This window comes from Stutzerimonas tarimensis (assembly GCF_042648805.1).
Taxonomy (GTDB): Bacteria; Pseudomonadota; Gammaproteobacteria; order Pseudomonadales; family Pseudomonadaceae; genus Azomonas; species Azomonas tarimensis.
The window spans coordinates 118,637-174,569 of the sequence record NZ_JBHRXZ010000003.1 but is presented as its reverse complement, the minus strand read 5'-3'; the positions used below and the strand labels follow the sequence as shown (position 1 = coordinate 174,569).

Genomic DNA, 55,933 nt, shown 5'->3' with positions numbered 1-55,933 from the left:
GTCAGTACATCGGCCAGGCCGATACCGCCACCCTCACGGGACATACTGATGGCAAGTTGCTGGTCATACATGTCGCGGTACTGCATCGCGGCCTGGCTGTTGAACGGGCTGTCCTCGTCGGCCAGGGCATCGCTGGCCGAGCGCATCGACTTGAGCATCTGGTTGAGAAACACCGATTCGAATTCCTGCGCAACCTTGCGCACGTTGGCTTCGCTGTCGCGATCGCCCACCTTGAACTGGTGCAGGCGGTTCAGATCGGTGTAGCTACCACTGTCGAAAATCGCTCCGGATCGGCTCTGCATGTCACACCTCAGATCACGATCAGGTCGGCTTGCAGCGCGCCGGCCTGTTTCAGGGCTTCGAGAATCGCCATCAGGTCACCCGGCGCAGCACCGACCTGATTGACCGCCCGGACGATCTCGTCAAGGGTGGTGCCGGGGGCGAACTTGAACATCGGTCGGGCCTGCTGGTCGGCCTGTACCCGTGAATTCGGCACCGCGACCGTCTGCCCGCCGGACAGCGCCTCGGGCTGGCTGACGAAGGGCTCTTCGGTGATGGTCACGGTGAGGCTGCCATGGGTGACCGCGGCCGGCTGCACCCGCACGTTCTGGCCGATCACGATGGTGCCCGTGCGTGAGTTGATGATGACCTTGGCCGCCGCCTTGCCCACCTCCACCTCGAGGTTTTCCAGGATCGCCAGATAGTCGACGCGCTGGTTCGGGTCGAGCGGCGCGGTGACGCTGATCGAACCGCCATCGAGTGCGCGGGCCACGCCCGGGCCAAGCAGGTCGTTGATCTGGTCGACGATGTTCTTGGCCGTGGTGAAATCGGCGCGGTTGAGCTGCAGGACCAGGTTGTTGCCCTGATCGAAACCACTCGGCACCGAGCGCTCCACCGTCGCACCGGAGGGAATGCGGCCTGCCGAAGGCACATTGACGGTGATCCGCGAGCCGTCGGCACCGCCAGCGTCGAAGCCGCCCACTACCAGGTTGCCCTGGGCAATGGCGTAGACATTGCCGTCGATACCCTTGAGCGGCGTCAGCAACAGGCTGCCGCCGCGCAGGCTCCTGGCGTTACCGATCGACGAGATGGTGATGTCGATGGTCTGCCCCGGCCGGGCGAAGGCCGGCAGTTCGGCGTGCACCGACACCGCCGCCACGTTCTTGAGCTGCATGGTGCCCATGTTCGCCGGCATCTGGATGCCGAACTGCGACAGCATGTTCTTGAACGTCTGCACGGTGAAGGGCGTCTGGGTGGTCTGGTCACCGGTCCCGTTGAGCCCCACCACCAGTCCGTAGCCGATCAACTGGTTGGTACGCACACCCTGGATGCTGGCCAGGTCCTTGAGACGCTCGGCCTGGGCCGTCCCGGTCATCATCAGCAGCGCCAGCGCGCCCAGCAGGTACTTGATCATCGTACTGTCCTTAGAAGGGCCACATGGGGCTGATGAAGAACCGGCTCAGCCAGCCCGGCTGACTGGCGTCGGCAAAGGCCCCGGTACCCGAGTAGGTGATCCGCGCATCGGCCACGCGCGTGGACGACACCGTGTTGTCGGGATTGATGTCGTCCGGGCGAATCAGCCCGGCGATGCGCACCAGCTCGTCGCCGGTATTGAGCGTCATCCATTTTTCGCCGCGCACGGCCAGCACCCCATTGGGCAACACGTCCGAGACGGTGACGGTGATCGAGCCGGACAGGCTGTTGCTCTGGCCCGCCTGGCCGGAACCGGTGGCGCTGCGCGAACCGCCGAATTCGGCGTCCAGGCTCAGCGGATTGCCAGTCAGCGGGTTGCCCATGCTGACGGCGCCGCCCAGCAGCGAAGTCAGGCCGAGATTGGTGTTGCTGTCCTTCTTGATCGCCGAATTGTTGGCCTTGCTGGCCTGGGTGCGCTCGTTCAGGGTGATGGTAATGAGATCCCCAACCCGCCGGGCGCGCCGGTCGTCGTAGAGGTTGGTCTCGAACCCAGCCTGGTAAATGGCGCCGTTGGTCTGGGTGACCGGCAGCGGCGTGCGCGGCAGCACCGGCGCGTAGTAGGGATCGCTCGGCTTGGGCGCGGGGGCCATGCAGCCCGCCAGGGACAACACGGACGCCAGCGTTAAGGCCATCGACAACCGGTTCATGACAGCTTACCTCGGCCCGTCAGAGCTGCTGGGAGACAAAGGACAGCATCTGGTCGGCCGTGGAGATGACCTTGGAGTTCATCTCGTAGGCGCGCTGGGTGGTGATCATGTTCACCAGTTCCTCGACCACGCTGACGTTGGAATTTTCCAGGGTGTTCTGCAGCACCGAACCCAGGCCATTGAGGCCCGGCTGACCGATCTGCGGGGCGCCACTGGAGGCGGTTTCCATGAACAGGTTGCCGCCGATAGCCTGCAGACCGGCCGGATTGATGAAATCGGCGGTCTGCAGGTTGCCAATTATCTGGGGCGCCGGCTCACCGACGGTGGTGATGGACACGGTGCCATCCTCGCCCACGGTAAAGGTCTGGGTTTCCGGAGGCACCACGACCGCAGGCTCGAGCGCGTAACCGTTGGACGTGACGATCTGGCCGTCGGCGCTCAGGTGAAAGCTGCCGTCGCGGGTATAGCCGATGTTGCCGTCCGGCAGCAGGATCTGGAAGAAGCCACGGCCGTTGATGGCCATGTCCAGCGGCTGCTCGGTGGTCTGCAGACTGCCCTCGGTGAACAGCTTCTGGGTTCCGGCGATCCGTACCCCAGTACCAAGCTGAAGACCCGAAGGCAGCGCGCTGTCCTGGGTCGATTGGGCGCCGGGTTGGCGGCGGATCTGATAGAGCAGGTCCTGAAACTCGGCACGGTCTTTCTTGAACCCGGTGGTCGAAACGTTCGCCAGGTTGTTGGAAATGGTGGTGAGGTTCATGTCCTGGGCGGACAGGCCGGTCTTGCTTACCCAGAGCGCTGGCAACATCTGTAATCTCCTCGAGCGCCGGGATCATGGCGCTTCGCTTGTGTATCAGCCTATTTGCAATACCCGGGCCATGGCCGCGGCATCGTCTTCAGCGGTACGCATCATCTTGATATGCAGCTCGAACTGCCGCGAAAGCGCGAGCATTGCGGTCATTTCTTCCACCGCGTTGACGTTGCTGCCTTCCAGAAATCCTGACGCCAGGCGCACCCCGGCCTCGGGCTCGGCCTCGCCGCCGCCCTTGAGGCGGATCATGCCGTCGGTGCCCTTTTCCAGTTGCGCCGGATCCGGCCGGACAAGCTTCAGGCGGTCTACCGCAATGATCAGATTGGGGCCTTCACCCGCCGCGCGGATGCTCACGGTGCCGTCCACGCCGATGTCGATCTTCTGCTCGGGCGGTACGGCGATGGGGCCGCCGTTGCCAAGCACAGGCAGGCCGTCCCCGGTGCGCAGCATGCCCAGCGCATCGATCTGCAGGCCTCCGGTGCGCACATAGGCTTCGCCACCGTCGGGCGCCTGCACAGCGATCCAGCCCTCCCCTTCAACCGCGACGTCCAGATCCCGCCCGGTCTCCATCAGTGAACCGGGGGAGAAATCCGTTCCGGGCCGCTCGGTCATGGCATACACCCGTGCCGGGTGGGTGTCGCCGAATACCTGCATCGAGCGAGCCTGGGCGAAGTCCCGTTGGAAACCACTGGTGGAAAGGTTGGCCAGGTTGTTGGCGTGGGCACGCTGGGCCAGGGCGTTCTGGGTCGCACCCGTCATGGCCACGTATAGCATCTTGTCCAAGGAAACCTCCGAGGCGCTTCTTTGACGCTCGTTGTAATGACTCCAGAGGATGTGCAAGCGCTGTGCCAGTGCCGCAATAACCTCTAACCAACTGTTTTCAAAGATTTTTCAGCGGGCAAAAAGAAGGCCCGCTAGCGGGCCTGCCTAGAGCGGCAGAAGTCTGCCGCCCCTGTCATCAACGCATGTTGATGATGGTCTGGGTGATGGCGCTCTCTGTCTCGATGGTCTTGGCATTGGCCTGGTAGTTGCGCTGGGCGACGATGAGATTGACCAATTGGTCCGACAGGTCCACGTTGGAATCCTCCAGCGCGCCCGCCTGCAGGCTACCCATGGTGCCTACGCCCGGCGGGTTGCGCACCGGCTCGCCAGAGGCGTAGGACTGCACCCACTGGCTATTGCCAATCGGGATCAGGCCCTGGGCATTGGCAAAGCTGGCCAGCACCACCTGTCCCTGCAGCTTGGTCTGGCCGTTGGTGTAGCGCGCAAAGATACTGCCGGAAGGGTCTATCTCCAGACCCGCCATCTGGCCGGTGGTGAAACCGTCCTGGCTCAGGCTGTTCACTGCGAAGCTGCTGGCGTACTGCGTCGAGGCGCGGATGTCCAGACGGAAATCCAGACTGCCGCCGGTGGCCGCATTGTTCGTTGCCCAGGTGCCGTCGCTGTTCTGCTTGGCCGGTTGCCAACCGTTGAGGCTAAGCACGCCGTTCGCGTCATAGGACGCCGCGCCATCGGTACCAGGCACTGGTCCGGCAGCGTCCAGAGCCATCTTGCCTTCCGGGGTGAAGGTCAGCGGAATGCTCAGCGGCTGAGCCCCCAGATCCACCCCGTCGACGATATTGCTTCCAGGACTTTGCGGGTTGCGGCCGTCGACCAGGACATGCATTTGCCACTGGTTGGGGTCGTCCTCGGAAATGACGAAATACTGGGTCATCACATGGGCATTGCCTTGCTCGTCATAGATATTGGTCGAAGTGGACGAGCTGTAGGACAGCGGGTCGTTGGGGTCGAAGTTACCGGCGTTAGCCGGCCGCACGCTGGTGGAGTCCAGGTTGAAGTTCTGCGTCACCAGGCTGGTCGCCTGTGGCGCCTGGCTGGTGGTCTGGATCTTAAGGTTGCCGACGACATCCATCGGCACGCCGTCGGCGTTGACGGTGAAGCCCTGCAGGTTGTTGCCGAAGTTGTCCACCAGGTTGCCGTCGCGATCCAGGCCGAAATAACCGGCACGGGTATAGCTGACGGCGCCGTTGTTGCTCACCTGAAAGAAGCCGCTGCCGTTGATCGCCAGATCGAGGGCGTTCTGGGTGTAGTTGATGTTGCCCTGGGTGAATTGCTGGGACACGTTCGCCAGCTGCACACCGCTGCCACCGGATATGCCGCCCAAGCCCATCGAGTTGGCATAGACGTCGGCAAACTCGGCGCGTGACTGCTTGAAGCCCACGGTACCGGCGTTAGCGATGTTGTTGCCGGTCACGTTGAGGTCCTTGCTGGCGGCGCGCATGCCGCTGAGACCGATATTGAATGACATGGAATACTCCCTTTTGCCGATACCGCGGCGGATTACTGACCGATTATCTGGACCTGGGACAAGGCTACGCTGCCAATCCCGGCAAGGTTGAGCATGAGCTCCCCGCCGTTCTGGCCCAGGGTGACGCTGTCGACGTTGGCCGGCAGCAGGGTATGGAGCGCCTGGGTTTCCTCGTCGTAGCTCGCTTGCGCCTCGAAGCGGTAGGTGCCCGGCGGCAGCGTGGCACCGCTGCTGTCCTTGCCGTCCCACATGAAGGAGACGGTCCCGGCGCTCTGTTGGCCAAGGTTGATGCGGCTGACCTGAGACCCGGCGGTGTCGTAGACATTGACGTAGACGTTGCTGCTGGAGATGGGCAGAACGGTATTGGCCCTGAAGGTCTGGCTGGTGTCGACCACCGCCTGGCTGGTGGGCACGATCACCTTGCGCCCGACCAGCGACGAGGCCTGCAGCGCCTGTGACGACTGGTAGCCGGTGAGGATCGACTGCACGCTGGAATTGAGCTTCTCCACCCCCTCGACGGTACTGAATTGCGCCAGCTGCGCGATGAACTCGCCGTTGCTCTGTGGCTCGAGCGGATTCTGGTTGTTCAGCTGGGCGACCAGCAGCTGCAGGAACTGATCCTTGCCCAGCTCGCCGTCCTTGGCATTGCGGTCGCTCTGGATCTGGTACTGGTCGAGTACCGAACTACCCGCCCCGATTGCGCTTGTGCTCATGGTCTGTCTCGCTTACTGACCCAGGGTCAGCACCTTCTGCAGCATGGTCTTTGCCGTGTTCATCAGCTCGGCGTTGGTCTGGAACGAGCGACTTGCCGAGATCATGTCGGCCATCTCTTCCACCACGTTGACGTTGGGGTAGTAGACGTAGCCGTTGTCGTCAGCGGCCGGATGGTTGGGCTCATAGCGGGCCTGCAGTTCGGCCTGGCTTTCGACGATACCCAACACTTGCACACCCGCACCGGCCTGGTCGTGATCGGCGAACAGCGAGCCGCCGCCCCCTTGAGCCTGCTGCAGCACAGTGGCAAAGACCGGATGGCGCGCGCGATAGGTCTCATCGACGCTGGACGACACCGTCTCGGCGTTGGCGATGTTGCTGGAAATGGTGTTCAGCCGGGTGCTCTGGGCACTCATGCCGGAACCGGCGATGTTGAAGACATTGCTGAGCGACATGGGTCGATCCTCCTGTTATTCGCCGCGCAGGGCGCTGACGATGCCCTTGAGCTTGCTGTTGAGCAGGGTGAAGCTGGCCTGGAAATCGATGGCGTTCTGCGCGTAGTTGGCCTGTTCGACCTGCATGTCGACGGTGTTCTGATCAAGCGCGGCATGGGCCGGATTACGGAAACGCAGCCCCGGGTCGGCCAGCTCGACGCCGGCGGCGGCAATGTGCCGCTCGCTGGTCCGCGCCATGCCGAAACCGCCTTTGCCTTGTTCGGCGGCCAGCACGGCGGAGAAATCCAGGTCCCGCGCCTTGTAGTTCGGCGTGTCGGCATTGGCGATGTTGTTTGCCAGCACCTCTGCCCGCTGTGCACGAAAGCCCAACGCCCGCTCATGGACGCCCAATGCCTTGTCGAAGCTGATGCTCATGATCCTGACCTCGGAAAACTGCCTGGAATCAGCAGAGCAAAGCCCATGCCATCTGCGTAGACAGCTGATTTGTAAGGATAAATTTGTATCAGAGACGCCAGGCGTCAAAAAATCGGGAGGTGTCTGAAGCGGAAACGGCCCAGGATGCGGGCCGGAAAGACGGTTTTCCGCCACACGGAGGCGGCGGCGGACTCAGATTGGCGGGCTCATCGAGCGCCCCGCTTCAACCCTCCGCGGAAGGACGCTGGCGCTCCTGCACCAACACCCAGGGCGCGACCACGACAGCCCAGAGACCGGCATCGCAGGCGATCCACTCCTGCGCCTGTTCCGCTTCGAGCTTGCCCAGGCCGCCAGCGCTGAGCCAGCCGGCTACCTGCGCCTTTTCGTCCAGTGACACGGCGGTCGCCACTTCGACCAGATTCAGGTCGCTGGCGACCCGCAGGGTGGCGCCACGGGCGAAAAACGGCTCCAGTTCCTGCCAGCTGATCGCCGCGGTTTCGCCGAGCAGCTTGGCGTAGAGCAGGCTGCGAGCGTTGCTGGTTTCTTCTGACATGACACCCTCATGGGAGAAAAGCACTCATCACGGCCAGCCAGGGACGCATCGAAGGCTCCCCGGCGCCGCACTCAGGTACGCGGCAGGGTCACGCCACGCTGGCCCTGGTACTTGCCGCCGCGATCCCGGTAGGAGACCTCGCAGGCCTCGTCGGATTCGAGGAACAGCATCTGCGCCACGCCTTCGTTGGCATAGATCTTCGCCGGCAGGGTGGTGGTGTTGGAGAACTCCAGCGTCACGTGCCCTTCCCACTCCGGTTCCAGCGGCGTGACATTGACGATGATGCCGCAGCGCGCATAGGTGCTCTTGCCCAGGCAGATGGTCAGCACATTGCGCGGGATCCGGAAGTACTCCACGGTCCGGGCCAGAGCGAAGGAGTTCGGCGGGATGATGCACACCGGCCCCTTGACGTCGACGAAGCTCCTGTCGTCGAAATTCTTGGGATCGACCGTCGCCGAATGGATATTGGTGAAGACCTTGAATTCATCCGCGCAGCGCACATCGTAACCGTAGCTGGAAACGCCGTAGGAAATCACCCGATTCGCGTCCTCACCACGTACCTGGCGCTCCACGAAGGGCTCGATCATGCCGTGCTCCTGGGCCATGCGGCGGATCCACTTGTCGGCTTTGATGCTCATGCTGGTGCGTCCTGAATCGGAGAGGGCTGCATATTAGCCGGCCAGCCCATTGGCATGAAACCCCGACCGCCCTTACCGCCCCGACAGCACCGGCCATTGACCTCCATCAAGGCATAAGGCCATCATCGATGACCTTTTGTAATATATGGTTTTACCAGGTCAGTAATGAGTCGTCGGGAGAGCGTCGAATGGGTATCAGGATTGAGTGGTCAGATGAATACGAAACGGGGATCGACATCATCGATGAACAGCACAAGCGGCTGTTCGACTATTTCAACGAAATCGACGCCTGCATCGCATCGGGTGAGGCGGACAAGGTTGCTCAGGTGGCGCGCGGCCTGATCGACTACGCGGTCTCGCACAACGCCTTCGAGGAAACGCTCATGGAGCAGGCGGCGTATCCGATGCTGGAGGCCCACCGCAAGATCCATGCGACCTTCGCCGAACGCGCCGAAGGCTATCTGGACAAGCTCAACAGTGGCTCTGATCCGATGAAACTGGCGCGGGAAATCCGTGTGGATATCGGTCTCTGGCTGATCAACCATATCAAGCGCGAAGACCAGCACTACGCTCCGGTCGTCAAGAAAAGTCTGGACCAGGGTTTCGTCAGCCGCATGCTTGGAAAGATATTTGGCTGACGCAGCACAGGATCAGGCAGCCATCCAGGCCAGCGCCTCGCCTGCAACCTGCCACCACTCTAGCCCACCCTTGGAAAAAGCGTGCCCAACAAATACAACAGCCCGCTTTCGGGGCCATACACCGCTTCCAAAAGGTTTTCGACTCGCTGCACATGCTGTCGCAGCCGATGCCGTGCCGCCTCTGCGCCAAGCAGCGCGACGAGCGTCGCCTTGCCGGTATCCTTGCCCTGATCCTTGCCAGGATCGGCGTCCGGTTCGCCATCGCAGAGATCGTCGTACAACTGAAAGGCCTGTCCCAACTCCATCGCCATGTCACGCAGCGCGGCTAGCACCGACTCGCTGGCACTCGCCGCCAGGGCCGCCATTTCCAGTGCGGCGCCAAACAGCGCGCCGGTCTTCAGCTGATTGGTCCCCGTCACCTCGCTGGCCTCACGCGGTCCGCACCCGGCATGCAGGTCCTCGAACTGGCCACGTACCAGCCCCTGCTCGCCCACGGCATCGCCAAGCAAGGCAACCAGCCGGGGGCGCACTGCAGGGGGAAGACCGGGCGCCAGCGCCACGACCTTGAACGCCTGGCTGAGCAGCCCTACCACGGCCAGCACGGCGACGTCCTGGCCATAACGCACATGGATGGTCGGCTCGCCACGCCGCAGCCGGGCGTCATCCATGCAAGGCATGTCGTCGAGGACCAGCGAGGCGGCATGGACCATTTCCAGGGCGCAACCAAGATCCAGCGCTGACCGTTCCGGCGCGCCCAGCTCCCTAGCGGCCAGGACCAGCAGCATCGGTCGCACCCGTTTGCCTGGAGACAGCGCAGCCGCAACCATCGCCGCCCCAATCAGGTCGCTCTCCCCCCCCGGAACCGGCAGCAGGGCTGCCAGGCGCTGGTCGATGCGCTGGCGTAAGCCGACCAGATCATGGGAAAAGCTTTCCTGCGGGGGCGGCACTATTGAGGTTCCCATGGGTCGAGAGTGCTCCTGTTTCCCGAAAACGGTGCCGGATGCCTTGTACACAAGTAGTACAAGACGGTAAAACCGTATAAGAACCAACGCAACAATCAATCGCGGATAAGGAAATTGCCATGGCCGAAGATCACCTCGCGGCGCGCAAGAACGACCACCTCAACATCGTTCTAGACCCGGCCGGAAATACGCGGCGAGGCGAAAACGGCTTCGCCACCCTTGCCTTCGAGCATTGCGCCCTGCCGGAGTTGCATCTGGACGAAATCGATCTCGGGCAGGCATTTCTCGGCCGGCACCTGCGCGCACCGCTCCTCATCAGCTCGATGACCGGAGGCACCGAGCGCGCCGCGCGAATCAACCAGCACCTGGCCGAAGCCGCCCAGGCGCTGGGCATTGCCCTGGGCGTCGGCTCCCAGCGGGTCGCGCTGGAGGCCGGGGTCGATCACGGACTGACTCGCCAGTTGCGCCAACTGGCACCCGGCATTCCACTGATGGGCAACATCGGCGGCGCTCAGCTGATCGCCGGCGTTGGTCGCGACCAGGCCCGACGGCTGGTGGACATGCTCGAGGCCGACGCCCTGATCGTTCACCTCAACCCCCTGCAGGAAGCCGTGCAGCCCGGCGGCGACCGCAACTGGCGCGGCGTTCTCGATGCCCTGGAGGCGCTGGCAAGGGATCTCGGCGTGCCGCTGGTAGCCAAGGAGGTGGGCGCCGGTATCAGCGCGGCCGTGGCCCGGCGGCTGGTGGATGCTGGCGTCGCGGTGATTGATGTAGCGGGCTCGGGAGGCACCAGTTGGGCGGTGGTCGAAGCACAGCGGGCGCGTACCCTCGCCCAGCGCCAGGTCGCCATGGCCTTCGCCAACTGGGGCATCAGTACTGCCCAGGCGCTGGCGGAGGTTCGCCGCGCCTGTCCCGACACCCCGCTGATCGCCTCAGGCGGCGTGCGTGACGGCGTCGACGCGGCCAAGGCCATCCGCCTCGGCGCCCAACTGGCCGGTCAGGCCGCGGCCGCGCTGCCCGGCGCGCTGACCTCGACGGAGGCAGTGATCGCCCATTTCGAGATTGTCATCGAACAGCTGCGGGTCGCCTGTTTCTGCACCGGGTCACGCGATCTGGAGGCGCTGCGCCAGGCCCCCCTGCGGCCGACGGGCAGCGGACTCGGCTAGGGCAATGGCTCATATCGCCGTCATCTCGCCGCCTTTCGCCAGTCATTTCCGGGCGCTCCAGGCGCTCGCCGGCCGACTGGTCGATCAAGGCCACCGGGTGACCTTCGTGCAGCAGGCCGACTGCTCGAGCTACCTGGACGACCCGCGCATCGGTTTCGCTGCCGTGGGCAAAGGGAGCCATCCACCGGGATCGCTGGCGGGTATCGTCGCCCGCGCCGCGCGCCCTGGCGACCCGCTCGGCCTGCGTAGGGTGATCCTGGATCTTGCCCATGGCACCGACATGCTCTGCCGTGAAGGCCCGGCGGCGCTGCGTGCGCTGGGGGTCGATGCATTGATCGCCGACCAGATGGAAGCGGCCGGCGGACTGCTTGGCGAAGCGCTGGAGCTGCCCTGGGTGTCGGTGGCCTGCGCCCTTCCGATCAACCGCGAACCGCGCCTGCCTCTGCCAGTCATGCCCTGGGGTTACGCCGACGCCCCCTTCGGCGAGCAGCTCAACCGGGGCAGTAGCCAGGTCTACGACCGCCTCATGGCCCCCCATGCCCGGGTCATCGCCGCCCATGCCGACGCGCTCGGACTGCCGCCCCGCCAGGCGCTGCACCAGTGTCTGTCACCCTACGCGCAGATCAGCCAGACGGTGCCTGGTTTCGACTTTCCCCGCGCCGAGGTACCGGCCCACTTCCATGCCCTCGGTCCGCTGCGCCCAGCCGAAACCGCCCCCCACGCCGAGCTGGACCTTCCGCGCTCGGGCCGGCCACTGGTATTTGCTTCGCTGGGCACCCTTCAGGGTGGACGTTTCAGGCTGTTCCGCAAGATCGCCCGTGCCTGCCGGACGCTGGATCTGCAACTGCTGGTGGCCCACTGCGGCAGGCTGGACGGTAGCCAGGCACGGCGCCTGGAAGACGAGGGGGCCACCTGGGTCACCGACTTCGCCCCGCAGCAGACCGCCCTGGCCATGGCCGACCTGACCATTACCCATGCCGGTCTGAACACCGTGATGGACGCGCTGGTCGCCGGTACGCCCATGCTGGCGCTGCCGATCGCCTTCGACCAGCCGGGGGTGGCGGCTCGGGTCGTGCATCATGGCGTCGGCCTGCGCGCCCTGCCCGCGCTGGCCAGCCGGGCCATCCTCGTACGGTCGCTGCGCCGGTTGCTCGACGAACCGCAGTTCGCCTCGCGCGCCGCTGCGCTGGGCCAGGAGGTCAGCCAGGCCGGGGGCATCATGCGCGCCGCCGCTGTGATCGAGGCGGTGCTGAGCACCGGCAGGCCTGTGGAGGCACGCGATGCGGCCTGAAAGCTATGACCTGATTCTCGTCGGTGGCGGCCTGGCCAATGGCCTGATTGCCTGGCGCCTGGCAGAACGGGCACGGCCATTGCGCCTGCTGCTGCTGGAACAAGGTACGAGCCTTGGCGGCAACCACACCTGGTCCTTCCACGAGCATGACCTGAGCCAGGCCCAGCACAACTGGATCAACCCGCTTGTGGCGCATCGCTGGCCGCACTACGAGGTGATCTTCCCGACCCTGCGCCGGCAATTGCACAGCGGTTACGCCAGCATCACCTCCGAGCGCTTCGACAGCCAGTTGCGCAAGCGGCTGGGCGAGCGGGTCTGGCTCGACAGCCGGGTGGTGGCGCTGGCCCCGCGCCAGGTCACCCTGGCCGACGGCCGGGTGCTGCGCGCCAAAGCGGTGATCGATGGCCGTGGCCCCAGGCCGAGTCCGCACCTGCAGTTGGGCTACCAGAAGTTTCTCGGCCAGGAGCTGCGCCTGGATGAGCCCCATGGCCTCGTGGGGCCGGTACTGATGGATGCCAGTGTCGCCCAGCATGAGGGCTATCGGTTCGTCTACCTGTTGCCCTTCTCTGCCAACCGACTGCTGGTCGAAGACACCTACTATGCCGACGGCGACCAGCTTTCGAGCGAAACCCTGCGCGACCACATACGCGATTACGTCAAACAGCAGGGCTGGCACGTCAGCGAGGTGCTGCGCGAAGAGCAGGGCGTGCTGCCGATCACCTTGTCCGGCGACCTGGAAGCATATTGTCGCAGCCATGGCGGGCAGCCACGCAGTGGTCTCGCCGCCGGCCTGTTCCACGCCACCACCGGTTATTCGCTGCCCCACGCGGTGCGTCTGGCCGAGCAGATCGCCGGCCTGGAGGAAATGGAGGCCGGCGCGCTGGCCGAGCTCGTCGAACGGCGGCTGCACCAGGAATGGAAGCGCCAGGGCTACTTCCGGCTGCTCAATCGCATGCTGTTTCTCGCTGGCCGGCCCGAACAACGCTGGCAGGTGATGCAACGCTTCTACGGCCTTCCCGAGGGGCTCATCCAGCGTTTCTACGCCGGGGACCTCAGGCTCGCCGACAAGCTGCGCATTCTCTCAGGCAAGCCTCCGGTCCCCCTGGGCGAGGCCTTGCGCGCAATGCTGGCCGGGCGGCCCGGCATCCCCAAGCACAATGGATGAGGGAATCGAAATGAGCACAGGAAAACGTGCCGTAGTGATAGGCGCCGGCTTTGGCGGGTTGGCCCTGGCCATCCGCCTGCAGGCCGGCGGCACCCAGACGACGCTGCTGGAGCAACGCGACAAACCGGGCGGGCGCGCCTACGTCTATGAGGACCAGGGCTTCACCTTTGACGCCGGCCCCACGGTGATCACCGACCCCTCGGCGCTGGAAGAGCTGTTCAGCCTCGCCGGCAAACGCATGGCGGACTATGTCGAGCTGCTGCCGGTAAGCCCCTTCTACCAGCTCTGCTGGGAGGATGGTCGGCGCCTCGACTACGTCAATGACCAGGACGCGCTGGACCGCCAGATCCACAGCTTCAACCCGGCCGACGTAGAGGGCTACAAGCGCTTTCTGGCCTATTCCAGAGCGGTATTCGAAGAAGGCTATGTCAAGCTCGGCAGCCAGCCATTCCTGTCCTTCGACCGGATGATGCAGGCCGCCCCGCAACTGGCCAAACTCCAGGCCTGGCGCAGCGTCTACAGCCTGGTTTCACGCTTCATCGCCGACGAGAAATTGCGCCAGGCGTTTTCCTTTCATTCATTGCTGGTGGGCGGCAACCCCTTCGCAACCTCGTCGATCTACGCCTTGATTCACGCCTTGGAGCGGGAATGGGGCGTGTGGTTTCCGCGTGGCGGCACCGGCGCGCTGGTCCGCGGATTGGCCAGGCTGTTCGAAGACCTGGGCGGACGCCTGGAGCTGAACGCCCCGGTGGCCCGCCTGGAAACGTCCAGCGGACGACTCAGTGCCGCCATCCTGGAGGACGGGCGCCGCTTCGAGGCCGACGCCATTGCTTCCAACGCCGACGTGGTCCATACCTACAAGGCATTGTTGGCCAACCACCCTCGCGGGCAGAAGGAGGCTCGGCGCCTGCAAGGCAAGCGCTTCAGCATGTCCTTGTTCGTGATCTACTTCGGCCTCGAACGCCAGCACACTCAACTGCAGCATCACACAGTCTGCTTTGGTCAGCGCTATCGCCAGTTGATCGACGAGATATTCAAGGGGCCGAAGCTGGCCGAAGATTTCTCCCTCTACCTGCATGCCCCCTGCGTCACCGATCCGTCGCTGGCCCCTGAAGGCTGTGGCGCCCATTATGTGCTGGCGCCAGTCCCCCACCTGGGCCATACCCAGATCGACTGGGAACAGGAGACGCCACGCTACCGCGACCGCATCCTCGCCTACCTTGAGCAGCACTACATGCCGGGACTGCGCGACGACCTGGTGACCTGCCGTACCTTCGGCCCGCTGGATTTCCAGCATGAACTCAACGCCCATCTGGGCTCGGCCTTCTCGCTGGAGCCGATCCTCACCCAGAGCGCCTGGTTTCGCCCGCACAACCGCGACGACGAAATCGGCAATCTTTATATCGTCGGCGCGGGTACCCATCCCGGTGCCGGCGTACCGGGCGTGGTCGGCTCCGCCAAGGCTACGGCCAGGCTAATGCTCGAGGACCTGAACCGATGAGCGACGCCCTGCTCGATCATGCCAGCCAAAGCATCGCCGTCGGCTCGAAAAGCTTCGCGGCAGCAGCCCGCCTGTTCGCCCCCGAAACCCGTCGCAGCGCGGTGATGCTCTATGCCTGGTGTCGCCATTGCGATGATGTGATAGACGGCCAGGCACAGGGCTTCCTCCGTGCCGGCGGCACCGCCGACGAGACCACCCTGGCCGGTCTCGAGCAGGCGACCCGCGATATCTACGCAGGCCATGAACCCGAGGCTCCGGCCTTTGCCGCGCTGCGCGAGGTGGTCCAACGTCATGAGATTCCGCTGCGCTATCCGCTGGATCACCTGGCAGGGTTTCGCATGGACGTCGAAGGCCGTCGGTATGAAACCTTCAGTGATACCCTCGAATACTGCTACCACGTCGCCGGCGTGGTGGGGGTGATGATGGCCATGGTCATGGGTGTCCGCGAACAGGCGACCCTCGACCGCGCCTGCGACCTTGGAGTCGCCTTTCAGTTGACCAACATCGCCCGCGACCTCGTCGAAGACGCCGCCAACGAGCGGGTCTATCTTCCTGACGAGTGGTTGCAGCAGGTCGGCTTGGCGCGCGATGAACTGGCCTCGCCCCGTCATCGGCGGGCCCTGGCGGGACTGGCGGCGCGGCTGGTTGACGAAGCCGAGCCCTACTATGACTCGGCTCTGGGCGGGCTGCCGGCGCTGCCGCTGCGCTCGGCCTGGTCCATCGCCACGGCGCGCGCGGTATATCGCGAGATCGGGATGAAGGTGCGGATGCGTGGGAGTGCCGCCTGGGATCAGCGCCTGTCTACCAGCGGCACGGACAAGCTGCGGCTGATCGCCCTGGCTGGAGGACAGGCGTTGGCCTCGCGGCGTGCGCGTGTCAGTCCGCGTCCAGCGAGCCTGTGGAACCGGAACGAGGCGACAGCGGCCCGCCATGCAGGCGCCGCAACTCAGCCCTGAGCGCCTTGACCGAGGGTGCATAGAGAAAACCGAAGGACACGCAGCCCTCGCGCCCGTCAACCGCATGATGCATTCGGTGCGCCTGATAGAGCCGCTTGAGATAGCCCGAGCGGGGCACGTAGCGGAGCGGCCAGCGCCGATGCACCAGCCCGTCATGGGCCAGGAAATAGAGGAAGCCGTACAGCGTCATCCCCGCGCCGATCCACTGCAGCGGCCAGGCGCCAGCCGTGCCCAGCGCGATCAGGACGATCGCCAACATGGCGAATACCAGCGCATAGAGATCATTTTTCTCGAACAGCCCATGGCGCGGCTCGTGGTGAGAGCGGTGCCAGCCCCAGCCCCAACCGTGCATCACGTACTTGTGCGAAACCCAGGCCACTCCTTCCATCGCCGCGACCGTGGCGAGGACAATCAGCGTATTGACGAGAAACGACATGGCGGCACTCCGTCAGGCACGGAGCGCCAGTCTACGCCAGGGCAGCCACCCCGGGCGACGCCATCTGCCTGATGGATGGCCCGGCCACCCCCCGTCCCACCGCCTCGAGAACAGCGCGCTCCGCAGGCAGTAGATGACAGCCCGGGCTCACTCCAGCGCCGCCAGGGATTCCGGCAGGATCTGCCCGCCATCCACCACCAGACTCTGGCCAGTGATATAGCCCGCCTCTTTCGAGGCGAAGAAGAGCGCAGCATGGCCGATATCTTCGACCGTGCCGAGGCACTTCAACGGAATCGAGGCGCACATGCCCTCAAGATAGTCCTCACCCATCTCCTGCAGGCCTTCGGTCAGGATATTGCCCGGCAGGACCGCATTGACGGTGATGCCGTCGGCCGCCAGCTCGATCGCCGCGGTCCGCATGAAGCCCAGTTGCGCCGCCTTGCTCGCGCCGTAGTGTGCCCAGCCCGGAAAGCCGGTGATCGGCCCGGTGATCGACGAGGTGAGAATCACCCGGCCGTACTCGGCTTCACGCAGATAGGGCAGACAGGCCTGCACGCACAGAAAGCTGCCCTTGGCGTTGGTATTCATCACCAGGTCCCAGTCCTCCGGGCTCATCGACTCCAGCGGCGCCGAGGGAAAGATGCCGGCATTGGCGCAGAGCACATCGATGCCACCCTGGGCCATGCCCACCGCATTGGCCAGGCGCCGCACCGCCTGGGGGTCGGACACGTCGGCGGTGTAGCCGGTCACTGCGAGCCCCTCGGCGGCGAGCGCCTTGACCACCTGATCGAGCTTGTCCTGATGACGGGCGCTGACCGCGACCCGCGCACCCTGGCTGGCAAAGACCCTGGCGATGCCGAGACCGATACCGCTGCTGGCGCCGGTGACCAGGACGCTCTTGCCTTTGAGTGAAGTGAGCACGAACGGACTCTCCTGTGGGGATGGAAACGGCGCCATGGTGAGCGTTCCGCATGCCCTGTGGCTTGACCGCAGGGCACAAGTTTCCCACCACGAGAACAAGGCGGATCGCCGGGCGGCCCTCGTGTTCTACGGGCAGGTCGGAATCGGGGCAATCAATCGGGCTGGCGCCCCCAACCGGTGCAGCCAGTCAGCGTCTCGGCCAAAGGATCACAGGCATGGCCTGCATCATGCGGGCACGGGACTTGCTCTGCTCCACCGGGAGTCGGTCGGCGGAGCACGCCATGGGCAACCTCAATTTCGATCGCCGGGCGGTCGGTGTGGTGCCATCGCCGGGCGATGGCCGGGTGAGCTACATCACCGGGAAAGATGACAGTGGCAGGCGCATCGAGGGCCATGCGGGCCCGGGCTCTGGCAGGACGGGCGACCTGCGGCAACGAGCCGGCAGCGCGCTGGTCGAACTGCTGGATGAAGGAACGGCAAGTCTCGAAAGCCTGGCCGAGCGACTGCGCCTGCCGAGCTGGACGCTGCAACGACGCCTCGGCGAGCACGGCCTGACCTTTACCCTGCTGCTTGACCAGGTACGTCGGGAGCGCGCCCTGCTCTACCTCCGCCAGCGCGGCGTGAGCCTTTCGGAAATGGCGCTGCTGCTCGGCTACTCGGAACTCAGCGCCTTCTCCCGGGCCTTCCGGCGGTGGTTCGGCATGAGCCCGCTACAATGGCGCCGCCGGCTGGACAGCGCCTGGGACCAGGCCCCCGTCAGTCGTCGCTGATGACGATGCTCGGCATGGCGGTGGCCACCGCGCCAAGCGCCGCGATACGGGCACCGACCTTGCGTGCGGTCTGCTGATAGATCAGCGCGACTGGCCCGTCCGGTTCGGCGACGACTGTCGGCACCCCGGCGTCGGCCTGGCTGCGGATCGACATCGACAGCGGCAGCGAAGCCAGCAGATCCACCTCGTACTGGGCCGCCAGCTTCTCGCCGCCGCCCTCGCCGAACAGATGCTCGGCATGGCCACAGTTCGAACAGATATGCACCGCCATGTTCTCCACCACGCCCAGCACCGGGATGTTCACCTTGCGGAACATCTCGACGCCCTTCTTCGCGTCGAGCAGTGCGAGATCCTGCGGCGTCGTGACAATCACCGCGCCCGCGACGGGAATCTTCTGCGCCAGGGTCAGCTGGATATCCCCCGTACCCGGCGGCATGTCCACCACCAGATAGTCGAGGTTGTCCCAAGCGGTCTGGGTAATCAACTGGATCAGTGCACCGGACACCATCGGTCCGCGCCAGACCATCGGCGTGTTGTCATCTGTCAGAAACGCCATGGACATGACCTGCACACCATGGGCTTGCAACGGAATGAAGCGCTGTCCCTCCACCTCTGGCCGCGTGCCTTCGGCGATGCCAAGCATAATGCCCTGGCTCGGCCCGTAGATATCGGCGTCCAGCACGCCCACCCTTGCCCCCTCGCGGGCCAGGGCCAGGGCCAGGTTGGCGGCGGTGGTGGACTTGCCGACGCCGCCCTTGCCCGAAGCCACCGCGATCACATTCTTCACATTCGGCAGCGCGGCCACCTGTGCCTGGTGCGACTGGACGATGCAATCGACCTGGACGTCCGCGGCAGCGACCCCTGGCAGGTTCTCCAGACCGACCTGCAGCGTCTGCGACCAGCCTGCCTTGAACAACGCCGCCGGATAACCCAGCTCCAGCTGGACGCTGACCTGATCGCCATGGATATCGATGGTGCGCACGCATCCCGCACTTACCGGGTCCAGGTTGTAATGAGGATCGGTGTATTGACGGAGGGTCTTCTCCACCTCATCGCGCGAGATCGCATTCATTGAGCACTCCAGATTGGCCGAAGAAAGGCAAGTATCCTACCACCCTGCCGAACAGGCGTTAGCGTCCGCGCTCCGTGCATCGACAGGGGCGGGCATGCTTCCCGCATCCGGGGGATGCGCGATGCGTCGCGCTTGGCTAGCGTTCCGGCAGGAAGATCTATCGGTGGCCTCACGATGATCGGTTGACGCCATTGGCTCGACGCTTGCCAGGGATGTGATACAGAATCACAACATCGGTAACGGGCCAACGCCTACTTCTCGCCCTTTGGGTATTTGGGGATCAGCAGTGCTGAACGGATCGGATCAGACGGATCATTACTTCATCGGTCTCACCCAGCAGATCGCCGCAGGCGGACTGGCACGCCTTGCCGGGCATGGCGGCGCCACGCTGCCGGCGAGCCACGTCTATCCCATGGGCACGCGCTTTCGCGAATTCGTCCAGCCCATCGTGCGCCAACTGCGCGCCGACGAGCACGTGCAGGACATCACCTTGCGCCCCGTTCTGGGCCGCTACGGCATCAGCCAGGAACTGTCCGTGGGGCTCGAAGTGCAAGCCGCCAGCGGTTTCAATGCCGCTGCCTTGGCCGGGAGCGTATTCACCCAGGCGTTGGCCGCGCGCCAGACCGACGCGTTCGTCGGCCGCTCGCTCGCTTCGGACGAATGGACGGACAATGCCCGCCCGGGGCTGACCGTGATGTTCAAGGAGCCCCGGCGCATCGCCCTGGTCAACCGCTTGCTGCACCGGATCACCGAGTTCCCCGGCGAAGGCTGGCCGATCGACGGTTTCACCACGATTCCCGCCCACGGCGGACGGATCGGTACCGTTCAGGGGCTGCGCTACATCTTCCTGCCGGAAATCAGCATCCGCTGGGACCATGCCCTGCGTGCGCGGCTGAACGAAGATGAGGACGAGATGGACATCATCCTGCTCGACCAGGCCGCCAAGATCGGCAGGCTGTGCAAGGCCCTTCAGGATGACGATTCCATCGCCCTGGCACGGCTGAACTGGTTCGACGTGATCGTCGCCGGCATCGAGGATTACCAGGGTGTCATCGCCGAACTGGCCCTGGAGCGCGACGTGCGCATCGCCAGCGCCTGCTCCATGGTGCGCAAACCCTTTTCCGAAATACTCGCGCTGACCAATGCCGGCGTCCTGCACAAGCGCCTGACCACCCTGAAAGCACTGGAAACGCAGCGCTGTCGTCCGGAAAGACAGCACAACCTGCCGGCCCGCCCGGACTCCGGCTTCAGCCGCTGGTCCTCCGCCACCCGAGGGAGTACGCCCTGCTATGGCTGACCTGACCAGCTCGCTGTTCGCGCGCTACAACCGGATCATGCGCGGCACCTTCGTCGGCGTGCTGTTGGTGGCCTGCGCCCTGGTCTACCTGCAATACCGGCAGACCCTGCGCAGCGAGACCGACATGCTCGCCCAGCGCATGCAGGAACAGGCCGTGGCGCTGGACGCCATTCTCAAGAGCAGCCTCGACGCGGTGAACGCCCTGCGGCTGCAGGCGCATGCCTGGTATCGCCTGCACCCGGAGGAGGCGCCGCCTTCGCCGCTGCTGGCCACGCTGCTGAATGGAGACGGGCCGCAGACCCTGCGCCTGGACGCGCCGCCGGCGCCCTGGAGCCGCGACGACGTCGGCAACCTCACCGGCTTCATCGACGAGCCCACGCCCTCACTGCGCAGGGAACTGGAAATGGCCCTCAGCCTCAACGCCACCTTCCAGTCCATCAAGGCCAACATCCCGGAATCCACCTGGGTCTACTACACCTCCGCCCGGCGCTTCATCAATATCTATCCCTGGGTCTCGTCGCAGGATTTCTTCTACGCCGACACGCTGCACAAGAAGCCTTTCTTCCGCGAGGTGGAACCCATACGCGATCCCACCCAGCGCATTCTCTGGACCCCCGCCTACCTCGACGAGGCCGGCCAGGGCATCATGATCACCGCCTCCGCCGGTCTCTACGAAGACAGGCAGTTCCGTGGCGCGGTGTCCCTCGACCTGACCCTGGACCGGCTGAACGCCTTCGTCCGCAACTGGCAATCGCGCTTCGGCACCCTGTTCATCGTCAACAACCACGGCCAGTTGCTGGCGCATCCGCAATTGGTCCGTCCGGATGCCGACGACGTGCTGCCGAGCGCCGCGGCCTTCCCCGCCGGGATGGCGGACCGGGCCCAGGACATTCTCGCCGCAGCCGCAGGCAAGGTGGTCCTGAGCGACGGCTACTACATCGAAACCCTGGCCATCCAGAACGCCCCCTTCCGCCTGGTGGTGATGGTGCCGCGCGGCGAGATGGTGCGCGCCGCGCTGCTCAGCGGGGCGCTCACCGTGCTGCTGCTGGTGGCAGGGCTGACCCTCATGCTGCTGGTGGCCAGCCGCCTGACCCACCGCGAAGCCATCGCCCCGGCGCAGAAGCTGGTGCGTTACATCCAGGACGAGAGCCGCGGCTCGGCCAAGTCCATTCCGCACATTCCGCCCGCCTGGCGACCCTGGTTCCAGACCATCCAGAACGTCTTCAACGCCCACACCCAGCTGGTCTCCATCCAGCAGGAGCTGGACGTGGCGCGGCGCATGCAGCAGTCCATCGTGCCGACCCGTTTCCCCAGCCGTCCCGACCTGCAGATGTTCGCCCGGATGATCCCAGCCAAGGAAGTCGGCGGCGACTTCTACGACTATTTCTGGCTGAGCGAGACCCGGGTCGGCGTGGTCATCGCCGACGTCTCCGGCAAGGGCGTGCCCGCCGCGCTGTTCATGGCGGTGGCGCGCACCTTGCTGCGCGCCACCGCGCCGGCCGCCAACGGCGCCGGCAATTGCCTGGCCATGGCCAACGAGTTGCTCAGCCAGGACAACGAGGCGACCATGTTCGTCACCCTGTTCTACGGCATCCTCGACACGAGCAGCGGCGAACTGCTGTATGCCAACGGCGGGCACAACCCGCCCCTGCTGATCGAGCCGGACGGCAACGTCTCGCCATTGCCGACCACCGGCGGCATGGCCCTGGGCATCATGGAAGACCTGCCCTACCAGGAACGCTCGATGCTCCTCGCGCCCGGCAGCACCCTGCTGCTGTACACCGACGGGGTGACGGAAGCCTTCAACCCGGCGAACCAGGAATTCGGCGAACGGCGCCTGAACGAACTGCTCGCGCGCTCCTCGGCGCTGGCGGTCGAGCCGCTGCTCGCTGAACTGGTCGAGACGGTGAACGGCTTCGCCGATGGCGCGCCGCAATCGGACGACATCACCTGCCTCGCCATCCGCTATGCCGCTCCGGCCCGTCCAGGTGATCCGCCATGCCCGACCAGATAGCCATGCACTTCGCGCCGGTCGACCCGGACATCGACAGTCTGGTCGACCGGCTGGAGGACTTCTTCGCCCGCCACGGCCTGTCCACCGCGCTGTTGCAGACCTTCGCCCTGGCCTTCGACGAGATCGTCTGCAACATCGCCTCCTACGGCTATCCGGACAACGGCTCGGAGCACGGCATCGACATCCGCCTGTGGCTGACCGCCAGCGAGATCCGCGTCGAGGTGGTGGACGACGGCATTCCCTTCGACCCGCTCCAGGTAGCCGATCCGGACATCACCGCCAGCCTCGAGGAACGCGAGATCGGCGGCCTCGGCATCTTCCTGGTGCGCAAACTGATGGACAGCGTGACCTACGAACGGCGGGACGAACGCAATCACCTGATATTCACCAAGCAACTGGCGACACCTGCACAAGCGGACTGACGCCGCACCGCAACCAAGGGAAGCAAACTACATGAACATCACCGAAACCCTCGAAGGGTCCACCCTGGTCCTGGCCCTGCGCGGGCGCCTCGACAGCACCACCGCGAAATCCCTCGAAGACGTATTGCCCGAGCGGATGCTGGTCAGCCCGGCGCTGATCGTCGACCTGGCGGAGATCCAGTACGTCAGCTCCGCCGGCCTGCGGGTAATCCTCAAGGCCGCGAAAGTGGCCAAGAGCAGCGGCAACCGCCTGGTCCTGGCCGGGCTGGCGCCGCAGGTCCACGAAGTGTTCCAGGTCAGCGGCTTCACCGCGCTCTTCAATATCCAGGACGATCGTTCCCAGGCCCTGGCGGCGCTGGCCTGACATGGAAGTGGGCACGCAGCGGCGAATGTCGTGGTTCGGCGACCTGCTGGACGAGACCTTCCCGCCCCCGGGGGTGGCCACACCCTGGCCGGCACGTCGAAAATGCCGCCAGCTCCATGACCATGGACCGGCCGGCCGCTGCCGTTCTCCAGCGCCGCTGCGCCAACAACCGACGCGCTGCTCGGCGAGGGCGCCGTCAAATTGGCGACGCGTCAGATTTCCTCCGTACTGGTAGCGCGCCTCGCTGACCACGTGCGCGCAAGCGCCGTGGAAGGCCGCGCCAGCCTCCGCCTGCAGTTCGCCCACTCATGCCCGCCGCACCTGCTGCCGATACAGCCACAACCCGGGCGGTACGCCCATCCGATCGATGAGAGACATGGACACGCATTCGCAACCATCGGGGCAGACTTGGGCCATCAAGCAGATCCTCGCGGCACAGCCTCAACAACTTGAAGTTCGTAACGGCGGGTAAACAGCATGCCAGTAGCAAGGCGCAGGATGGCTGTAACGGCACGCCCGGGCAAAGGTCGACCTGGGCAGGATCGTATGCACGTGACCAGCCTGGGAAGTTGCCGTGAACCAGGAGAAGCGGAATGAAGATCCGGGATGGGGTCGTCGATACAGGAAGAGCGGCTCATGTCCAACAGAGCCCCAGCGTTGGCCTGGAACTCGAACTCGCGGTGGCGGAATTCGCCGGGGGAGCCTCCCACGACGCCAGCGGCGTGTTCCAGACCCTGCTCGAGCGCCGCCAGGCGCGCGGCGAAGAGGCCACGGCGATGATGGCCGACGATCGTCTGATCGGGTTGTACGGGACCGCTGGCGTGTTTTCGGTGGACAATGGCTTCAACAACCTCGAGTACGCCTTCGCCCCCGTCGGCGCGGACTTCGGTCATCGCTGCGACTCTTACCTGAATCACCTCGCCTGGACGGTCCAGCGCGAAGTCAATGAAGTGATGGACGCCCTGGCCGTACACGGCAGCGGCCTGCTGAACCTGTCCGAACACCCTTCGACGGCGATCGACCCGGCCTTCTATGCGCGAATGCGCGCACCGAAGCCGATCTATCAGCACTGGGTCCGGGATCGCGGCTGGCAACACGATCAGGGCATCGACGCCAAGGCCCAGAACGGCCCCACGACCGGGGTCACGGCGGCGGCCGCACCGCGGGCGCTTAACCTCATGCTCTGGGTCGCGCCCGCCTTGATCGCCCTGTTCGCCAACAGCCCGTTCGAGGCGGGCAAGGTCACCGGCCGGGTGGAAAACCGCCTGACGATCTGGCCACGAATGTTCGCCACCGCCCGTCTTGCTGGCGACCGCCGTTTACACCTGCCTCCAGCGGAACCCTTCGCCGACCTGGCCGCTTACGTACGCTGGATGCACGGCCCCGGAACGGCCATGCAAGTGGTGGCCGCCGACACCGCCGGTTACAAGGGTTACGCCGACATGCTGCGTGTCGAAGGTGACCCGCCGCTGCTGGAATTCCTGGCCGGCCCGGCCAGGATGGCGCAGCCCTTGGAGGGTGGCGAAAGGCAGCCGCTACAACCGCAGGCCGCGCACTTCGAACAGCAGCAGTTCGCCCAGTTCCTCAATGCACGCATTCGCTTCCGCCTGCCATGGCAGCCCACGCTTGCTGAACTGCTCGAGGCCTTGCACACACCCGGTGAGCTGGAGGTTCTGTTCGAGCGCTGTGGCGCGGATCTCTATATAGAAGGCCGTGCCTGCGGCGCCAACTTCCCCGACCGGGAGTTGAGCGAACTGCCCGATCCCTTGGTCGCGGCGTCCGTGGTGATGGCACCGGCCGCCCTGCAGAAGGGGCTGATGGCGAACCCGCAGGCCTGGAGCCGGCTGTCCGCGCTGGCTCCCTGGGCCGCAATGCCGGCATTGCGCGATGCGGCCATCCGCGACGGATTGCGTGCCAGTGCCGCTGGCCTCAGCCTGCACACCTTCGCCGCCCGGGTGGTGGAGGAAGCAGCGGCGGGACTGGCCGGAGAGGAGCAGTGGATGCTGGCCTATCCGCTGCATGTGCTGCGTACCGGCCGCAACGGCGCCGACCGTGCCTTGTTGCAGCATGCGGCACTTGAGGGCGACTGCGCCACGCGCATCCAGCGCATTTCTGCCGACAGGATGGCACTGCCCCTGCCACCTCCACCCGGCCAGATACAGGCGCAGCAGTCCCGGCGGCTGGGGTTACCGACATGAAATCGGCCTTGGATCGATTGTTTCCCCTGCCATCGTCTCGCGTCCGGCAGCGCCCCGATGAAATCGTCTACAACATCGAGGATCGCCCACCGCTACCGGTGGTGCTCGGCATGGGGTTGCAGCATGCCTTACTGGCACTGATCTTCGCGCTCTACGCGGTCATCGCCGGGCAGGCGATAGGTCTGAACGCCTCGCAGACCGCCGCATTTGTCAGCGCCACGGTATTGGTCATGGGCCTGGCCACGCTGTTGCAAGCGATACCCAGCCGCTTCGGCGCCGGCATGCTGCTGGTCACCATTCCAGGCGCCGGCCGTTTGCCCATCTACATCGCCATAACGCTGCATTACGGCGTGGCAGCCACCATGGGTGCGACTCTGGTCTCCGGAGTGATGGCCATCGCCATGGCGCGCGTCATGCCGCGACTGCGCCCTTTCTTCCCGCCGGAGGTGATCGGCGTGGTGCTGTTGATGATGGGCGTTTCGCTGGTGACCGGCGGCGTCTCGCGCAGCGTGGGCTTCCACGAGGAAGCGGCGGACTTTTCTCTGCCGGCGGCGCTGGCAGCCGGCGTGACCCTGGCCTGCATGGTGGGTGTCGCGGTCTGGGGCTCGGCGGCCCTGCGCCGCCTGGCCCTGGTGGTCGGCGGGCTGGCCGGCACCCTGGTGACCTGGTTGACCGGCAACCTACCTGCGGGCCATGCCCTGGACATGACCTGGGTCGCGCTGCCGGTGCTGGGCCTGGATCTGCCGACACCCGAATTCCACCTGGTCCCCATCGTGGTGATCGCCTTGGCGCAGTTCATCACCATCATGGACCAGTTCGGCAGCACCATGACCATGGACCGCATGACCGATGCCCACTGGCGTCGCGCGGACATGCCCGGGGTGGCACGTGCCATTACCGGCATGGGGCTGAGCCACCTGCTCTTCGGCCTGCTCGGCACCCTCCCCGGCGGCTCGGCCTCCGCCAACATCGGCCTGGCGCATGCCAGCGGTATCGCCGCGCGCCGGGTGGGCGTCGCGGCCGGGCTGATGCTGATCACGGCCGCCTTCTTCCCGCCGCTGGCCGGCCTGCTGGCCCTGACGCCGGCTCCGGTGATCGGCGGCATCCTCCTCTATACGGCTGCCTATATGATCACCACCGGCATCGACCTGATTACCTCGCGGATGATGGATGCCCGGCGCAGCTTCACTGTCGGCCTGGCGGTAGTCATCGGCACCGCGGTCATGCTCGTGCCGCAACTCGGCCAGCAGGCGCCGGACTGGATCCAGGTCATCGTGCAATCGGGCCTGACCATGGGCTCCCTGGCGGCGGTGGCGCTGAACGCGACCTTCCGCATAGGCACGCGCAAGACGGTCGTGCATGCGCTTGCTCCAGCGTGCGAGGCGCAGCAGGCGGTGGAAGCCCTGGAGCACGACGGTAAGCTGTGGGGCGTGCGCCGCGACACGGTTCTGCGCGCCGGACATGCCATCGGCGAAGCGTTGGAGGCGCTGCGCGCCAGTGGTGTGCGAGGTCCCGTGCAACTGACCCTGAGCTTCGACGAATTCAATCTCGTGGGCGTCCTGACGTACCAGGGTGTGGCCTTGCAGATCGGCGCCACCGCTGCACCGGACGTCTCAAGGCTGCTGGACACTGAGGAGGAGACGCTCGACGCCGCCATGCGCCAGCTCTCGGCGCACCTGATCGGTCGTCTGGCCGATCAGGTGCAAAGCGGTCAAAAGGGAGGACAGGCCGAATTGCGGCTGTCATTCACCCATTGAAACGGCCGGCGGCCGGCCTTTGCCTGGGCGACGCGATACCGACCCTCCGCAACCGCTGAAGACGCCCGGCACCTGGCTGCGGCACCCGCCGCCCTACAAGGCCTGGATGAAAAAAACACCCCAGGCCTTTATAGTGGCCGACTTTCCCGATCCACCAGGTGCAAGCCGAAGCCCATGTCCGAAGCCCGCAAGATTCTCGTCACAAGCGCCCTGCCCTACGCCAACGGCTCGATCCACCTTGGCCACATGCTGGAATACGTCCAGACCGACATCTGGGTGCGCTTCCAGAAGCTGCGCGGCAATCGGTGCATCTACGTCTGCGCAGACGACGCGCATGGTTCGGCGATCATGCTGCGCGCAGAGAAGGAAGGCATCACCCCCGAGCAGTTGATCGACAACGTCAAAGCCGAGCACAGCGCCGACTTCGCTGCCTTCCTGGTGGATTTCGACAATTTCCACAGCACCCACTCGGACGAAAACCGCGAGCTGGCCGAGCTGATCTACACTCGCCTGCGCGACGCCGGGCACATCGCCACCCGCTCGGTGACCCAATACTTTGACCCCGAAAAGGGCATGTTCCTCGCCGACCGCTTCATCAAGGGCACCTGCCCCAAGTGCGCGGCCGAGGACCAGTACGGCGACAACTGCGAAAAGTGCGGCGCCACCTACGAGCCCACCGAGCTGAAGAACCCCAAGTCGGCCATCTCCGGCGCTACCCCGGTGCTCAAGGATTCCAAGCACTTCTTCTTCAAGCTGCCGGACTTCGAGGCCATGTTGAAGCAGTGGACCCGCAGCGGCGCGCTGCAGGACGCGGTGGCCAACAAGATCGCCGAATGGCTGGATTCGGGTCTGCAAGAGTGGGACATCTCCCGCGACGCGCCGTATTTCGGCTTCGAGATTCCGGGCGAGCCGGGCAAGTACTTCTACGTCTGGCTGGATGCGCCGATCGGCTACATGGCGAGCTTCAAGAACCTCTGCGCGCGCCGCGAGGATCTCTCCTTCGACACCGTCTGGGGCAAGGATTCGACCGCCGAGCTGTACCACTTCATCGGCAAGGACATCGTCAACTTCCACACCCTGTTCTGGCCGGCGATGCTCGAAGGCTCGGGCTTTCGCAAGCCGACCGCGGTGAACGTGCACGGCTACCTGACGGTGAACGGGCAGAAGATGTCCAAGTCGCGCGGCACCTTCATCAAGGCGCGCACCTACCTCGACCACCTGAACCCCGAGTACCTGCGCTACTACTACGCAAGCAAGCTCGGCCGCGGCGTGGATGACCTCGACCTGAACCTCGACGACTTCGTGCAGAAGGTGAATTCGGACCTGGTCGGCAAGGTGGTGAACATCGCCAGCCGCTGCGCCGGCTTCATTCACAAGGGCAACGGCGGGCTGCTGGTGGACACCAACCCCGAGCCGGAGCTGTGGGCGGCTTTCCAGGCTGCCGCGCCTTCCGTTGCCGAAGCCTACGAAACGCGTGACTTCTCCCGTGCCATGCGCGAGATCATGGCCCTGGCCGACCGCGCCAACGCCTGGATCGCCGACAAGGCGCCCTGGGCGCTGAACAAGGTCGAAGGCAAGCAGGACGAGGTGCAGGCCATCTGCGCGCTGGGCGTCAACCTGTTCCGCCAGCTGGTGATCATGTTGAAACCCGTGCTGCCGAAACTGGCCGAAGCCGCCGAAGCTTTCCTCAACGTCCCGGCGCTGCGCTGGGCGGATCTGGCCACCCCGCTGGGCAACCACCGGTTGAACGCCTTCACCCCCCTGATGACCCGTATCGAGCCTGCGAAAATCGACGCCATGACCGAAGCCTCCAAAGAAGACCTTGCCGCCCAGTCCACCGGCGCTGCCGCCCCTGCCGGCAACGGCGAACTGACCAAGGAGCCGCTGGCAGCAGAAATCAACTTTGACGCCTTCGCCGCGGTGGATCTGCGCATTGCGCTGATCGAGAAAGCCGAGTTCGTCGAAGGCGCCGACAAGCTCTTGCGCCTGTCGCTGGATATCGGCGACGCCAAGCGCAACGTGTTCTCCGGCATCAAGAGCGCCTACCCGGACCCAAGCAAGCTCGAAGGTCGCCTGACCCTGTACGTGGCCAACCTGGCCCCGCGCAAGATGAAGTTCGGCATTTCCGAAGGCATGGTGCTGGCCGCCGGCCCGGGCGGGGAGGAAATCTTCCTGCTCAGCCCCGACCAGGGCGCCAGGCCGGGTCAGCGGGTAAAATGATGATCGGCTGTCCCGGCGCCCGCCTGCAGGCGCCGGGACAGCCAAACGGTAGACGCCGAGCCGTTGCTGCAAGCCAGTAGCCTGGCGCATGAATCCAGGCTCTGGTGCAAGCCGCAGCCCGCGTCTTGCCAAGGGCGCGCCTCGCCCAGTGGCAAATGACCGACATGGGCTGCATCATCCGGGCATCGCGGCGGCACCCTGCGCTCACCTGTCTTATTGCCCCACCCGCGCGCGTCCCTGATAATACTTGGCTTTTTCCCGGCCCTTTCCGCCGCGACGGTAACCCAATGACCGAACTCGCCTTGATCATGGTTAGCGCCATCCTGGTCAACAATTTCGTTTTGGTGCAGTTTCTCGGACTTTGCCCCTTCATGGGCGTTTCGAAAAAAATCGAGACGGCCATCGGCCTGTCGCTGGCCACTACCTTCGTGCTCACGCTCGCGGCGATGTGCAGTTACCTGCTGCAGCAGTACGTGCTCAGGCCGTTGGATCTGGAATTCCTGCGCACCATCAGCTTTATCCTGGTCATCGCCGTGGTCGTGCAGTTCACCGAGATGGTGGTCAACAAGACCAGCCCGCTGCTCTACCGGGTACTGGGGATCTTCCTGCCGCTGATCACCACCAACTGCATCGTCCTTGGGGTGGCCCTCTTGAACGCCAACAAGGCGGAGTTCAATTTTCTCAGCGCCACGCTCAATGGCTTCGCTGCGGGCCTGGGCTTCTCCATGGTGCTGGTGTTCTTTGCCGCCATGCGTGAGCGCATCGCCATCGCCGATGTTCCCAGGGCCTTCCAGGGCGCAGCCATCGGCATGATCACCGCCGGCCTGATGTCGCTGGCGTTCATGGGCTTCACCGGGTTGGTCAAGCTATGAGCCCAGTCATCATTGCCGTGCTGGCCCTGCTCGCCCTGTGCCTGGTGTGTGGTGCCATCCTCGGTTTCGCTGCCATTCGCTTCAAGGTCGAAGGCGATCCCATCGCCGAGCAGATCAACGCCCTGCTTCCGCAGACCCAGTGCGGCCAGTGCGGCTACCCGGGCTGCAAGCCCTACGCCGAAGCCATCGCCAATGGTGACAAGATCAACAAATGCCCACCGGGTGGCGAGGCGACCATCCAGGCGCTGGCCGACCTGCTGCAGGTCGAAGCCGAACCGCTGGATGCCGAGGGCGGTGAAAAGCCGCAGATGGTCGCCTTCATCCGTGAAGAGGAATGCATTGGCTGTACCAAGTGCCTGCAGGCCTGTCCGGTGGATGCCATTCTTGGTGCGGCCAAGCAGATGCATACCGTCATAGTGTCCGAATGCACCGGCTGCGACCTGTGCGTCGAGCCCTGCCCGGTCGACTGCATCGAGATGCGTCCGGTGGGGGGAAGCCTGCAGGCCTGGAAGTGGGAGCGTCCGGTGGCACCTGGGCAGTTGATCGCCACTGATCGGGGGCAGCCGGCATGAGTGCGGAAAAGATCTGGGACATCCACGGCGGCATCCATCCGGCCGAACGCAAGGAACTGTCCAACGGGACACCGATCGAACATCCGCCCCTGCCGGCCAGGCTCACCCTGCCGCTTAGCCAGCACATCGGCTCGCCGGCCCGCCCTTGCGTCGCGGTGGGCGACCGGGTGCTCAAGGGTCAGAAGATCGCCGACGCCACCAGCGTCATCAGCGCGCCACTGCACGCACCCACGTCCGGCACGGTGAGTTTCATCGGCCCGCAGCCGTTTCCGCACCCTTCGGGCATGCTCGCGCCGGCCATCGTGATCGACAGCGACGGCCGCGACGAGTGGATCGAGCTGACCCCGCGCCCGGACTACCGGGAGATGGAACCCGAAGAACTGGTCGCGCTGATTCGCGAGGGCGGCCTCAACGGCCTTGGCGGCGCCGGCTTTCCCACGGCGGTGAAACTCGCCACGCAGTCGCGCCACCACATCGATACCCTGATCATCAATGGCACCGAATGCGAGCCCTATATCACCGCCGACGACAGGTTGATGCGCGAACGCGCCGCCGCGGTGGTCTCGGGAATCGAGGTGTTCGTTCACCTGCTGACGCCGGAGCGGATCTATATCGGCCTCGAGGACAACAAGCCCGAGGCTGCCCAGGCCCTGCGCGACGCCATCGGTGATCGCCCTTACAGCGTGCGGGTATTTCCCACCAAGTACCCGTCCGGAGGGGAAAAGCAGCTGATCCAGATCCTCACCGGGGTCGAAGTGCCCAGCGGCAAGCTGCCGGCGGACGTCGGCGTGCTCTGCCAGAACGTCGGGACCTGCGCCGCCGTACATGACGCCGTGGTGCTTGGAAAGCCGCTGATCTCGCGTATCACTACCCTGACCGGGGAGGCGCTGGAACGCCCGATGAACGTCGAAGCGTTGTTCGGCACGCCGGTCAGCGAGTTGCTGGCTTATGCCGGTCTTCGTCCGGAGCGAATCGACCGGCTGATCATGGGCGGGCCGATGATGGGCTTCACCCTGCCCGCCCTGGAAGTGCCGCTGATCAAGACGGCCAACTGCCTGCTGGCCCCTACCGCCGAGGAGCTGCCTGCGCCGCCGCCGGCCATGCCTTGCATCCGTTGTGGCGCCTGCGAGGACGTCTGTCCTGCCCGGCTGCTGCCCCAGCAGTTGCACTTCTTTGCCCTCGGCAAAGATTTCGAGCAGATCAAGGCGCATAACCTGTTCGACTGCATCGAATGTGGTGCCTGCGCCTACGTCTGCCCGTCGACCATCCCGCTGGTGCAGTATTACCGGGTGGCCAAGGCTGAGATCCGCGAGATGGAGCAGAAGGCAGTCAAAGCCGACTACTCCAAGCAGCGCTTCGAACAGCGGCAGGAACGCCTGCGTCGGGCCGAAGAGCTCAAGGAGGCCGAACGCAAGGCACGTGCCGAGCGCGCCGCGCGAGCCAAGGCGGCCCAGGCTGACGTCTCCCCGGCGGCGGCAGCCAGCGAAGCGAAGGTTACCCAGGACGATGGGCTGAAGCGTCTGAAGATCGAAGCCAGCATGGCCCAGGTGGCCCTGAAGAAGGCCGAAAAGCAGCTGGCCGCACACGAGACCCCTGAACTCGAAGCCCAGGTAGCCGAACTGCGCAATGCCGCCGCGGCCGCGCAGCAGGCGCTGGAAGCCGCAGCCCCTGCTGCGGCACCGTCGGTCAAGCCGGCAGTCGAGGATTCGGCCAAGAAAGCCAAGATCGAAGCCGCCATGCTTCGCGCCCAGATTCGCAAGCTGGAAAAGGCCGAAGCGCCGGATGCGACTGAACTCGAAGCCCTGCGGACCCAACTGGCAACGCTCGAGGCGGGCGCAGCAGCCAGCCAGGCCCCGACCTCGGCGGTCGACAGCGAGGCGGCGAAAAAGGCCAAGATCGAAGCCGCCATGCTTCGTGCGCAGATCCGCAAGGCCGAGAAAATCGATAATCCCGACCCCGAGCAGGTGGCCGAACTGACCCAATGGCGCGCCCAGCTGTCGGCACTCGAGCAGGCCCGACCGGCGACGCCCGATGCACCGGCCAAACCGGCACTCAGCGACGCACTAAAGGCAGCCAAGATCGAACTGGCGACAAGGCGCGCCGAGCTGAAAAAGGCCGAGAAGGCGGGTGCCGAGGAGGCCGAGCTGGCCCCCCTGCGTGAAGCGCTGGCCATGGCCGAGCAGGCGCTGCATGCGGCCGAAGCCGAGAGTGGCAAGCCGGTACCGGAGCGGGTACGGGTGGAAAAGCAGCCGGTGGACGAGCGACGGCGAGCACTGAAGACCGAAGTGGCTTTCGCCCGTGCCGACCTGCGCAAGCTCGAGCGCGACGAGACCGCGAGCGAAGCCCAGCTGGACGAAGCCCGCCGGCGCCTGGCCGAAGCCGAACGCCAGCTCCAGGCCTACCAGACCGATAACGCCGGTTAACGGCAGAACCTCAATCCCACGCCAGCCCCAGGGCTGGCAACCGGAGAGCCATGATGGCCCTGCCTCGTATCACCTCGCCCCACGCCACGGGCAGCAACCGCACCCAGCGGGTCATGCTGCTGGTCATGGGCGCCGCGCTGCCCGGCCTGGCTGCCCTGACCTGGCAGTATGGCGCTGGCACCCTGATCAACCTGTGCTGGGCCAGCCTGGTGGCACTCTCGGTCGAAGCCCTGATGCTGCGCTTGCGCCAGCGCCCGGTGACCTTTTTCGTCACCGACGGCAGCGCCCTGGTCACCGCGATGCTGCTGGCGCTGGCCTTGCCGCCTTACTCACCCTGGTGGCTGACCCTGGTGGCGGTCAGCTTTGCCATCGCCTTTGGCAAGCAGCTGTATGGCGGACTCGGACAGAACCCCTTCAATCCGGCAATGATCGGCTACGTCGTGGTACTGATTTCCTTTCCTGTGGAAATGACCAGCTGGCCAGCGCCGCATGCGGTGGGGGTGATGGACGGCCTCCGGCAGATCCTGGGTATCGGTAATCTTCCGGATGCCTGGGCGCAGGCGACTGCGTTGGACGTGATGAAGCTGAACAACAGTCTTACCGTAGAGGAACTCTGGCGCCATCCGGCATTCGGCCATTTTGGTGGCATTGGCTCCGAAGTGGTCAACCTGGCGTTTCTCGCCGGGGGCCTGTTTCTGCTGCACAAACGGCTCTTCACCTGGCATGCCCCCGTCGGCATGCTGGGTGCCCTGGCGATCATGAGCTTTCTGTTCTGGAACGGCTCGGGCTCCAACTCGAACGGTTCGCCACTGTTCCATCTGCTCTCCGGCGCCACCATGCTCGGCGCCTTCTTCATCGTCACCGACCCGGTCAGCAGCGCCACCAGCCAGCTCGGTCGACTGGTGTTCGGCGCTGGCGTCGGAGTGCTGGTGTACATCATCCGCGCCTGGGGCGGTTTCCCCGATGGCGTGGCCTTCGCCGTCTTGCTGATGAACCTCGCGGCGCCGACCATCGATTACTACACGCGTCCGCGCACCTACGGCCACGACAAGGCCGGGCGCGGCATGAAGATGGGGGACTGAGCCCGTGATCCTCCGTTCGATGTACCGCAACGCTCTGGTGCTCGGCCTGTTTGCTGTAGTCACCGTGGGCGGCGTGACCCTGCTGCAGCAGGGCACCGCCAGCCGGATCCAGGCTTCCGAACGCGCCGCACAGGTACGCGCCCTCGGCGAGATCTTGCCCGAAGGCAGCTACGACAACGACCTGCTGGCGAACAGCCTGGTGCTGCAGGATTCTCTGCTTGGCAATCGCACCGCCCTGCCAGCCTACCTGGCCTTGCGCCAGGGCGAGCCGACCGCGATCATTCTTCAGGCCACCGCACCGGACGGCTACAGCGGTGCCATACGGCTGCTGGTCGGGATCAATGCCGATGGCAGCTTGGCTGGCGTGCGCACCCTGCAGCACCGGGAAACCCCGGGCCTCGGCGACAAGATCGAACTGGCCAAGAGCGACTGGATCCTGGGCTTCAATGGGCGCTCGCTGGGCAACCCGCCACCCGAGCGCTGGACCGTGAAAAAGGAGGGCGGCGATTTCGACCAGTTTGCTGGCGCCACCGTCACCCCGCGCGCGGTGATCAACGCCGTGCAGCGCGCCCTGCATTATTTCCAGCTCAACCGCAGCGCCCTGCTGAACCCGGAGGCGACCGGGGAAGCTCCGCCGGACGCCCTGGCCGACGATGTCGAAGCCGGGCCTGCCACCACTCATTCGCGCGCCGGTGAAGCCGCGACCCGCGATCAGTTGCAGACGACCGAAGGGGACACCCAGCCGTGAGCAATCCGAGCTACGCCGAACTGAGCATCAACGGTCTCTGGAAGAACAATCCCGCACTGGTCCAACTGCTCGGCCTCTGCCCCCTCCTTGGAGTCAGCAATTCGGCAGTCAACGCCCTGGGCCTGGGAATCGCGACCATCATGGTGCTGGTCTGCTCAAACCTGGCCGTGTCGCTGGTCCGGGGGGTGGTCAACACGGCCGTCCGGTTGCCCGCCTTCGTGATGATCATTGCCGCCCTGACCACCTGCATCGAGCTGCTGATGCAGGCATACACTTATGAACTGTTCCAGATTCTCGGCATCTTCATTCCGCTGATTACCACCAACTGCGTGATCCTCGGCCGGGCTGACGGCTTCGCCGCCAAGCACAACCCGGTCATCGCGACCTATGACGGCCTGGTCATGGGCGTCGGCTTCGCCTTCGTGCTGGTGCTGCTGGGCGGTGCCCGCGAGGTGCTGGGCACTGGCGCCCTGTTCGCCAACATGCATCTACTCTTCGGCGAGATTGCCCGTGACTGGCAGATCACCTTTGTTCAGGACTACAAGGGTTTCCTGCTCGCCATCCTGCCACCGGGCGCCTTTATCGTCCTCGGCCTGATCATCGCGCTGAAAAACCGCATCGACCAGCAGCTGGCCGCTCGCAAAGTCCACGCCCAGCCTGCAGCTCCGGTCACCAGCCGTCGGGTCAGGACAACCGGGGCGGTAGATTGAGCGCTGCAAGCTACCCGGTGTGCAACGCGGATATCGGCTCGCAACTGTTCGCTTTTTACTCGAAGCTTGTCGCTTGAGGCTTGTCGCTGGAAAACCATGAACGCCGCCAAACGCCGTGAAATCTTCCGTCGCTTCCACGAGGACAACCCCAACCCGACCACCGAGCTGGCCTACAGCTCGCCGTTCGAACTGTTGATCGCCGTGATCCTCTCCGCCCAGGCCACCGATGTCGGCGTGAACAAGGCGACCGCCAAGCTGTTTCCGGTGGCCAACACGCCGGAAGCGATCCTGGCGCTGGGGCTGGACGGGCTTTGCGAGTACATCAAGACCATCGGCCTGTACCCCAGCAAGGCGAAGAATGTCATTGAAACCTGCCGACTGCTGATCGAGCGTCACCAGGGCCAGGTGCCCGAAGACCGCGAAGCGCTCGAAGCGCTGCCCGGCGTCGGCCGCAAGACGGCGAACGTGGTGCTCAACACCGTGTTCCGCCAGTACGCCATGGCTGTCGATACCCACATTTTCCGCGTCAGTAACCGCACCCGGATCGCCCCGGGCAGGAACGTCCTGGAGGTCGAGCGCAAGCTGGTGAAGTTCGTCCCGCGGCAGTATCTGCTCGACGCCCACCACTGGCTGATCCTGCATGGACGCTACGTCTGCAAGGCGCGCAAACCCCTGTGTGGTAGCTGCCGGATCGAGGATCTGTGCGAGTACAAGCACAAGACATCCGACGATTGAGCCGAACGCTGGAACCCTGCCCTTCCCATTGAAAAAATCTTTTTTACCGGCCTCGGAAATGTGGTTATAAGGTCGCCAAATAGCGCCCTGGTTGCTAGGAGAACACCGAGTGTCCGACAAAGAAGATATCGATATCGAAGAAGATTTCGTCGCTGAGGAAGACGGCGAGGCCGCCGAGGCACCCGTTGAAGCGGCCAAGACAAACCTGACCAAGCGGCGGATCATCGACAACCTGCTGGAAGAGCGCCGCCTGCAGAAGCAGTTGGCCGATTTCGACTTCGACCTCTAAGCGATCCCGCAGACAAGAACGCCCCGACCTGATCGGGGCGTTCAGCGTTTCCGCGGCGGCGTAACCGCCTGCACTTCAGTCCTTGCGCTGGGGCGACAGCAATTCGATCCGATAACCGTCCGGATCCTCGACAAACGCCAGGATGCTGGTGCCGTGCATCATCGGCCCCGGCTCCCGGACGATCTTGCCGCCGCGTGCCCTGATGTCTTCACAGGCCTTGTAGACATCCTCGACCTCCAGCGCGATATGGCCGTAGCCGTTGCCCAAGTCATATTGGGACGTATCCCAATTGTGGGTCAGCTCGATCACCGAGTTCTCTGCCTCATTGCCGTAGCCGACAAATGCCAGGGTGAACTTGCCTTCCGGGTAATCCTTTCGGCGCAGCAGCGTCATGCCAAGCACCTCGGTGTAAAAGGTCAGTGACCTGTCCAGGTCGCCGACACGCAGCATGGTGTGTAGCAAGCGCATCTATCTCTCCCAGTCGATTGCGGTTAGGCCGCCAATTGTCCCTGAGACCAGGCAAAAAGGCCAAAGTCCGTCACTCTCTGGCAATGCGTTCATTTTCCGAGGTCCGGCCGGGGCGCAGCAGGAACGCAACCTGAAGTCCGGCTCGGCCGACGGTGCGGCCTTTCTGCCCACCACGCCGACAGGATGATCATCAGGTAGGGCGGCGAATTAAATGGCGTGGCGGCCTCTGAACAAGGAAGTGAGGTCATTAAGCGGATGGGCTACGTCTACAGGGAAACGCCTGTTTCGGCCCGAAATCGAAGCGGCGTTGCGGGAAAGTGCGGTGAACCAAAAAAAGCCCCGGGATTAACCCCCGGGGCGAACATCGAACGAGCAGGTAAAACATCTCACCAGGTATTAACCCAGCGAAATTCTTTGTCAGCTATTGCTACCGTGGCTGTTCTGACCGCCCTTCTTGCCTGCTTCAGAGGCCTTCTCGCGATCATTGGCGAAGTTTCCACCGCTGTTATGGCCGCCCTTCTTGCCTGCTTCAGAGGCTTTCTCACGGTCGTTGGCAAAGTTTCCGGGATTGCTATTCTGAGTCATCGAAGATCTCCAGATAATTTACAAATGGCTACAAAAATCTTTGTAGCGCTCCCCTACATTGACGCTGAAACTCGCCGAGCGATCCTTCCACATGACGAGTGGTAGTAAGCCTGGAAAAGCCGGCAGGCCACTCCCGCCTCGCTCTTCACTTCGTCCTGTTTCAGCCGAAACGGCTCTAACCTCCAGGAACAACGCCTTGTTTGCCCTCACCAGGCCAGATGAAATCATCGCCGGTCCGGATTACCGTAAACGAAGGCTGCCCCGTAAGTAGCGCAAAAAAGAAGCCCCGGCAGACGCCAGGGCTTGGTTCAAGCGACACAACCGTCTTGCATTACAGCGGGCTGCGCCCCTTGCCCGCCGCAATGCGCATGCGCAGCGCATTGAGCTTGATGAAGCCGCCGGCGTCGGCCTGATCATAGGCACCGGCATCGTCTTCGAAGGTGGCGATATTGGCGTCGAACAGGGAATCGTCCGACTTGCGGCCGGTGACGATGACATTGCCCTTGTAGAGCTTCAGGCGCACCACGCCGTTCACGCTCGCCTGGGAAGCGTCGATCATCTGCTGCAGCATCAGACGCTCCGGGCTCCACCAGTAGCCGTTGTAGATCAGGCTGGCGTATTTGGGCATCAGCTCGTCCTTCAGGTGGGCGACTTCGCGGTCCAGGGTGATGGACTCGATGGCGCGGTGGCCCTTGAGCATGATGGTGCCGCCGGGGGTTTCGTAGCAGCCCCGGGACTTCATGCCGACGTAGCGGTTCTCGACGATGTCCAGACGGCCGATGCCGTTCTCGCCGCCGATGCGGTTCAGCTCGGTCAGCACCTGGGCCGGAGTCATGTCCTTGCCGTCGATGGCGACGATGTCACCGGCGCGGTAGGTCAGCTCGATGTAGGTGGGGGTGTCGGGTGCGGCTTCCGGGGACCTGGTCCAACGCCACATATCCTCTTCGTGCTCGGTCCAGGTGTCTTCCAGCACGCCGCCTTCGTAGGAGATGTGCAGCAGGTTGGCGTCCATGGAGTACGGGGACTTCTTCTTGCCGTGACGCTCGATCGGGATGGCGTGCTTTTCGGCGTAGTCCATCAGTTTCTCGCGGGACAGCAGATCCCACTCGCGCCAGGGAGCGATCACCTTGACGCCGGGCTTGAGCGCATAAGCGCCCAGCTCGAAACGTACCTGGTCGTTACCCTTGCCGGTCGCGCCGTGGGAGATGGCGTCGGCGCCGGTCTCGTTGGCGATCTCGATCAGGCGCTTGGCGATCAGCGGACGGGCGATGGAAGTGCCCAGCAGGTATTCGCCTTCGTAGACGGTGTTGGCGCGGAACATCGGGAACACGAAGTCGCGCACGAACTCTTCGCGGAGGTCGTCGATGTAGATCTCTTTCACGCCCATGGCCTGGGCCTTGGCGCGGGCCGGCTCGACCTCTTCGCCCTGACCCAGGTCAGCGGTAAAGGTCACCACCTCGCAGTTGTAGGTGTCTTGCAGCCACTTGAGGATCACCGAGGTGTCCAGGCCACCGGAATATGCCAGGACTACCTTCTTTACATCGGCCATGAGCCATCCACTCCCGGGGGGTTGTAACGGAAAGCGGAGATTCTACTGGTCACGCGTGTTCTTTTACAGAGCCCGTGCACCGGCCGGAAGCGGGCGCTGCTCTTCAGTCGCGCTGGCCACCACCTCGCGCTCGAGTTGCAGTGTCACACGCCGGTTTTTCGCGCGGTTGGCAGGGCTGCTATTGGCGACGAGCGGATAGCGCTCGCCGTGAAAGCGCACCGTGATGCTGGATTCGTCGATGCCGTTGGCCATCAGGTAATCGCGTACGGCCAGCGCGCGGCGGCGGGACAGCTCTCGGTTGGTCAGTCGGTCGCCACTGTTGTCGGAATGGCCATCGAGGTAAATGCGGTTGACGCTGGGGTCGGCCGCCAGGAACTGCAGAACCAGGTCGAGCCGAGCCTTGGCGGCGTCATCCAGGTCGGCACCAGCCGTGGAAAATGGCAGCTGTGTCTGACGGATCTGATCGAAGTTCACTGGCAGCAGCCTGGAGGAGCAGGCCAGATACTCTTCGTAGGCAGAGGCGAAGCGCGCTGGCAACAACCGCACCTCCAGGGGCTCGCTGCCGTGCCTGGTACGATGACGGACCACCGGGCTACGGCCTTCGAGCAGGCCGCTGAGCAGGCGCCCGGCCTGATAGGGGCTGCTGTCGAACACCACCTCACCCGCGCGAATCCTTACCTGACCCAGGGCGATGTCACTGCGATTGGGCTGCCAGGGCGCAGCCGCGGCAAGCAAGGTTGCAGAGCCGTCGCCAAACCAGCGCTCCTGCGAGCGCAGGCGGAACACTGCTTCTTCGCCGGCCCGACGAACGAACTCCCCCGTCCCCAGCCCCGTCACAGGCTGGGCCAGCCGGCACTCGAAACGGTCACCTTGCACCTGCCACTCGACCCGCTCCAGACGCGTCTGAAACGTGAGAGCGCAAGCCGTCGGCGCGGCAAGCAGGCTGGCAAGGACAAGCAGAGGCAGGCGCACAGGCCCTCCGACACGGTTGTTCAAGGAAAGTATCGGTGGCTGATCTGGAAACTTGAGCTTGCCAATGCCGCACGCCGGCAGCTGCCCCCAGACAGCCCGTTTTCCGGTAGCATTCCGGCCATCATCCGAAGATGCCCTGGAACACCCGCATGACCGATCGCCTTACCCTGTTGCGCCCAGACGACTGGCACATCCACTTGCGTGACGGTGCCTCGCTGCGCCATACGGTTGCCGACGCCGCGCGCCAGTTCGCCAGGGCGATCGTCATGCCTAACCTGGTCCCGCCTGTTCGCAATGCTGACGAGGCCGCCAGCTACCGCGAGCGCATCCTCGGCGCCTTGCCCGCCGGCGGCCGCTTCGATCCGCTGATGGTGCTCTACCTGACCGACAGCACTCGCCCCGAAGACGTGCGCGCGGCCCAGGCGTCCGGCATCGTCTACGCGGCAAAACTCTACCCGGCCGGAGCCACCACCAACTCCGACTCGGGCGTGACTCGCATCGACAACATCTTCAGCGTGCTGGAGACCATGGCGGAAGTCGGGCTGCCGCTGCTGGTGCACGGCGAGGTGACCCGCGCGGAGATCGACGTATTCGATCGTGAAAAGGCATTCATCGACGAGCACCTATCGCGGGTGGTCCAGCGATTCCCGACGCTCAAGGTGGTGTTCGAGCACATCACCACGCGCGACGCCGTGCAGTTCGTCGAAGAGACAGGCACAAACGTCGGCGCGACCATCACCGCACAGCATCTGCTCTACAACCGCAACCACATGCTGGTCGGCGGGATTCGTCCGCACTTCTATTGTCTGCCGATCCTCAAGCGCAATACTCACCAGGAAGCACTGCTGGATGCGGCCACCAGCGGCAACGCGAAATTCTTCCTCGGCACCGACTCGGCCCCCCATGCACAACAGGCCAAGGAGGCCGCTTGCGGCTGTGCCGGCTGCTACACCGCCTTCGCGGCTCTCGAACTCTATGCCGAGGCTTTCGAACAGCGCGATGCACTGCACCGCCTGGAAGCCTTCGCCAGTCACTTTGGTCCGGACTTCTACGGATTGGCCCGCAACACCGAACAGGTCACCCTGGTGCGCGAAGACTGGACAGTGCCCGCGCAGCTGCCGTTCGGTGATCGCCAAGTGGTTCCGCTGCGCGCGGGCGAGACACTGCGCTGGCGGCTGGAGAATCGTGCATGAGCGGTAGCGAATTCGAAGACGAGCTTGAGCACAACCTGCCCGGTTCGGCCCGTACGCCCATGGCTCGTCGCTTTCGCGGCTACCTCCCGGTGGTGGTGGACGTCGAGTGTGGCGGCTTCAATTGCGCCACTGACGCACTGCTGGAAATCGCCGCCACCACCATCGGCATGGACGAGCAGGGGCTGGTCTATCCTGACCACACCTACTTCTATCGCGTCGAGCCCTTTGCCGGAGCCAACATCGAGTCCGCTGCGCTCGAGTTCACCGGCATCAAGCTGGACCATCCCTTGCGCCAGGCAGTAGCCGAGCTGGACGCGCTGACCGACATTCTGCGGGGTGTGCGCAAGGCGGTGAAATCCGCCGGCTGCAAACGCGCCATTCTCGTAGGCCACAACAGCGCTTTCGACCTCGGTTTTCTCAATGCCGCGATCAATCGCTGCGCGATCAAGCGAAACCCCTTTCACCCCTTTTCCAGTTTCGACACCGCCACGCTCGCCGGCCTCGCCTACGGCCAGACCGTACTGGCCAAGGCCTGCCAGGCAGCGGGAATCGACTTCGACGGCCGCGAAGCCCACTCTGCCCGCTACGATACCGAAAAGACCGCCGAGCTGTTCTGCGGCATCGTCAACCGGTGGAAGGAAATGGGCGGTTGGGAAGAGTTCGAAGGGTAAAGAATCGCCAACGTAGGTTGGATTAGCAAAGCGTAATCCAACGCTCCTGCGCACCGAAGCGTCGGGTTACGCCTGCGGCTAACCCGACCTACGAAAGGCTGCAGCGCTTCAGGCAGAACCGGAACATCACCAACGTAGGTTGGATTAGCGAAGCGTAATCCAACGCTCCGAGCACGAAAGCTCCAGCCTTTAGCGCCCTTCCCGCCTTTTATTCCGTCAGAGCGGCTTGCCGCGATTGCCATGGCTGCTGACGAAGCCCTGCACTGCCTTGATGTCATTGGGCAGTACGGTGCTGCGCTCTTCCCGCTCGTGCAGGTCGAACAGATGCTTGGGCAGTTCCAGTAACTTGCCGATACCGGCTTTTTCCACCGCCTCGGGGAATTTGACCGGATGGGCGGTACCGAGGATCACCATGGGGGTGTCCAGGCTGCGGCGGCATTCCCGGGCGGCGCGCACGCCGATGGCGGTGTGCGGGTCCAGTACCTCGGTGGTGTTCTTGAACACCTCGGCGATGGTCCGGCAGGTCTCTTCGTCATCCACCGCCAGCGAGTCGAACAGCCGACGCGCTTCGATCCAGCGATCCTCTTCGACCGACAGCTTGCCGGTGGCCTTGAAGCTGTTCATCAGCTCCGCAACCGCCAACCCGTTGCGCCCGTGCAGGTCGAACAGCAAGCGTTCGAAGTTCGACGACACCATGATGTCCATGGACGGCGACAGTGAGTGATGCAGGGTGTCCTTGTCGTAGCGGTTGCCGCTCATGAAGCGGTGCAGGATGTCGTTGCGGTTGGTGGCGACGATCAGTTGGCTGATCGGCAGGCCCATGTTGCGCGCCAGGTAGCCGGCGAAGATGTCGCCGAAGTTGCCGGTCGGCACCGAGAAGGCCACCGAACGGGCCGGGCCACCGAGCTGCAGCGCGGCATGGAAGTAGTAGACGATCTGGGCCATGATCCGCGCCCAGTTGATCGAGTTGACCGCTACCAGCCGGGTGCCCTTGAGAAAAGCCTGGTCGGCGAAGCTGGCCTTGACCATTTCCTGGCAGTCGTCGAAGTTGCCTTCGATGGCGATGTTGTGGATGTTCTCGCCGAGAATGCTGGTCATCTGCCGGCGCTGCACGTCCGACACTCGCTCGTGCGGGTGCAGGATGAAGATGTCCACATTGTCACAGCGGCGGCAGCCTTCGATGGCGGCCGAGCCGGTGTCGCCGGAGGTGGCACCCATGATTACCACGCGCTCGCCGCGCTTTGCCAGCACATGGTCGAGCAGGCGGCCAAGCAGCTGCAGGGCAAAATCCTTGAACGCCAGGGTCGGACCGTGGAAAAGCTCCAGCACCCACTCGTTGCCGTTCAACTGGCGCAGCGGCGCCACGGCATTGTGGGCAAACACGCCGTCGGGACCGGTGGAGTAGGTCTCTTCGAGGATCTTCTTGAAGTCGGCGTCGGGAATGCTGCCGGTCACGAACGGGCGCATCACCCGGAAGGCCAGTTCATGGTACGGCAGACCGGCCCAGGAGGCGATTTCTTCCATGGTGAAGCGCGGCAGGTTCTCGGGAACGTAGAGCCCGCCATCGGTGGCCAGACCGGCCAGCAGGACATCTTCGAAATTCAGGGCCGGAGCCTGGCCACGGGTGCTGATGTAGCGCATATGAAAACCTTCGTTTTGAGCTGCAAGCGGCAAGCTGCAAGCCTCAAGCAGCTTCGTGCGGCTTGCGACTGTCAGTTCAATTGTTCGACGCGGATCCGCACGACGCTGCCCACCACATCATCCAGCGCCTCGAACGCGGCGATGGCGTCGTCGATGCGCTGCTCTTTCACGCGGTGGGTCAGCAGGATCACCGGCACCAGGCCGTCGTGCTCCTCGGCTTCCTTCTGCATGATCGACTCGATGTTGATGCCGCGCTCGGAAAGGATGGACGCCAGCTGCGCCAGCACGCCCGGGTGGTCCTTGGCCTGGATGCGCAGATAGTAGGCGCTTTCGCACTCGCCGATCGGTAGCACTGGATGGTCGGACAGCTGCTCGGCCTGGAAGGCCAGGTGCGGCACGCGGTTGGTCGGGTCGGTGGTCAGCGCGCGGGTCACATCCACCAGGTCGGCCACCACTGCCGAGGCGGTCGGTTCCATGCCGGCGCCGGCGCCGTAATAAAGCGTGCTGCCAACGGCGTCGCCGTTGACCATCACCGCGTTCATCACGCCATTGACGTTGGCGATCAGACGGTCGGCCGGGATCAGGGTCGGATGGACACGCAGCTCGATGCCGACGGCCGTACTGCGCGCCACACCCAGGTGCTTGATGCGATAACCCAGGGCTTCGGCATAGCCCACGTCGGCGGTGGTCAGCCTGGTGATGCCCTCGGTGTAGGCCTTGTCGAACTGCAGCGGGATGCCGAAGGCGATGGACGCCAGGATGGTCAGCTTGTGCGCGGCATCGATGCCCTCGACGTCGAAGGTCGGGTCGGCTTCGGCGTAGCCCAGTGCCTGAGCTTCGGCCAGCACGTCCTCGAAGGCACGGCCCTTCTCACGCATCTCGGTGAGGATGAAGTTGCCGGTCCCGTTGATGATGCCGGCCAGCCAGTTGATGCGGTTGCCGGCCAGGCCCTCGCGGAGCGCCTTGATGATCGGAATGCCGCCGGCGACCGAGGCCTCGAAGGCGACGATCACGCCCTTCTCGCTGGCGCGGGCGAAGATCTCGTTTCCATGCACGGCGATCAGCGCCTTGTTGGCGGTGACCACATGCTTGCCGTTGTCGATGGCGCGCATGACCAGCTCGCGTGCGACGGTATAGCCGCCGATCAGCTCGATGACGATATCGATTTCCGGGTTGTCGGCCACCGCAAAGACATCGTCGGTAATGGGGGTACCGGTGGCGTCGCATTGCGGATTGGACGAGCGCGCGGCGATCTGCGCCACTTCGATGCCACGCCCGGCACGGCGGGCGATCTCCTCGGCGTTGCGCTTGAGTACATTGAAGGTGCCGCCGCCGACGGTCCCCAAGCCACAGATCCCCACTTTTACCGGTTTCACGCTCGACTCCCCATCATCACAGCGAAAGCGCCCGCAAAACGGGCGCAGAAAAGAGCCGCACATTACGAAGCGACCGAGGTTAAGTCAATTGGCGTGACGGGGTGCAGGCTAGCGCGTCAGCCCCAGCCGCTCGTGCCATTGCGCCAGCGACTCGTCAGGGTATCCCTGGAACTGCTTGTCGCGGGGTCGGGCATCGATCTCCACCCAGCTGGCCTTGGAATCGAGCAGCATGTGCACATGCTCGGGCGGCACGGGCAGCTCACTGTCGATGGCCGAGGCATGCGGATGGATCAGGTCTGGCCAGTTCGGGTCCCACAGCCACAGGGCCGTACCGCAGAATTTGCAGAAGTTGCGCTGACCGGAACTGATGGTGCCATCGTCCAGCTGCGCCTGGTATACGCTGATATTCTCCCGACCATCGATCATCAAGGAGCGATTGTCACCGGCCAGATTGATGGCATAGCCACCGGAGCCAGCCGTTTTCCGACAGATCGAGCAATAGCAGCGCATGAAGGGAAAAGGCTGAGCGGATTCCAGCGAAAATCGCACAGCCTTGCAGTGACAGGATCCTTCGAGCCTCATGGCAATCTCCAGCAGATGAAAGGCGAACCTCTTTCATTTGAGCTGGAAGCTGGCGCGGTGTTTACCTGGCGTCGACGTTGGCGACGTCCGCGCGACCGACGGCCGCCTCGATGGCGAGCTTGGCCAGCTGCGGAGCCGGCTGGTATCCGGGAATCATCTGGCCATTCTCCAGTACGATGGCGGGGGTCCCTTGCACGCCGATCAGTTGCCCTAGCCGGTACTGCTCGTCCACGGGGTTGTCACAGCTGACGCTCGGCAGCGACTGCCGCGCCTTCGCCTTGTTCATTGCATCAAGCGGGTCCTTGGCACACCACACATCAACGAGGGTCTTGTGGCCTGGCGATCCGGTGCCCTGCCGCGGGAAGGCCACATATCGCACTTCGACTCCCCGGCGATTGAGCTCCGGCACTTCACTGTGCAGCTTCTGGCAATAACCGCAGTCAGCATCGGTGAACACCGTGATGTGGGTCTTGGGCTCCTTCGCCTGGAAGATCACCATCTGCTCGGTCGGAATCGCCGCCATTTGCTGTGCAATGGAGCGGCTTTCCGCCTGCTCGGTAAGGTTCACCGCCTGGCCATCACGGATCTGGAACAGATAGCCCTGCATCAGGAACTGGCCGTCTTCGCTGGCGTACAGCTGGCGTCCGCCCTGTAGCTGGACCTGATAGAGTCCGGGCATGGCACTTTCGGCGATGGCTTCGATCGGCAGGCCCGGCTGGAGTTGTTGCAGGGTTTCGCGAATGGCCTGATCAGGATCGGCAGCGGCCAGAAAACCACTGGCCAGGCTCAGCGCCACGCCAGCGAACAGCGAAAATACACGCATGGTGACTCCTGTGGAGCAGCGTTCGGTAAGAGGCGCAAGCCTACCATATCCGGCACGGCACAAGCCGTGTGCGCTGTGGCACAGCTCACATCGCACCGACCGGCTGCGCCGCCCGGGATCAGCCTCGTGGATGGTGACGCGCGTGCAGCTCCTGCAAGCGCGCTCGGGCGATGTGGGTGTAAATCTGGGTCGTTGACAGGTCACTGTGCCCCAGCAGCATTTGCACGGTACGCAGATCGGCGCCGTGGTTGAGCAGATGAGTGGCAAAGGCATGACGCAGCGTATGCGGCGACAGCGGCTTGCTGATCCCGGCCACTTGCGCATGCAATTTGATCCGGTGCCAGAAGGTCTGCCGCGTCATCTGCGCGCCCCGCTGACTGGGGAACAGTACTTCGCTGATGCGCCCGCCGAGCAGAACCCCGCGAGCTTCGGCAAGGTACCGCTGCAGCCAGTGCATCGCCTCCTCCCCCAACGGAACCAGACGCTCCTTGCTGCCCTTGCCGAACACCCGAAGCACGCCCTGACGCAAGCTCAACTGATCCGTTGTCAGGCTGACCAACTCGGTCACCCGCAGCCCGCATGCATAGAGGACTTCCAGCATGGCGCGGTCACGCAGCCCGAGCGGCGTGTCGAGATCAGGCGCCTGGAGCAGCGCCTCGACATCGGCCTCGGAGAGCGACTTCGGCAAGGGCCGACCCAGCTGCGGTTGCTCGATGCGAAGGGTTGGATCCTCGATTATCTCCCCCTGTCGCAGCAGATAGCGATAGTAGCCGCGCAGGGCCGACAGAAAGCGCGCCGTGGAGCGAGCCTTGTAGCCGCCGTTAAGGCGCCAGGCCAGATAATCGAGAATCACCTCCCGTCCCGCTCGATGCAACACCACGCCCCGCTCGTGCAACCAGCCATTGAACAGCGCGAGGTCGCCGGCATACGACTGCCGCGTGTTGTTCGATAAACCCTTTTCCAGCCAGAGCGCATCGAGGAAGCGATCGATGGAAGGATCGTCGAGAGCGGTCATGCAAAGCCATCCAACGGGAAGCGGGAACCTGTTCCCTTTAAACGAAAAAAAGCAGCCCGAAGGCTGCTTTCCCAGTGAAGCGGTCCGATCAGGACAGCTTTTCCTTGATGCGTGCAGCCTTGCCGGACAGCGCGCGGAGGTAGTACAGCTTGGCCTTGCGTACGTCACCACGACGCTTGACGGCCACGCTGTCGACCAGCGGGCTGTAGGTCTGGAAGGTACGCTCGACACCTACACCGCTGGAAATCTTGCGCACGGTGAAGGCGCTGTTCAGACCACGGTTACGCTTGCCAATGACCACGCCTTCGAAGGCCTGCAGACGCGAACGCTCGCCTTCCTTGACCTTTACCTGTACGACTACGGTGTCGCCGGGAGCGAAGACCGGAATTTCCTTGGTCATCTGCTCGGCTTCGATCTGCTGAATAATCTTGTTGGTCATTTCTCTATGCTCCTAAGGCAGGTCAGTCGGACGTGCCATCGATACCTTGTCTATCGTCCCGCTGGCGGATGTATTCCTCCAGCAGCTTCTTCTCTTCTCCAGAAAGCGAGCGGCTATCCAGAAGATCAGCGCGGCGTTCCCAGGTCCTTCCAAGGGACTGCATGAGACGCCAGCGCCGGATGTGTTCATGGTTGCCGCTAAGCAGCACATCCGGAACACGTTTTCCCTCATACACCTCGGGTCGGGTGTAGTGCGGGCAGTCGAGCAGGCCATCGCTGAACGAGTCCTCCTCGGCTGAATCGGCATGACCCAAGGCTCCGGGAAGCAGACGGGTCACCGCATCGATCAACACCATGGCCGGCAATTCGCCGCCAGACAGCACGTAATCGCCAATCGACCACTCTTCATCCACATGCGTTTCGATGAAACGCTCGTCGATGCCTTCATAACGCCCGGCGATCAGGATCAACGCCGCTTCCTTCGCCAGCTCTCGCACGCCCTGCTGGTTCAGCGGCCGCCCCTGGGGCGAAAGGTAGATCACCTTCGCCTCATCACCCGCCGCCTGTCGGGCTGCAGCGAGTGCGCCTTCAAGCGGCTTGATCTTCATCACCATGCCGGGGCCGCCTCCGAAGGGTCGATCATCCACCGTCTGGTGACGATCCTCGGTCCAGGTCCGGGGGTTCAGGCAGTTGACCTGAAGCAGGTTCTGCTTGACCGCCCGGCTGGTGATCCCATGCTCGCTGATCGCAGCGAACATGCCGGGAAACAGGGTGATGACCTCTATACGCATCGCAACCGGCTCAGAAGTCCGCGTCCCAGTCGACACGCATCTCACCTGACTCCAGGTCCACCGACAGCACGCACTGATCGATGTAGGGCAGCAAGCGCTCCCGATCATCAAGGCTGCCCGGGCAGGGCTTGACCGCCATGACATCGTTGGCGCCGGTTTCCAGCAGATGATCGATCTTGCCGAGCAACCGACCCTGCTGATCGATCACCCTGAGGCCGACCAGCTGATGCCAGTAATACTCATCCCTGCCCAGTTCGGGCAGTTCGTGCCGCGGCACGCAGATCTCGAAGTCGGCGAAGGTACGCGCCTCTTCACGATCATCCAGCCCACGGAGCTTGGCCACCAGGACATTGCCCTGCGCCCGCCCCCGGAGCATTTCAGCCTGACGGATCTCGTCACCTCGCTTGAGCGTCCAGCGACGGTAATTCAGCAGGTTGTCAATCGGATCGGTGAAAGAATAGATCTTCACCTCTCCGCGAATGCCATGCACCGATACGATCTTGCCGAGCACCAGAAGGTTATCGGCCGGAGCAGGCGTCGTGATCATGTGCTTCAGGCTGCAACGGCGGTCTTGCCGGCTTCCTTCAGCAGAGTAGCTACGCGCTCGGACGGCTGGGCGCCCTGGCTCAGCCAGTAGCTGGCGCGATCCTGGTCGACCGAGAGGCGCACTTCACCACCGCGGGCGATCGGGTTGAAGAAGCCGATACGCTCAACGAAGCGACCGTCGCGGGCATTGCGGCTGTCGGTGACGGTCAGGTGATAGAAAGGGCGCTTCTTGGAGCCGCCACGGGCGAGACGAATGGTTACCATGTGAACATCGTTCCTGTAGTCGGTGCTGCAAAACGGGATTCGGGCCAGTAGGCCGAAAGGCCGCACATTCTAAAGATTATCGGACAGTTTGCAAACGGGAATTTAAGCGAAGCCGACAGCAGCGGCCGAAGGCTGAGCGCTGGACGAAAACCGTTCAGCCTTCGCCCCCAGCGCCCCTGCCGGCCCTTCAGAGCTTCGGCATCCCGCCGGGGAACATGCCGCCCATGCCGCGCATCATCTTGGCCATCCCGCCCTTGCCGGTGACCTTCTTCATCATCTTCTGCATCTGCTTGTGCTGCTTGATCAGGCGACCGACGTCCTGCACCTGGGTGCCGGAGCCCAGGGCGATGCGTCGCTTGCGCGAGCCACTGATGATGTCGGGGTTGCGACGCTCGGCGGGGGTCATCGAATCGATGATCGCCTCCATCTGGCCGAACTGCTTTTCCGCCGCCCCCTGCATGCCGCCCATCTGCGAGAGGTTCATGCCGCCCATGGTGGGCAACTTCTCCATCAGGCTGCCGAAGCCACCCATGCTCTTCATCTGGCGAATCTGGTCGCGGAAATCCTCGAGGTCGAAGCCCTTGCCCTTCTTCAGCTTGCGGGTGAGCTTCTCGGCCTTCTCGCGATCAAGGGTGTGCTCGGCCTGCTCGATGAGACTGAGCACGTCGCCCATGCCTAGAATGCGCGAGGCGACCCGATCCGGGTGGAAGGGATCGAGCGCATCGCTGCGCTCGCCCATGCCGATGAACTTGATCGGTTTGCCGGTGATGTGCCGCACCGAAAGCGCCGCACCGCCACGCGCGTCGCCGTCCACCTTGGTGAGCACGACGCCGGTCAGCGGCAAGGCGTCGTTGAATGCCTTGGCGGTGTTGGCGGCGTCCTGGCCGGTCATGGCATCGACCACGAACAGCGTCTCAACGGGCTTGATCGCGGCGTGGACGGCCTTGATCTCATCCATCATCTCGGCGTCGACATGCAACCGTCCCGCGGTGTCGACGAGCACCACATCGATGAACTTGAGCTTTGCCTCGCGAATCGCCGCCTGGGCGATATCCACAGGCTTCTGACTGATGTCGGACGGGAAGAAGGTAACCCCCACCTCGCCAGCGAGTGTCTCCAGCTGCTTGATGGCCGCCGGGCGATAGACGTCGGCAGAAACCACCAGCACGGACTTCTTCTTGCGCTCTTTCAGAAAGCGCGCGAGCTTGCCGACCGTGGTGGTCTTGCCCGCACCTTGCAGGCCAGCCATCAAGACCACCGCCGGTGGCGCCGCATTGAGGGCCAGGTCCTCGTTGGCAGCCCCCATCAGCTCCTCGAGCTCGGCGCGGACGATCTTCACGAAGGCCTGTCCGGGCGTCAGGCTCTTGGACACTTCCGTGCCCACCGCCCGCTCCTTCACCTTGCTGACGAAGTCCTTGACCACCGGCAGCGCGACATCCGCCTCCAGCAGCGCCATGCGCACCTCGCGCAAGGTGTCCTTGATATTGTCCTCGCTCAGCTTGGCCTTGCCGGTGACATGGCGAAGGGTCTGGGAGAGACGGTCGGTAAGGTTTTCGAACATGAGCCTTCCACACTGGTGTGCCGAGGGGTGCGATTATAGAAGCTGGCGGTCCCCGGCCGGTACCCCAACCATCGGCGTTTTATTGCGAGGCGCCGCGCAGCCTCTGCAGCCAGCGCCAAGGACGCTTTTGCGGCCTTGACGTTTATGACACACTCGAGCTCTTTTCCAGCTCGCTTCCAGGAATTATGCACCCGCTGCTGCCCAGCCTCGCTGCCGCCTGCCTCTACGCCGGGGCCACCGGATACCAGGGCTATCACCTGGCGCAACGTACCGCACCGGACAAGCGTCTGCTGCTGGTGCTGGGTGCGCTGGCATTGATCGCCCATGGCTTCAGCCTGTTCCACCAGTTGATGGTGCCGAGCGGGTTGCACCTGGACTTCTTCTCTGCGGCGAGCCTCATCGCTGGCGCCGTGATCCTGCTGATCCTCATGGCGCTGCGCCGCATGCCGGTGGAAAACCTGCTGTTGCTGCTGTTCCCGCTTGGCAGCCTCACGGTGCTGGCCGCAGAGTTCGCGCCTACAGGCACGGCGCCCGTGATCACCGACCAGTTCGGCATCCTCGCTCACATCCTGCTGTCGATCCTGGCCTACGGCATGTTCACCATCGCCATCTTCCAGGCGCTGCTGCTGCACCTGCAGGACCATCACCTCAAGCACAAGCACCCGGCGGGCTTGATCCGCAACTTCCCGCCGCTGCAGACCATGGAAAGCCTGCTGTTCGGCTTTCTCTGGGCGGGCTGGATCCTGCTCTGCGCGTCACTGCTGACCGGCTGGATCTTCCTTGACGACCTGTTTGCCCAGCATCTGGTCCACAAGACCTTTTTCTCCATGGTTGCCTGGGCCGTCTTCGGTCTCCTGCTGTGGGGCCGGCACCAGCTGGGCTGGCGCGGGCATACGGCCATCCGCTGGACTCTCGCAGGTTTCTGCCTGTTGATGCTGGCGTACTTCGGCAGCAAGCTGGTCCGCGAATTCATCCTGCATATCTGAGGCGGCCCCTTTGGAGCACCTACATCCAGCCCTGCAGATCGGCCTGCTGATCATTCTCCTGCTGTGCTCGTCGTTCTTCTCGAGTTCGGAAACGGGGCTACTCAGCCTCAACCGTTACCGCCTGCGCCACCAGGCCCAGGAAGGCCATCGCGGCGCACTGCGGGCGAGTCGCCTGCTGGAGCGACCAGATCGACTGCTCGGCACCATCCTGGTCGGCAACAACTTCGTCAACATCCTCGCATCGGCCATCGCCACCGTGCTGGCCATGCAGGTCTGGGGCGAGGCCGGCATCCTGATTGCTACTGTCGGCCTGACCATCGCCCTGCTGATCTTTGGCGAGATCACCCCCAAGACCCTCGCCGCGATGCGCCCCGAACTCGTCGCCTACCCGTTCAGCCTGCCGCTCAAGCTGCTGCAGACCGTGCTCTACCCGCTGGTCATCGTACTGAACTGGATCAGCAACGGCCTGCTGCGAATGCTCGGCTTCGATACCAGCCACCAGGGCCAGGACAGCCTGTCCAGCGAAGAACTGCGCAGCGTGGTGCGCGAATCAGGCGGCGGTCTCCCGTTGAACAGGCAGAACATGCTGCTGGGGATCCTCGACCTGGAGAAGGTGACGGTCGATGACATCATGATTCCGCGCAATGAGGTCGCGGGAATCGATCTGGACGATGACATCGACGCCATCCTCGCGCAATTGCGCAGCACCCCACACACCCGGCTGCCAGTGTTCACCAAGGACATCAACCAGATTCAGGGCGTGGTGCACATGCGCCACATTGCCCGCCTGCTGAGCCACGACGAGCTGACCAAGGAAGGTTTGCTGGCGGCGTGCCGGGAGCCCTACTTCGTGCCGGAGAACACACCGCTGTCGACCCAGCTGGTGAACTTCCAGAAACAGAAACGCCGTATTGCCATCGTCGTCGACGAATATGGCGATGTGCTCGGCATCGTCACCCTCGAAGACATCCTCGAGGAAATCGTCGGGGAGTTCAGCAACTACGACGCCCTGCGCAGTCCGGATATCCACCCCCAGGATGACGGCACGCTGGTGATCGATGGTGCGGCCTACCTGCGCGACATCAATCGGGCGCTGGGCTGGGAGCTGCCGGTCGATGGCCCGAAGACGCTCAACGGCCTGATCACCGAAGCGCTGGAGCAGATTCCCGACAGCGGCGTCTGCGTGCAGGTCGGGGGCTATCGCCTGGAGATTCTCCAGGCGTCAGACAACCGCGTGAAAAGTGTGCGGGCCTGGGCCATTGCGGCTCAGCCCGAGACGGACGACCCGCGCTAGGGGCCTGTGCGGTTAGTTCAGTTAGTCGACTTCGGCGCTCACGGCCCCGATACTGCGTTGCCGCTCGTCGCCATAGCCCAGCCATGGCTCGTCGCAACGCCTTGTCTCGGAACCACGAGCATCCGAACGTGAGTTAACCAACTGACCGCACGGGCCACTAGAGCTCGATCTTGATGGCCTCGGCGGCACGCATCGCCTTGGCCCGCGCGGCCTCTGTCGAGATGTCACGGGCCAGGGCCACGCCCATCCGCCGCTGCCCCTTGACCTCAGGCTTGCCAAACAGCCGCAACGCGGTGTCCGGCTCGCTCAGCGCCGCAGCCAGGTTGCCGAAACTCACCTGACCGGACTCGCCCTCGACCAGTACCACGGCCGACGCCGCAGGGCCCAGCTGGCGGACCAGCGGGATGGGCAGCCCGAGAATCGCCCTCGCATGCAGGGCGAACTCCGACAGATCCTGAGAGATCAGGGTTACCAGCCCGGTATCGTGTGGGCGCGGCGACACTTCGCTGAACCAGACCTGATCTCCCTTGACGAACAGCTCCACACCGAACAGACCGCGGCCCCCCAGCGCCTCGGTGACCGCGCGGGCGATGCGCTCGGACTCGGCGAGCGCGGCGGGGCTCATGGCCTGCGGTTGCCAGGATTCCTGATAATCGCCCTTGACCTGGCGGTGCCCCACTGGTGCACAGAAACCTGTCCCGCCGACGTGTCGCACGGTCAGCAGGGTGATCTCGTAATCGAAATCGATGAAGCCCTCGACGATCACCCGGCCCTTGCCAGCCCGGCCGCCTTCCTGGGCATAACGCCAGGCTGGCTCCACATCCTCCGCCCCCTTGAGAAGACTCTGTCCCTTGCCGGACGAACTCATGATGGGCTTGACCACACAGGGAAAGCCGAGCTTTTCGACAGCGGCCCGATAATCCTCGAGGCTGTCGGCAAAGTGATAAGGCGAGGTCGGCAGGCCCAGCTCCTCGGCCGCTAGGCGGCGAATGCCCTCTCGATTCATCGTCAGCTGGGCCGCCTTGGCGGTGGGAATCACGGTAAAGCCCTCGGCCTCCAGTTCGACCAGGGTGCCGGTGGCGAGCGCCTCGATTTCCGGCACGATGTAGTGCGGCTGCTCCCGCTCGATCACCGCCCGCAAGGCGGCTCCGTCGAGCATGTCCACCACATGGCTGCGGTGGGCCACCTGCATCGCGGGGGCATGGGCATAGCGGTCGACGGCGATCACCTCGACGCCCAGCCGTTGCAGTTCGATGACCACTTCCTTGCCCAGCTCGCCGGAACCACAAAGCAGAACACGAACGGCGCTGGATGACAGCGGAGTGCCAATACGGGGCATAGCAACCTCGAGAAATCGAAAACAAACGAAGGAAAGACGGACCTGATCAGCCGAACAGCTGACCGCGCTCACGGGCGCGCTCATGGCAACGCAGCAGCACCTGGCGCCGCTCGTCGTTGCTCATGCGGCCCCAGCGGGTGATCTCGGCGGCGGTACGCTGGCAGCCGACGCAGATGTCATCGTCATCCAGGGCGCAGAGGCTGACGCAGGGCGACCTGACCGCCTTGTCGGGATCGCTCATTCCTGTTCCTGCAGCTGGCTGGCATAGCGCCGGGCGTTGGCCACGTAGTGCTCGGCACTGGCCTCGAGGCCGCGCATCTGCTCCTCGCTGAGCTGCCGGACCACCTTGCCTGGAGAGCCCATGACCAGCGAGCCATCAGGAATTTCCCGGCCCTCTGGGATCAGCGTATTGGCTCCGATCAGACAATGCCTGCCGATCTTGACTCCGTTGAGGATCACCGCATTGATGCCGATCAGGCTGTAGTCACCCACTTCGCAGCCGTGCAGCATGGCGTTGTGGCCGACGGTCACGCCCTTGCCCAGGGTCAGCGGATGGCCCATGTCGGTGTGCATCACGGTACCGTCCTGCACGTTGCTGTTCTCGCCGACATGGATCAGTTCGTTGTCGCCGCGCAGCACCGTGCCAAACCAGACGCTCGCGCCCGCCTCCAGGCGTACCTTGCCGACCAGGCTTGCACTCGGGGCGATCCAGCTGGCGGGGTGGGCTTCCACTTGGGCATCGCCCAGACGGTATTTCATGAAGGGGACCTCAGGTCGATGAAGGAGTCGGTGGGGCGCTGCAACTCGATGCCGGCATCGTAGACCAGGTTGACCAGCTCGATGATCATCATCGCGGTAAGGCCCCAGATCTTGTAGTTGTCATAGCGATAGCAAGGCACGTACCAGCTCTTGCCTTGATGATCGAGACGGTGGGTGCACTCGCGCGGGTTCTGGCAGAAAAAAGACAGCGGCACGGAAAACACCGCGGCAATCTCCGAGGCATTGGCGTGGTATTCCATGTAATCGGGCACCAGCCCGACGATGGGCGTGACATGGATACCGTAGCGCGACACCACGCTGCTCAGCGGACCAACCACCTCGACCATGCCCGGTGGGAGACCGACCTCCTCTGCCGATTCGCGCAGTGCCGTGGCTACCAGATCGGAATCCTCCGGGTCGCGCCGACCTCCAGGAAAGGCCACCTCGCCGCCGTGGGTCGACAGACCGCTGGCGCGCAGCGTAAGGATCAGC

General features: G+C 64.2%; 59 protein-coding genes (2 of these 59 cut by a window edge). 26 read left to right on the top strand and 33 right to left on the bottom strand.

Going from position 1 to position 55,933, the window contains the following annotated elements:
• From flgJ to dcd, 11 genes are all read right to left on the bottom strand, one after another.
• Positions 1-302 carry the 5' end (the start) of a flagellar assembly peptidoglycan hydrolase FlgJ gene (gene flgJ / locus ACFOMF_RS02820; protein WP_386360990.1) on the bottom strand. 880 nt of this gene lie to the left of the window's left edge, so only the first 302 of its 1,182 coding nucleotides appear in the window; its start codon is at positions 300-302; the stop codon falls past the left edge of the window.
• A gap of 8 nt (positions 303-310) precedes the next feature.
• A complete protein-coding gene (locus tag ACFOMF_RS02815; RefSeq protein WP_386360988.1) occupies positions 311-1,414 on the bottom strand; it encodes a flagellar basal body P-ring protein FlgI in 1,104 nt (367 codons plus the stop codon).
• A 10-nt stretch (positions 1,415-1,424) separates the two neighbouring features.
• Positions 1,425-2,120 (bottom strand): flagellar basal body L-ring protein FlgH, encoded by a 696-nt coding sequence (gene flgH / locus ACFOMF_RS02810; RefSeq protein ID WP_386360986.1) that lies wholly within the window; start codon positions 2,118-2,120, stop codon positions 1,425-1,427.
• 19 nt (positions 2,121-2,139) lie between these two features.
• Entirely contained in the window at positions 2,140-2,925 is a 786-nt protein-coding gene (gene flgG / locus ACFOMF_RS02805; RefSeq protein WP_386360984.1) for a flagellar basal-body rod protein FlgG, read from the bottom strand.
• 45 nt (positions 2,926-2,970) lie between these two features.
• Positions 2,971-3,711 carry a flagellar basal body rod protein FlgF gene (locus ACFOMF_RS02800; RefSeq protein ID WP_386360982.1) on the bottom strand — a complete coding sequence of 247 codons (741 nt, stop codon included), beginning with the start codon at positions 3,709-3,711 and terminating at the stop codon, positions 2,971-2,973.
• A 175-nt stretch (positions 3,712-3,886) separates the two neighbouring features.
• Positions 3,887-5,236 (bottom strand): flagellar hook protein FlgE, encoded by a 1,350-nt coding sequence (gene flgE, locus ACFOMF_RS02795; RefSeq protein WP_386360981.1) that lies wholly within the window; start codon positions 5,234-5,236, stop codon positions 3,887-3,889.
• A 32-nt stretch (positions 5,237-5,268) separates the two neighbouring features.
• Complete coding sequence (flgD, locus tag ACFOMF_RS02790) at positions 5,269-5,949, bottom strand: flagellar hook assembly protein FlgD (RefSeq protein WP_386360979.1); 681 nt, start codon at positions 5,947-5,949, stop codon at positions 5,269-5,271.
• 12 nt (positions 5,950-5,961) lie between these two features.
• A complete protein-coding gene (gene flgC / locus ACFOMF_RS02785; protein WP_386360977.1) occupies positions 5,962-6,402 on the bottom strand; it encodes a flagellar basal body rod protein FlgC in 441 nt (146 codons plus the stop codon).
• A gap of 15 nt (positions 6,403-6,417) precedes the next feature.
• Complete coding sequence (flgB, locus tag ACFOMF_RS02780) at positions 6,418-6,816, bottom strand: flagellar basal body rod protein FlgB (protein ID WP_386360975.1); 399 nt, start codon at positions 6,814-6,816, stop codon at positions 6,418-6,420.
• Between the two features lie 223 nt (positions 6,817-7,039).
• Positions 7,040-7,369, bottom strand: coding sequence for a DUF2288 domain-containing protein (locus tag ACFOMF_RS02775; RefSeq protein WP_386360973.1), 330 nt, complete (start codon positions 7,367-7,369; stop codon positions 7,040-7,042).
• Between the two features lie 71 nt (positions 7,370-7,440).
• A complete protein-coding gene (gene dcd / locus ACFOMF_RS02770) occupies positions 7,441-8,007 on the bottom strand; it encodes a dCTP deaminase (protein WP_386360972.1) in 567 nt (188 codons plus the stop codon).
• Between the two features lie 188 nt (positions 8,008-8,195).
• Here dcd and ACFOMF_RS02765 point away from each other — a divergent pair, with 188 nt between their 5' ends.
• The gene (locus ACFOMF_RS02765; RefSeq protein ID WP_386360970.1) at positions 8,196-8,645 is read left to right on the top strand and encodes a bacteriohemerythrin; all 450 of its coding nucleotides are present in this window, start codon (positions 8,196-8,198) and stop codon (positions 8,643-8,645) included.
• A gap of 59 nt (positions 8,646-8,704) precedes the next feature.
• Here ACFOMF_RS02765 and ACFOMF_RS02760 read toward each other — a convergent pair whose 3' ends face one another.
• A complete protein-coding gene (locus tag ACFOMF_RS02760; RefSeq protein WP_386360968.1) occupies positions 8,705-9,607 on the bottom strand; it encodes a polyprenyl synthetase family protein in 903 nt (300 codons plus the stop codon).
• 119 nt (positions 9,608-9,726) lie between these two features.
• Between ACFOMF_RS02760 and fni the strand changes: the two genes are divergently transcribed.
• The 5 genes from fni to ACFOMF_RS02735 are packed head-to-tail and all read left to right on the top strand — an operon-like array spanning position 9,727 to position 15,686.
• The gene (gene fni / locus ACFOMF_RS02755; protein WP_386360966.1) at positions 9,727-10,773 is read left to right on the top strand and encodes a type 2 isopentenyl-diphosphate Delta-isomerase; all 1,047 of its coding nucleotides are present in this window, start codon (positions 9,727-9,729) and stop codon (positions 10,771-10,773) included.
• A gap of 4 nt (positions 10,774-10,777) precedes the next feature.
• Complete coding sequence (locus ACFOMF_RS02750) at positions 10,778-12,064, top strand: glycosyltransferase (RefSeq protein ID WP_386360964.1); 1,287 nt, start codon at positions 10,778-10,780, stop codon at positions 12,062-12,064.
• Positions 12,054-13,229: a lycopene beta-cyclase CrtY gene (crtY, locus tag ACFOMF_RS02745; RefSeq protein ID WP_386360962.1), complete on the top strand. Its 1,176-nt coding sequence runs from the start codon at positions 12,054-12,056 to the stop codon at positions 13,227-13,229. Before ACFOMF_RS02750 ends, crtY begins: the two co-directional genes overlap by 11 nt.
• Before the next feature lie 10 nt (positions 13,230-13,239).
• Positions 13,240-14,730, top strand: a complete 1,491-nt coding sequence (locus tag ACFOMF_RS02740; RefSeq protein WP_386360960.1) for a phytoene desaturase — start codon at positions 13,240-13,242, stop codon at positions 14,728-14,730.
• Positions 14,727-15,686 carry a phytoene/squalene synthase family protein gene (locus ACFOMF_RS02735; protein WP_386360958.1) on the top strand — a complete coding sequence of 320 codons (960 nt, stop codon included), beginning with the start codon at positions 14,727-14,729 and terminating at the stop codon, positions 15,684-15,686. The genes ACFOMF_RS02740 and ACFOMF_RS02735 overlap by 4 nt, the downstream gene beginning before the upstream one ends.
• On the opposite strand, the gene ACFOMF_RS02730 is transcribed toward ACFOMF_RS02735, so the two are convergent.
• Positions 15,607-16,122, bottom strand: coding sequence for a sterol desaturase family protein (locus ACFOMF_RS02730; RefSeq protein ID WP_386360956.1), 516 nt, complete (start codon positions 16,120-16,122; stop codon positions 15,607-15,609). The genes ACFOMF_RS02735 and ACFOMF_RS02730 overlap by 80 nt on opposite strands.
• A gap of 147 nt (positions 16,123-16,269) precedes the next feature.
• Complete coding sequence (gene fabG, locus ACFOMF_RS02725; RefSeq protein ID WP_386360954.1) at positions 16,270-17,043, bottom strand: 3-oxoacyl-ACP reductase FabG; 774 nt, start codon at positions 17,041-17,043, stop codon at positions 16,270-16,272.
• Positions 17,044-17,258: 215 nt separating this feature from the next.
• Here fabG and ACFOMF_RS02720 point away from each other — a divergent pair, with 215 nt between their 5' ends.
• Positions 17,259-17,813, top strand: coding sequence for a helix-turn-helix transcriptional regulator (locus tag ACFOMF_RS02720; RefSeq protein ID WP_386360953.1), 555 nt, complete (start codon positions 17,259-17,261; stop codon positions 17,811-17,813).
• On the opposite strand, the gene apbC is transcribed toward ACFOMF_RS02720, so the two are convergent.
• Positions 17,800-18,885, bottom strand: a complete 1,086-nt coding sequence (apbC, locus tag ACFOMF_RS02715; protein ID WP_386360951.1) for an iron-sulfur cluster carrier protein ApbC — start codon at positions 18,883-18,885, stop codon at positions 17,800-17,802. The genes ACFOMF_RS02720 and apbC overlap by 14 nt on opposite strands.
• A gap of 286 nt (positions 18,886-19,171) precedes the next feature.
• Between apbC and ACFOMF_RS02710 the strand changes: the two genes are divergently transcribed.
• The 15 genes from ACFOMF_RS02710 (at position 19,172) to ACFOMF_RS02640 (ending at position 36,588) form a co-directional block, all read left to right on the top strand.
• The gene (locus ACFOMF_RS02710; protein WP_386360949.1) at positions 19,172-20,182 is read left to right on the top strand and encodes a hypothetical protein; all 1,011 of its coding nucleotides are present in this window, start codon (positions 19,172-19,174) and stop codon (positions 20,180-20,182) included.
• Positions 20,175-22,196, top strand: a complete 2,022-nt coding sequence (locus ACFOMF_RS02705; protein ID WP_386360948.1) for a SpoIIE family protein phosphatase — start codon at positions 20,175-20,177, stop codon at positions 22,194-22,196. The genes ACFOMF_RS02710 and ACFOMF_RS02705 overlap by 8 nt, the downstream gene beginning before the upstream one ends.
• Positions 22,181-22,618: an ATP-binding protein gene (locus ACFOMF_RS02700; RefSeq protein ID WP_386360946.1), complete on the top strand. Its 438-nt coding sequence runs from the start codon at positions 22,181-22,183 to the stop codon at positions 22,616-22,618. Before ACFOMF_RS02705 ends, ACFOMF_RS02700 begins: the two co-directional genes overlap by 16 nt.
• 31 nt (positions 22,619-22,649) lie before the next feature.
• Positions 22,650-22,982, top strand: a complete 333-nt coding sequence (locus ACFOMF_RS02695; protein WP_386360944.1) for an STAS domain-containing protein — start codon at positions 22,650-22,652, stop codon at positions 22,980-22,982.
• 593 nt (positions 22,983-23,575) lie between these two features.
• Positions 23,576-25,180: a glutamate-cysteine ligase family protein gene (locus ACFOMF_RS02690; RefSeq protein WP_386360942.1), complete on the top strand. Its 1,605-nt coding sequence runs from the start codon at positions 23,576-23,578 to the stop codon at positions 25,178-25,180.
• Positions 25,177-26,937 carry a uracil-xanthine permease family protein gene (locus ACFOMF_RS02685; RefSeq protein ID WP_386360941.1) on the top strand — a complete coding sequence of 587 codons (1,761 nt, stop codon included), beginning with the start codon at positions 25,177-25,179 and terminating at the stop codon, positions 26,935-26,937. The genes ACFOMF_RS02690 and ACFOMF_RS02685 overlap by 4 nt, the downstream gene beginning before the upstream one ends.
• A 174-nt stretch (positions 26,938-27,111) precedes the next feature.
• Positions 27,112-29,157: a methionine--tRNA ligase gene (gene metG, locus ACFOMF_RS02680; protein ID WP_386360939.1), complete on the top strand. Its 2,046-nt coding sequence runs from the start codon at positions 27,112-27,114 to the stop codon at positions 29,155-29,157.
• Between the two features lie 287 nt (positions 29,158-29,444).
• Complete coding sequence (rsxA, locus tag ACFOMF_RS02675; protein WP_386360937.1) at positions 29,445-30,029, top strand: electron transport complex subunit RsxA; 585 nt, start codon at positions 29,445-29,447, stop codon at positions 30,027-30,029.
• On the top strand, positions 30,026-30,601 hold the full coding sequence (rsxB, locus tag ACFOMF_RS02670; protein ID WP_386360935.1) for an electron transport complex subunit RsxB: 576 nt from the start codon (positions 30,026-30,028) through the stop codon (positions 30,599-30,601). The genes rsxA and rsxB overlap by 4 nt, the downstream gene beginning before the upstream one ends.
• A complete protein-coding gene (gene rsxC, locus ACFOMF_RS02665; RefSeq protein ID WP_386360933.1) occupies positions 30,598-33,024 on the top strand; it encodes an electron transport complex subunit RsxC in 2,427 nt (808 codons plus the stop codon). Before rsxB ends, rsxC begins: the two co-directional genes overlap by 4 nt.
• 53 nt (positions 33,025-33,077) lie before the next feature.
• Positions 33,078-34,106 (top strand): RnfABCDGE type electron transport complex subunit D, encoded by a 1,029-nt coding sequence (locus ACFOMF_RS02660; protein ID WP_386360932.1) that lies wholly within the window; start codon positions 33,078-33,080, stop codon positions 34,104-34,106.
• Between the two features lie 19 nt (positions 34,107-34,125).
• A complete protein-coding gene (rsxG, locus tag ACFOMF_RS02655) occupies positions 34,126-34,854 on the top strand; it encodes an electron transport complex subunit RsxG (protein ID WP_386361016.1) in 729 nt (242 codons plus the stop codon).
• Entirely contained in the window at positions 34,851-35,564 is a 714-nt protein-coding gene (locus ACFOMF_RS02650) for an electron transport complex subunit E (RefSeq protein WP_386360930.1), read from the top strand. Before rsxG ends, ACFOMF_RS02650 begins: the two co-directional genes overlap by 4 nt.
• Before the next feature lie 96 nt (positions 35,565-35,660).
• Positions 35,661-36,299, top strand: coding sequence for an endonuclease III (gene nth, locus ACFOMF_RS02645; protein WP_386360929.1), 639 nt, complete (start codon positions 35,661-35,663; stop codon positions 36,297-36,299).
• A gap of 109 nt (positions 36,300-36,408) precedes the next feature.
• Complete coding sequence (locus ACFOMF_RS02640) at positions 36,409-36,588, top strand: PA3496 family putative envelope integrity protein (RefSeq protein WP_386360927.1); 180 nt, start codon at positions 36,409-36,411, stop codon at positions 36,586-36,588.
• Positions 36,589-36,663: 75 nt separating this feature from the next.
• Here the strand turns inward: ACFOMF_RS02640 and gloA are convergent, their stop codons facing one another.
• The 4 genes from gloA to ACFOMF_RS02620 form a co-directional block, all read right to left on the bottom strand.
• Complete coding sequence (gloA, locus tag ACFOMF_RS02635) at positions 36,664-37,056, bottom strand: lactoylglutathione lyase (protein WP_386360925.1); 393 nt, start codon at positions 37,054-37,056, stop codon at positions 36,664-36,666.
• Positions 37,057-37,473: 417 nt separating this feature from the next.
• Positions 37,474-37,641, bottom strand: a complete 168-nt coding sequence (locus tag ACFOMF_RS02630) for a con-10 family general stress protein (RefSeq protein WP_386360923.1) — start codon at positions 37,639-37,641, stop codon at positions 37,474-37,476.
• Between the two features lie 331 nt (positions 37,642-37,972).
• Positions 37,973-39,190 carry an argininosuccinate synthase gene (locus tag ACFOMF_RS02625; protein ID WP_386360921.1) on the bottom strand — a complete coding sequence of 406 codons (1,218 nt, stop codon included), beginning with the start codon at positions 39,188-39,190 and terminating at the stop codon, positions 37,973-37,975.
• A gap of 63 nt (positions 39,191-39,253) precedes the next feature.
• The gene (locus tag ACFOMF_RS02620) at positions 39,254-40,162 is read right to left on the bottom strand and encodes a flagellar protein MotY (RefSeq protein WP_386360919.1); all 909 of its coding nucleotides are present in this window, start codon (positions 40,160-40,162) and stop codon (positions 39,254-39,256) included.
• Between the two features lie 149 nt (positions 40,163-40,311).
• On the opposite strand from ACFOMF_RS02620, the gene pyrC reads away from it, so the two are divergent.
• Entirely contained in the window at positions 40,312-41,355 is a 1,044-nt protein-coding gene (pyrC, locus tag ACFOMF_RS02615; protein WP_386360917.1) for a dihydroorotase, read from the top strand.
• Complete coding sequence (gene rnt, locus ACFOMF_RS02610) at positions 41,352-42,026, top strand: ribonuclease T (RefSeq protein ID WP_386360915.1); 675 nt, start codon at positions 41,352-41,354, stop codon at positions 42,024-42,026. Before pyrC ends, rnt begins: the two co-directional genes overlap by 4 nt.
• 216 nt (positions 42,027-42,242) lie before the next feature.
• On the opposite strand, the gene thrC is transcribed toward rnt, so the two are convergent.
• The 10 genes from thrC to ffh all read right to left on the bottom strand — a co-directional run bounded on the left by thrC (position 42,243) and on the right by ffh (position 51,063).
• Entirely contained in the window at positions 42,243-43,667 is a 1,425-nt protein-coding gene (gene thrC, locus ACFOMF_RS02605) for a threonine synthase (protein WP_386360913.1), read from the bottom strand.
• Between the two features lie 71 nt (positions 43,668-43,738).
• Positions 43,739-45,043 carry a homoserine dehydrogenase gene (locus ACFOMF_RS02600; protein WP_386360911.1) on the bottom strand — a complete coding sequence of 435 codons (1,305 nt, stop codon included), beginning with the start codon at positions 45,041-45,043 and terminating at the stop codon, positions 43,739-43,741.
• A gap of 108 nt (positions 45,044-45,151) precedes the next feature.
• A complete protein-coding gene (locus ACFOMF_RS02595) occupies positions 45,152-45,625 on the bottom strand; it encodes a GFA family protein (protein ID WP_386360909.1) in 474 nt (157 codons plus the stop codon).
• Between the two features lie 61 nt (positions 45,626-45,686).
• A complete protein-coding gene (locus ACFOMF_RS02590) occupies positions 45,687-46,448 on the bottom strand; it encodes a disulfide isomerase DsbC N-terminal domain-containing protein (protein WP_386360907.1) in 762 nt (253 codons plus the stop codon).
• A 118-nt stretch (positions 46,449-46,566) separates the two neighbouring features.
• Complete coding sequence (gene xerD, locus ACFOMF_RS02585; RefSeq protein WP_386360905.1) at positions 46,567-47,463, bottom strand: site-specific tyrosine recombinase XerD; 897 nt, start codon at positions 47,461-47,463, stop codon at positions 46,567-46,569.
• Between the two features lie 88 nt (positions 47,464-47,551).
• Positions 47,552-47,902, bottom strand: a complete 351-nt coding sequence (rplS, locus tag ACFOMF_RS02580) for a 50S ribosomal protein L19 (RefSeq protein WP_386360903.1) — start codon at positions 47,900-47,902, stop codon at positions 47,552-47,554.
• A gap of 22 nt (positions 47,903-47,924) precedes the next feature.
• Entirely contained in the window at positions 47,925-48,692 is a 768-nt protein-coding gene (trmD, locus tag ACFOMF_RS02575; RefSeq protein ID WP_386360902.1) for a tRNA (guanosine(37)-N1)-methyltransferase TrmD, read from the bottom strand.
• A 10-nt stretch (positions 48,693-48,702) separates the two neighbouring features.
• Positions 48,703-49,239 carry a ribosome maturation factor RimM gene (gene rimM, locus ACFOMF_RS02570; RefSeq protein WP_386360900.1) on the bottom strand — a complete coding sequence of 179 codons (537 nt, stop codon included), beginning with the start codon at positions 49,237-49,239 and terminating at the stop codon, positions 48,703-48,705.
• 5 nt (positions 49,240-49,244) lie between these two features.
• Complete coding sequence (rpsP, locus tag ACFOMF_RS02565) at positions 49,245-49,502, bottom strand: 30S ribosomal protein S16 (protein WP_386360898.1); 258 nt, start codon at positions 49,500-49,502, stop codon at positions 49,245-49,247.
• 187 nt (positions 49,503-49,689) lie between these two features.
• Complete coding sequence (gene ffh, locus ACFOMF_RS02560; protein WP_386360896.1) at positions 49,690-51,063, bottom strand: signal recognition particle protein; 1,374 nt, start codon at positions 51,061-51,063, stop codon at positions 49,690-49,692.
• Between the two features lie 185 nt (positions 51,064-51,248).
• On the opposite strand from ffh, the gene ACFOMF_RS02555 reads away from it, so the two are divergent.
• Together ACFOMF_RS02555 and ACFOMF_RS02550 are read left to right on the top strand one after the other, a co-directional pair.
• Complete coding sequence (locus tag ACFOMF_RS02555) at positions 51,249-52,049, top strand: cytochrome C assembly family protein (protein ID WP_386360894.1); 801 nt, start codon at positions 51,249-51,251, stop codon at positions 52,047-52,049.
• Positions 52,050-52,059: 10 nt separating this feature from the next.
• Positions 52,060-53,343, top strand: a complete 1,284-nt coding sequence (locus tag ACFOMF_RS02550; RefSeq protein ID WP_386360893.1) for an HlyC/CorC family transporter — start codon at positions 52,060-52,062, stop codon at positions 53,341-53,343.
• A gap of 157 nt (positions 53,344-53,500) precedes the next feature.
• Here ACFOMF_RS02550 and purT read toward each other — a convergent pair whose 3' ends face one another.
• The 4 genes in view from purT to ACFOMF_RS02530 are tightly spaced (at most 46 nt apart) and all read right to left on the bottom strand, a layout consistent with a single transcriptional unit that may run on beyond the window.
• Positions 53,501-54,682, bottom strand: a complete 1,182-nt coding sequence (gene purT / locus ACFOMF_RS02545; protein ID WP_386360892.1) for a formate-dependent phosphoribosylglycinamide formyltransferase — start codon at positions 54,680-54,682, stop codon at positions 53,501-53,503.
• Positions 54,683-54,728: 46 nt separating this feature from the next.
• Positions 54,729-54,923, bottom strand: coding sequence for a DUF1289 domain-containing protein (locus ACFOMF_RS02540; RefSeq protein ID WP_386360890.1), 195 nt, complete (start codon positions 54,921-54,923; stop codon positions 54,729-54,731).
• Entirely contained in the window at positions 54,920-55,441 is a 522-nt protein-coding gene (locus ACFOMF_RS02535; RefSeq protein WP_386360889.1) for a gamma carbonic anhydrase family protein, read from the bottom strand. The genes ACFOMF_RS02540 and ACFOMF_RS02535 overlap by 4 nt, the downstream gene beginning before the upstream one ends.
• Positions 55,438-55,933, bottom strand: partial view of a CoA pyrophosphatase gene (locus tag ACFOMF_RS02530; RefSeq protein ID WP_386360888.1) — the 3' portion only. The gene runs 116 nt beyond the window's last position; 496 of the gene's 612 nt are visible here — the last part of the coding sequence; its start codon lies off the right edge, out of view; its stop codon occupies positions 55,438-55,440. The genes ACFOMF_RS02535 and ACFOMF_RS02530 overlap by 4 nt, the downstream gene beginning before the upstream one ends.

Bases quoted from the DNA above. Each gene is read 5' to 3' on its own strand.
- ACFOMF_RS02815 (WP_386360988.1), bottom strand. From the start codon at position 1,414: ATGATCAAGTACCTGCTGGGCGCGCTGGCGCTGCTGATGATGACCGGG.
- flgH (WP_386360986.1), bottom strand. From the start codon at position 2,120: ATGAACCGGTTGTCGATGGCCTTAACGCTGGCGTCCGTGTTGTCCCTG.
- flgG (WP_386360984.1), bottom strand. From the start codon at position 2,925: ATGTTGCCAGCGCTCTGGGTAAGCAAGACCGGCCTGTCCGCCCAGGAC.
- flgE (WP_386360981.1), bottom strand. From the start codon at position 5,236: ATGTCATTCAATATCGGTCTCAGCGGCATGCGCGCCGCCAGCAAGGAC.
- flgD (WP_386360979.1), bottom strand. From the start codon at position 5,949: ATGAGCACAAGCGCAATCGGGGCGGGTAGTTCGGTACTCGACCAGTAC.
- flgC (WP_386360977.1), bottom strand. From the start codon at position 6,402: ATGTCGCTCAGCAATGTCTTCAACATCGCCGGTTCCGGCATGAGTGCC.
- flgB (WP_386360975.1), bottom strand. From the start codon at position 6,816: ATGAGCATCAGCTTCGACAAGGCATTGGGCGTCCATGAGCGGGCGTTG.
- ACFOMF_RS02775 (WP_386360973.1), bottom strand. From the start codon at position 7,369: ATGTCAGAAGAAACCAGCAACGCTCGCAGCCTGCTCTACGCCAAGCTG.
- dcd (WP_386360972.1), bottom strand. From the start codon at position 8,007: ATGAGCATCAAAGCCGACAAGTGGATCCGCCGCATGGCCCAGGAGCAC.
- ACFOMF_RS02765 (WP_386360970.1), top strand. From the start codon at position 8,196: ATGGGTATCAGGATTGAGTGGTCAGATGAATACGAAACGGGGATCGAC.
- ACFOMF_RS02760 (WP_386360968.1), bottom strand. From the start codon at position 9,607: ATGGGAACCTCAATAGTGCCGCCCCCGCAGGAAAGCTTTTCCCATGAT.
- fni (WP_386360966.1), top strand. From the start codon at position 9,727: ATGGCCGAAGATCACCTCGCGGCGCGCAAGAACGACCACCTCAACATC.
- ACFOMF_RS02750 (WP_386360964.1), top strand. From the start codon at position 10,778: ATGGCTCATATCGCCGTCATCTCGCCGCCTTTCGCCAGTCATTTCCGG.
- crtY (WP_386360962.1), top strand. From the start codon at position 12,054: ATGCGGCCTGAAAGCTATGACCTGATTCTCGTCGGTGGCGGCCTGGCC.
- ACFOMF_RS02740 (WP_386360960.1), top strand. From the start codon at position 13,240: ATGAGCACAGGAAAACGTGCCGTAGTGATAGGCGCCGGCTTTGGCGGG.
- ACFOMF_RS02735 (WP_386360958.1), top strand. From the start codon at position 14,727: ATGAGCGACGCCCTGCTCGATCATGCCAGCCAAAGCATCGCCGTCGGC.
- ACFOMF_RS02730 (WP_386360956.1), bottom strand. From the start codon at position 16,122: ATGTCGTTTCTCGTCAATACGCTGATTGTCCTCGCCACGGTCGCGGCG.
- ACFOMF_RS02720 (WP_386360953.1), top strand. From the start codon at position 17,259: ATGGCCTGCATCATGCGGGCACGGGACTTGCTCTGCTCCACCGGGAGT.
- apbC (WP_386360951.1), bottom strand. From the start codon at position 18,885: ATGAATGCGATCTCGCGCGATGAGGTGGAGAAGACCCTCCGTCAATAC.
- ACFOMF_RS02705 (WP_386360948.1), top strand. From the start codon at position 20,175: ATGGCTGACCTGACCAGCTCGCTGTTCGCGCGCTACAACCGGATCATG.
- ACFOMF_RS02700 (WP_386360946.1), top strand. From the start codon at position 22,181: ATGCCCGACCAGATAGCCATGCACTTCGCGCCGGTCGACCCGGACATC.
- ACFOMF_RS02695 (WP_386360944.1), top strand. From the start codon at position 22,650: ATGAACATCACCGAAACCCTCGAAGGGTCCACCCTGGTCCTGGCCCTG.
- ACFOMF_RS02690 (WP_386360942.1), top strand. From the start codon at position 23,576: ATGAAGATCCGGGATGGGGTCGTCGATACAGGAAGAGCGGCTCATGTC.
- ACFOMF_RS02685 (WP_386360941.1), top strand. From the start codon at position 25,177: ATGAAATCGGCCTTGGATCGATTGTTTCCCCTGCCATCGTCTCGCGTC.
- metG (WP_386360939.1), top strand. From the start codon at position 27,112: ATGTCCGAAGCCCGCAAGATTCTCGTCACAAGCGCCCTGCCCTACGCC.
- rsxA (WP_386360937.1), top strand. From the start codon at position 29,445: ATGACCGAACTCGCCTTGATCATGGTTAGCGCCATCCTGGTCAACAAT.
- rsxB (WP_386360935.1), top strand. From the start codon at position 30,026: ATGAGCCCAGTCATCATTGCCGTGCTGGCCCTGCTCGCCCTGTGCCTG.
- rsxC (WP_386360933.1), top strand. From the start codon at position 30,598: ATGAGTGCGGAAAAGATCTGGGACATCCACGGCGGCATCCATCCGGCC.
- ACFOMF_RS02660 (WP_386360932.1), top strand. From the start codon at position 33,078: ATGGCCCTGCCTCGTATCACCTCGCCCCACGCCACGGGCAGCAACCGC.
- rsxG (WP_386361016.1), top strand. From the start codon at position 34,126: ATGTACCGCAACGCTCTGGTGCTCGGCCTGTTTGCTGTAGTCACCGTG.
- nth (WP_386360929.1), top strand. From the start codon at position 35,661: ATGAACGCCGCCAAACGCCGTGAAATCTTCCGTCGCTTCCACGAGGAC.
- gloA (WP_386360925.1), bottom strand. From the start codon at position 37,056: ATGCGCTTGCTACACACCATGCTGCGTGTCGGCGACCTGGACAGGTCA.
- ACFOMF_RS02630 (WP_386360923.1), bottom strand. From the start codon at position 37,641: ATGACTCAGAATAGCAATCCCGGAAACTTTGCCAACGACCGTGAGAAA.
- ACFOMF_RS02625 (WP_386360921.1), bottom strand. From the start codon at position 39,190: ATGGCCGATGTAAAGAAGGTAGTCCTGGCATATTCCGGTGGCCTGGAC.
- pyrC (WP_386360917.1), top strand. From the start codon at position 40,312: ATGACCGATCGCCTTACCCTGTTGCGCCCAGACGACTGGCACATCCAC.
- rnt (WP_386360915.1), top strand. From the start codon at position 41,352: ATGAGCGGTAGCGAATTCGAAGACGAGCTTGAGCACAACCTGCCCGGT.
- thrC (WP_386360913.1), bottom strand. From the start codon at position 43,667: ATGCGCTACATCAGCACCCGTGGCCAGGCTCCGGCCCTGAATTTCGAA.
- ACFOMF_RS02595 (WP_386360909.1), bottom strand. From the start codon at position 45,625: ATGAGGCTCGAAGGATCCTGTCACTGCAAGGCTGTGCGATTTTCGCTG.
- ACFOMF_RS02590 (WP_386360907.1), bottom strand. From the start codon at position 46,448: ATGCGTGTATTTTCGCTGTTCGCTGGCGTGGCGCTGAGCCTGGCCAGT.
- xerD (WP_386360905.1), bottom strand. From the start codon at position 47,463: ATGACCGCTCTCGACGATCCTTCCATCGATCGCTTCCTCGATGCGCTC.
- rplS (WP_386360903.1), bottom strand. From the start codon at position 47,902: ATGACCAACAAGATTATTCAGCAGATCGAAGCCGAGCAGATGACCAAG.
- trmD (WP_386360902.1), bottom strand. From the start codon at position 48,692: ATGCGTATAGAGGTCATCACCCTGTTTCCCGGCATGTTCGCTGCGATC.
- rimM (WP_386360900.1), bottom strand. From the start codon at position 49,239: ATGATCACGACGCCTGCTCCGGCCGATAACCTTCTGGTGCTCGGCAAG.
- rpsP (WP_386360898.1), bottom strand. From the start codon at position 49,502: ATGGTAACCATTCGTCTCGCCCGTGGCGGCTCCAAGAAGCGCCCTTTC.
- ffh (WP_386360896.1), bottom strand. From the start codon at position 51,063: ATGTTCGAAAACCTTACCGACCGTCTCTCCCAGACCCTTCGCCATGTC.
- ACFOMF_RS02555 (WP_386360894.1), top strand. From the start codon at position 51,249: ATGCACCCGCTGCTGCCCAGCCTCGCTGCCGCCTGCCTCTACGCCGGG.
- purT (WP_386360892.1), bottom strand. From the start codon at position 54,682: ATGCCCCGTATTGGCACTCCGCTGTCATCCAGCGCCGTTCGTGTTCTG.
- ACFOMF_RS02540 (WP_386360890.1), bottom strand. From the start codon at position 54,923: ATGAGCGATCCCGACAAGGCGGTCAGGTCGCCCTGCGTCAGCCTCTGC.
- ACFOMF_RS02535 (WP_386360889.1), bottom strand. From the start codon at position 55,441: ATGAAATACCGTCTGGGCGATGCCCAAGTGGAAGCCCACCCCGCCAGC.